At 72.2% G+C, this 53,458-nt stretch carries 51 protein-coding genes and 1 pseudogene; 25 read left to right on the top strand and 27 right to left on the bottom strand.

Going from position 1 to position 53,458, the window contains the following annotated elements; all coding sequences use genetic code 11:
- The 5 genes from ACFTZL_RS01860 to ACFTZL_RS01840 all read left to right on the top strand — a co-directional run.
- Positions 1-844: Dyp-type peroxidase (locus ACFTZL_RS01860; protein WP_382576992.1), on the top strand; the 844-nt coding region annotated here is incomplete at its 5' end.
- A 37-nt stretch (positions 845-881) separates the two neighbouring features.
- Complete coding sequence (locus tag ACFTZL_RS01855) at positions 882-2,300, top strand: hypothetical protein (protein WP_382576989.1); 1,419 nt, start codon at positions 882-884, stop codon at positions 2,298-2,300.
- Complete coding sequence (locus ACFTZL_RS01850) at positions 2,297-3,745, top strand: radical SAM protein (protein ID WP_382576988.1); 1,449 nt, start codon at positions 2,297-2,299, stop codon at positions 3,743-3,745. Before ACFTZL_RS01855 ends, ACFTZL_RS01850 begins: the two co-directional genes overlap by 4 nt.
- A 34-nt stretch (positions 3,746-3,779) precedes the next feature.
- Positions 3,780-5,687 (top strand): ferritin-like domain-containing protein, encoded by a 1,908-nt coding sequence (locus ACFTZL_RS01845; protein WP_382576985.1) that lies wholly within the window; start codon positions 3,780-3,782, stop codon positions 5,685-5,687.
- Between the two features lie 7 nt (positions 5,688-5,694).
- A complete protein-coding gene (locus ACFTZL_RS01840) occupies positions 5,695-6,765 on the top strand; it encodes a hypothetical protein (protein WP_382576984.1) in 1,071 nt (356 codons plus the stop codon).
- On the opposite strand, the gene ACFTZL_RS01835 is transcribed toward ACFTZL_RS01840, so the two are convergent.
- The 4 genes and pseudogenes from ACFTZL_RS01835 to ACFTZL_RS01820 all read right to left on the bottom strand — a co-directional run.
- On the bottom strand, positions 6,750-7,538 hold the full coding sequence (locus ACFTZL_RS01835; RefSeq protein WP_382576983.1) for a heparin lyase I family protein: 789 nt from the start codon (positions 7,536-7,538) through the stop codon (positions 6,750-6,752). The genes ACFTZL_RS01840 and ACFTZL_RS01835 overlap by 16 nt on opposite strands.
- Before the next feature lie 75 nt (positions 7,539-7,613).
- A complete protein-coding gene (locus ACFTZL_RS01830; RefSeq protein ID WP_382576980.1) occupies positions 7,614-7,976 on the bottom strand; it encodes a hypothetical protein in 363 nt (120 codons plus the stop codon).
- 331 nt (positions 7,977-8,307) lie between these two features.
- Entirely contained in the window at positions 8,308-8,949 is a 642-nt protein-coding gene (locus ACFTZL_RS01825; RefSeq protein WP_382576979.1) for a hypothetical protein, read from the bottom strand.
- Positions 8,950-9,249: 300 nt separating this feature from the next.
- A pseudogene (locus ACFTZL_RS01820) lies at positions 9,250-9,387 on the bottom strand (pirin family protein); the annotation flags it as partial.
- A 357-nt stretch (positions 9,388-9,744) separates the two neighbouring features.
- Here ACFTZL_RS01820 and ACFTZL_RS01815 point away from each other — a divergent pair.
- The gene (locus tag ACFTZL_RS01815; RefSeq protein WP_382576977.1) at positions 9,745-11,133 is read left to right on the top strand and encodes an MFS transporter; all 1,389 of its coding nucleotides are present in this window, start codon (positions 9,745-9,747) and stop codon (positions 11,131-11,133) included.
- Between the two features lie 47 nt (positions 11,134-11,180).
- On the opposite strand, the gene ACFTZL_RS01810 is transcribed toward ACFTZL_RS01815, so the two are convergent.
- The 4 genes from ACFTZL_RS01810 to lnt form a co-directional block, all read right to left on the bottom strand.
- On the bottom strand, positions 11,181-13,127 hold the full coding sequence (locus ACFTZL_RS01810) for a helix-turn-helix domain-containing protein (RefSeq protein WP_382576974.1): 1,947 nt from the start codon (positions 13,125-13,127) through the stop codon (positions 11,181-11,183).
- Between the two features lie 74 nt (positions 13,128-13,201).
- Positions 13,202-14,002 carry a 3-hydroxybutyrate dehydrogenase gene (locus ACFTZL_RS01805; protein ID WP_382576971.1) on the bottom strand — a complete coding sequence of 267 codons (801 nt, stop codon included), beginning with the start codon at positions 14,000-14,002 and terminating at the stop codon, positions 13,202-13,204.
- A gap of 54 nt (positions 14,003-14,056) precedes the next feature.
- Positions 14,057-14,536, bottom strand: coding sequence for an NUDIX domain-containing protein (locus tag ACFTZL_RS01800; protein ID WP_382576969.1), 480 nt, complete (start codon positions 14,534-14,536; stop codon positions 14,057-14,059).
- 67 nt (positions 14,537-14,603) lie between these two features.
- Positions 14,604-16,211 (bottom strand): apolipoprotein N-acyltransferase, encoded by a 1,608-nt coding sequence (lnt, locus tag ACFTZL_RS01795; protein ID WP_382576967.1) that lies wholly within the window; start codon positions 16,209-16,211, stop codon positions 14,604-14,606.
- 312 nt (positions 16,212-16,523) lie between these two features.
- On the opposite strand from lnt, the gene ACFTZL_RS01790 reads away from it, so the two are divergent.
- Positions 16,524-17,555 (top strand): O-antigen ligase family protein, encoded by a 1,032-nt coding sequence (locus ACFTZL_RS01790; protein WP_382576997.1) that lies wholly within the window; start codon positions 16,524-16,526, stop codon positions 17,553-17,555.
- A gap of 40 nt (positions 17,556-17,595) precedes the next feature.
- Here the strand turns inward: ACFTZL_RS01790 and ACFTZL_RS01785 are convergent, their stop codons facing one another.
- Positions 17,596-18,147, bottom strand: a complete 552-nt coding sequence (locus ACFTZL_RS01785; RefSeq protein ID WP_382576965.1) for a hypothetical protein — start codon at positions 18,145-18,147, stop codon at positions 17,596-17,598.
- A 114-nt stretch (positions 18,148-18,261) separates the two neighbouring features.
- On the bottom strand, positions 18,262-19,047 hold the full coding sequence (locus tag ACFTZL_RS01780; RefSeq protein WP_382576962.1) for a glutamate racemase: 786 nt from the start codon (positions 19,045-19,047) through the stop codon (positions 18,262-18,264).
- A 39-nt stretch (positions 19,048-19,086) separates the two neighbouring features.
- Here ACFTZL_RS01780 and ACFTZL_RS01775 point away from each other — a divergent pair, with 39 nt between their 5' ends.
- Entirely contained in the window at positions 19,087-20,280 is a 1,194-nt protein-coding gene (locus ACFTZL_RS01775; protein WP_382576960.1) for a glycosyltransferase, read from the top strand.
- 22 nt (positions 20,281-20,302) lie between these two features.
- On the opposite strand, the gene ACFTZL_RS01770 is transcribed toward ACFTZL_RS01775, so the two are convergent.
- Entirely contained in the window at positions 20,303-21,595 is a 1,293-nt protein-coding gene (locus tag ACFTZL_RS01770; RefSeq protein WP_382576957.1) for a TerD family protein, read from the bottom strand.
- A 296-nt stretch (positions 21,596-21,891) separates the two neighbouring features.
- Here ACFTZL_RS01770 and ACFTZL_RS01765 point away from each other — a divergent pair, with 296 nt between their 5' ends.
- The 4 genes from ACFTZL_RS01765 to ACFTZL_RS01750 all read left to right on the top strand — a co-directional run bounded on the left by ACFTZL_RS01765 (position 21,892) and on the right by ACFTZL_RS01750 (position 26,635).
- Positions 21,892-22,320: a DUF6643 family protein gene (locus ACFTZL_RS01765; protein ID WP_215123360.1), complete on the top strand. Its 429-nt coding sequence runs from the start codon at positions 21,892-21,894 to the stop codon at positions 22,318-22,320.
- A gap of 41 nt (positions 22,321-22,361) precedes the next feature.
- Positions 22,362-23,255 carry an MOSC domain-containing protein gene (locus ACFTZL_RS01760; protein WP_382576955.1) on the top strand — a complete coding sequence of 298 codons (894 nt, stop codon included), beginning with the start codon at positions 22,362-22,364 and terminating at the stop codon, positions 23,253-23,255.
- A gap of 107 nt (positions 23,256-23,362) precedes the next feature.
- Positions 23,363-23,968 (top strand): hypothetical protein, encoded by a 606-nt coding sequence (locus ACFTZL_RS01755; protein WP_382576953.1) that lies wholly within the window; start codon positions 23,363-23,365, stop codon positions 23,966-23,968.
- Between the two features lie 231 nt (positions 23,969-24,199).
- On the top strand, positions 24,200-26,635 hold the full coding sequence (locus ACFTZL_RS01750; protein ID WP_382576951.1) for a right-handed parallel beta-helix repeat-containing protein: 2,436 nt from the start codon (positions 24,200-24,202) through the stop codon (positions 26,633-26,635).
- On the opposite strand, the gene ACFTZL_RS01745 is transcribed toward ACFTZL_RS01750, so the two are convergent.
- On the bottom strand, positions 26,605-28,995 hold the full coding sequence (locus ACFTZL_RS01745; protein ID WP_382576948.1) for a hypothetical protein: 2,391 nt from the start codon (positions 28,993-28,995) through the stop codon (positions 26,605-26,607). The two genes, ACFTZL_RS01750 and ACFTZL_RS01745, sit on opposite strands and share 31 nt — an antisense overlap.
- Before the next feature lie 291 nt (positions 28,996-29,286).
- On the opposite strand from ACFTZL_RS01745, the gene ACFTZL_RS01740 reads away from it, so the two are divergent.
- The gene (locus tag ACFTZL_RS01740; protein ID WP_382576945.1) at positions 29,287-30,117 is read left to right on the top strand and encodes a DeoR/GlpR family DNA-binding transcription regulator; all 831 of its coding nucleotides are present in this window, start codon (positions 29,287-29,289) and stop codon (positions 30,115-30,117) included.
- 63 nt (positions 30,118-30,180) lie between these two features.
- The gene (locus tag ACFTZL_RS01735) at positions 30,181-30,648 is read left to right on the top strand and encodes an SRPBCC family protein (protein ID WP_382576943.1); all 468 of its coding nucleotides are present in this window, start codon (positions 30,181-30,183) and stop codon (positions 30,646-30,648) included.
- Between the two features lie 16 nt (positions 30,649-30,664).
- Here ACFTZL_RS01735 and ACFTZL_RS01730 read toward each other — a convergent pair whose 3' ends face one another.
- Positions 30,665-31,789, bottom strand: a complete 1,125-nt coding sequence (locus ACFTZL_RS01730; RefSeq protein WP_382576942.1) for a PLP-dependent cysteine synthase family protein — start codon at positions 31,787-31,789, stop codon at positions 30,665-30,667.
- 396 nt (positions 31,790-32,185) lie between these two features.
- Between ACFTZL_RS01730 and ACFTZL_RS01725 the strand changes: the two genes are divergently transcribed.
- Together ACFTZL_RS01725 and ACFTZL_RS01720 are read left to right on the top strand one after the other, a co-directional pair.
- Positions 32,186-32,509 (top strand): hypothetical protein, encoded by a 324-nt coding sequence (locus ACFTZL_RS01725; RefSeq protein ID WP_261682162.1) that lies wholly within the window; start codon positions 32,186-32,188, stop codon positions 32,507-32,509.
- A 183-nt stretch (positions 32,510-32,692) separates the two neighbouring features.
- Positions 32,693-33,226, top strand: coding sequence for an ATP-binding protein (locus ACFTZL_RS01720; RefSeq protein WP_382576940.1), 534 nt, complete (start codon positions 32,693-32,695; stop codon positions 33,224-33,226).
- Positions 33,227-33,328: 102 nt separating this feature from the next.
- Here the strand turns inward: ACFTZL_RS01720 and ACFTZL_RS01715 are convergent, their stop codons facing one another.
- The 6 genes from ACFTZL_RS01715 to ACFTZL_RS01690 all read right to left on the bottom strand — a co-directional run bounded on the left by ACFTZL_RS01715 (position 33,329) and on the right by ACFTZL_RS01690 (position 36,973).
- Positions 33,329-33,997 carry a hypothetical protein gene (locus ACFTZL_RS01715; protein ID WP_382576938.1) on the bottom strand — a complete coding sequence of 223 codons (669 nt, stop codon included), beginning with the start codon at positions 33,995-33,997 and terminating at the stop codon, positions 33,329-33,331.
- Positions 33,994-34,371: a hypothetical protein gene (locus tag ACFTZL_RS01710; protein ID WP_382576936.1), complete on the bottom strand. Its 378-nt coding sequence runs from the start codon at positions 34,369-34,371 to the stop codon at positions 33,994-33,996. Before ACFTZL_RS01710 ends, ACFTZL_RS01715 begins: the two co-directional genes overlap by 4 nt.
- 9 nt (positions 34,372-34,380) lie before the next feature.
- Positions 34,381-34,905: a hypothetical protein gene (locus tag ACFTZL_RS01705; RefSeq protein WP_382576934.1), complete on the bottom strand. Its 525-nt coding sequence runs from the start codon at positions 34,903-34,905 to the stop codon at positions 34,381-34,383.
- Between the two features lie 44 nt (positions 34,906-34,949).
- Positions 34,950-36,215, bottom strand: a complete 1,266-nt coding sequence (locus tag ACFTZL_RS01700) for a glycoside hydrolase domain-containing protein (protein WP_382576932.1) — start codon at positions 36,213-36,215, stop codon at positions 34,950-34,952.
- Positions 36,215-36,439 (bottom strand): hypothetical protein, encoded by a 225-nt coding sequence (locus ACFTZL_RS01695; protein ID WP_382576930.1) that lies wholly within the window; start codon positions 36,437-36,439, stop codon positions 36,215-36,217. The genes ACFTZL_RS01700 and ACFTZL_RS01695 overlap by 1 nt, the downstream gene beginning before the upstream one ends.
- A 243-nt stretch (positions 36,440-36,682) precedes the next feature.
- Entirely contained in the window at positions 36,683-36,973 is a 291-nt protein-coding gene (locus ACFTZL_RS01690) for an SHOCT domain-containing protein (protein WP_382576928.1), read from the bottom strand.
- 171 nt (positions 36,974-37,144) lie between these two features.
- Between ACFTZL_RS01690 and ACFTZL_RS01685 the strand changes: the two genes are divergently transcribed.
- Genes ACFTZL_RS01685 through ACFTZL_RS01675 form a run of 3 tightly spaced genes read left to right on the top strand, consistent with a single transcriptional unit; the run spans position 37,145 to position 39,217 of the window.
- A complete protein-coding gene (locus ACFTZL_RS01685; protein ID WP_382576926.1) occupies positions 37,145-37,723 on the top strand; it encodes a TetR/AcrR family transcriptional regulator in 579 nt (192 codons plus the stop codon).
- A 10-nt stretch (positions 37,724-37,733) separates the two neighbouring features.
- Complete coding sequence (locus ACFTZL_RS01680) at positions 37,734-38,312, top strand: DUF4865 family protein (protein ID WP_382576923.1); 579 nt, start codon at positions 37,734-37,736, stop codon at positions 38,310-38,312.
- Positions 38,309-39,217 carry a phosphotriesterase gene (locus tag ACFTZL_RS01675; RefSeq protein ID WP_382576921.1) on the top strand — a complete coding sequence of 303 codons (909 nt, stop codon included), beginning with the start codon at positions 38,309-38,311 and terminating at the stop codon, positions 39,215-39,217. The genes ACFTZL_RS01680 and ACFTZL_RS01675 overlap by 4 nt, the downstream gene beginning before the upstream one ends.
- A 17-nt stretch (positions 39,218-39,234) precedes the next feature.
- Here the strand turns inward: ACFTZL_RS01675 and ACFTZL_RS01670 are convergent, their stop codons facing one another.
- From ACFTZL_RS01670 to ACFTZL_RS01655, 4 genes are all read right to left on the bottom strand, one after another.
- Positions 39,235-39,657 (bottom strand): PPOX class F420-dependent oxidoreductase, encoded by a 423-nt coding sequence (locus ACFTZL_RS01670; protein ID WP_382576919.1) that lies wholly within the window; start codon positions 39,655-39,657, stop codon positions 39,235-39,237.
- 20 nt (positions 39,658-39,677) lie between these two features.
- Complete coding sequence (locus tag ACFTZL_RS01665; RefSeq protein ID WP_382576917.1) at positions 39,678-40,568, bottom strand: NAD(P)-dependent oxidoreductase; 891 nt, start codon at positions 40,566-40,568, stop codon at positions 39,678-39,680.
- A gap of 124 nt (positions 40,569-40,692) precedes the next feature.
- A complete protein-coding gene (locus ACFTZL_RS01660) occupies positions 40,693-41,931 on the bottom strand; it encodes an ROK family protein (RefSeq protein ID WP_382576915.1) in 1,239 nt (412 codons plus the stop codon).
- A gap of 36 nt (positions 41,932-41,967) precedes the next feature.
- Positions 41,968-42,612 carry an alpha-ketoglutarate-dependent dioxygenase AlkB family protein gene (locus tag ACFTZL_RS01655; protein ID WP_382576912.1) on the bottom strand — a complete coding sequence of 215 codons (645 nt, stop codon included), beginning with the start codon at positions 42,610-42,612 and terminating at the stop codon, positions 41,968-41,970.
- 68 nt (positions 42,613-42,680) lie between these two features.
- Between ACFTZL_RS01655 and ACFTZL_RS01650 the strand changes: the two genes are divergently transcribed.
- Positions 42,681-43,814, top strand: a complete 1,134-nt coding sequence (locus ACFTZL_RS01650; protein WP_382576994.1) for a methyltransferase — start codon at positions 42,681-42,683, stop codon at positions 43,812-43,814.
- Positions 43,815-43,859: 45 nt separating this feature from the next.
- Here ACFTZL_RS01650 and ACFTZL_RS01645 read toward each other — a convergent pair whose 3' ends face one another.
- Positions 43,860-44,714: a ketose-bisphosphate aldolase gene (locus ACFTZL_RS01645; protein WP_382576909.1), complete on the bottom strand. Its 855-nt coding sequence runs from the start codon at positions 44,712-44,714 to the stop codon at positions 43,860-43,862.
- Positions 44,715-44,750: 36 nt separating this feature from the next.
- Positions 44,751-45,632: an SIS domain-containing protein gene (locus tag ACFTZL_RS01640; protein ID WP_382576907.1), complete on the bottom strand. Its 882-nt coding sequence runs from the start codon at positions 45,630-45,632 to the stop codon at positions 44,751-44,753.
- Positions 45,633-45,749: 117 nt separating this feature from the next.
- Between ACFTZL_RS01640 and ACFTZL_RS01635 the strand changes: the two genes are divergently transcribed.
- Together ACFTZL_RS01635 and ACFTZL_RS01630 are read left to right on the top strand one after the other, a co-directional pair.
- On the top strand, positions 45,750-46,529 hold the full coding sequence (locus tag ACFTZL_RS01635; protein WP_382576904.1) for a DeoR/GlpR family DNA-binding transcription regulator: 780 nt from the start codon (positions 45,750-45,752) through the stop codon (positions 46,527-46,529).
- Positions 46,530-46,597: 68 nt separating this feature from the next.
- Positions 46,598-48,415 carry a glycoside hydrolase family 15 protein gene (locus ACFTZL_RS01630; protein WP_382576901.1) on the top strand — a complete coding sequence of 606 codons (1,818 nt, stop codon included), beginning with the start codon at positions 46,598-46,600 and terminating at the stop codon, positions 48,413-48,415.
- A 3-nt stretch (positions 48,416-48,418) separates the two neighbouring features.
- On the opposite strand, the gene ACFTZL_RS01625 is transcribed toward ACFTZL_RS01630, so the two are convergent.
- On the bottom strand, positions 48,419-49,381 hold the full coding sequence (locus ACFTZL_RS01625) for a hypothetical protein (protein WP_382576899.1): 963 nt from the start codon (positions 49,379-49,381) through the stop codon (positions 48,419-48,421).
- Between the two features lie 193 nt (positions 49,382-49,574).
- Between ACFTZL_RS01625 and ACFTZL_RS01620 the strand changes: the two genes are divergently transcribed.
- Together ACFTZL_RS01620 and ACFTZL_RS01615 are read left to right on the top strand one after the other, a co-directional pair.
- Positions 49,575-49,787: a heavy-metal-associated domain-containing protein gene (locus ACFTZL_RS01620; RefSeq protein ID WP_382576897.1), complete on the top strand. Its 213-nt coding sequence runs from the start codon at positions 49,575-49,577 to the stop codon at positions 49,785-49,787.
- 2 nt (positions 49,788-49,789) lie between these two features.
- On the top strand, positions 49,790-52,039 hold the full coding sequence (locus ACFTZL_RS01615) for a heavy metal translocating P-type ATPase (protein WP_382576895.1): 2,250 nt from the start codon (positions 49,790-49,792) through the stop codon (positions 52,037-52,039).
- Between the two features lie 31 nt (positions 52,040-52,070).
- Here the strand turns inward: ACFTZL_RS01615 and ACFTZL_RS01610 are convergent, their stop codons facing one another.
- Complete coding sequence (locus ACFTZL_RS01610; RefSeq protein WP_382576892.1) at positions 52,071-52,727, bottom strand: class I SAM-dependent methyltransferase; 657 nt, start codon at positions 52,725-52,727, stop codon at positions 52,071-52,073.
- Positions 52,728-52,915: 188 nt separating this feature from the next.
- Between ACFTZL_RS01610 and ACFTZL_RS01605 the strand changes: the two genes are divergently transcribed.
- The coding region (locus tag ACFTZL_RS01605; protein WP_382576890.1) for a phosphatase PAP2 family protein at positions 52,916-53,458 on the top strand (543 nt) is incomplete at its 3' end.

The raw sequence follows: 53,458 nt of genomic DNA, 5'->3' as shown, positions 1-53,458 counted from the left end.
GTTCTGCCTCCAGCTCACCGCCGGGACTCAACTCGCGGTGTCCCGCGCGGTCGTGGAGCTGTGGAAGCTGCTCGACGGCCGAAAGGACGACCGTACCCAGATGGCGCCACTGGAGATCGCGGGCATTCATACCGGCTTCCAGCGTGACGACCACCGTAGCTGGATCGGCTTCCACGACGGCGTGTCCAACCTGGACAGCAGTGCCCGGGAAGGCGTCATCTCCATCAGCGACGGCGAGTCCGGCTCCGACACCTGGACCGTGGGCGGCAGCTACCTCGTCTTCCTCAGCCTCGCCGTCGATCTCGGCCCCTGGCATCGACTGCTCCGCTCCGAGCAGGAGTTGCTGGTCGGCCGGGACAAGCTCACGGGCGCCCCGCTCACCGGCACGGACTCCGAGGGCCTGCCCGTACCGGCGGCCGGATGTCCGGTGGCCGGGACCACCGAGGTCACCCAGCGCGGCAACGAGGACTTCATCGAACCGGGCCCCACCGACGACCCTGTCCTGCTCGCCACCCACGTCCGCCGGGCCAACCTGAGCGCCGGCGACGCCCCCGACCTGGCCGGCTCGCTGCGGATGTTCCGCCAGGGCTACGAGTTCTTCCAGCCCATCGCCGCCGCGCCCGGCTTCAGCATTGGCCTGAACTTCATCAGCTTCCAGGACCACCCCGACCGGGTGCTGCGCGCCCTCACCCAGCGCGGCTGGCTGGGCGGCGTCAACTTCGGCGGGCAGCCCGGCCAGGACGGTCCGGCAGGCCGGCTGCTGACCGTACGGGCCGGTGGCACCTATCTCGTCCCGCCGGTGCGCGACACCGCTCCCTATCCGGGAGCCGAGGTCTTCGGGTGAACTCACCCCCTCTCCTCGATGGAAACGGAGACACACGGTGATCGAGAAGATGTGGCTCAACCCGCCGCTGGCCTTCGCCCGGCTGGGCCCGTCCCCCGAGCCCTGCGAGAACTACCGCTACGGCCCCAACGACCTGACACCCCGGGGCACCGGCAAGACCGTGGCCGTGCCCGCGCCCTCACTCGTCCTCGCCGCGGACGGCACCCTCGAGGAACGCCCGCCCCAAGGCGACCAGGTCCGGTTCAAGGACGAGCGCGGATTCCGGCCCATCTGCCCGTTCTTCGAGGTGCACGGCTCCTGGGCCATCGACGGGGAGCGCACCGAAGGCCCGATCACCACCGACGTACTGGGCGCCTTCGGTCTCACCACGGCTGACGTGCGGTGGAAGGTGGAGGTCGCCAACCTCAAGGCGCACCAGTGCACCCGTGCCGACGACGACCGCATCGACGCCACCGTCGAAATCGCCGGGAACCAGCACCAGAAGACGCCCCTGGAAGGGGGCTCCCCCCGGACGGCGGCCCGGCCCCTGGTGCCCCCGGGACGGCACATCCCGCTCGGCTCGGTGCAGATTCCGCGCCCGGACGCCGAGTTCCCCGAACTGCGGCTGCGGTTCACCCCCGCCGCCGGACTGGTGTACGGCCCCACGAACCTGCTTCAGCGCACTACCCGGTATCCGCTCCCCACCGAGCAGCTGTTCCTCTCCACGAACTCCCGCTGGTGCGAGTTCAGGGAGGACAACGACAACGGCGACCCGCGGACCGCCCCCTCCGGCCTGTACGCCGGGGCGTCCGACGAGGACGGCGGGACCAGCTTCGGGCTCGTGGACGACGTGTGCGACGGCCTGGTCACCGTCACCGTCGGCGAGCTCACCGCGCGGGCCCGCGTCGTCGTCACTCCGCCCGACTTCGCCCCCGACCGCCGGCCCTTCACGTCCCTGGCCGACGGCCTGACCGACCGGGTCAAGCGCGCAGAGGTCCGCGATCCTGCGTACATCTCCCAGAACCCGCAGCTCACCGCGCTGGAGGTGCGCGACCTGTTCGAACGGGCCCTGGAGGCCATGGACGCCGTCAACGTGGACGCCCAGAACCAGCGCGCGACCGGCGAGAACATCGGCAACGCCCAGAGCGAGGGCAGCCCGATCGTCGAGGCGCGCGCCCGCACGTTCCCCACACCGGTGCCGCTGGCGGGGATCACCCTCGCGCTCACCGAGCGCGGCCGGCGCAAGCACCGCCGCTTCCCGGCCCTGGAGGTCCTGGAGGACCTCATCCGCGAACAGCCCGACTTCATCCAGCAGTTCGTCAGACCACCGGCCACCGAGGACCCCTGGTACGACCGCCGGATGCCCGTGGCCGTCCGTGGCTCCGACGCCTTCCCCATGCACGTGACGCGCCGCCAGTACGACCTGCTCGTGGCATGGGCCCGCTCCGTGCGCGCCAACGTGCAGGAGGGATCGTGAGCGTCCTGCTGCAGATCGGCCGCCGCCCCCCGGAGCGGGAGCCAGAGCCCCGGAGCGCTCCGCCCGGACTCCCCGCCGAGACCAGGGTCTTCCGCAGCGCCCACGGTGCCCACCTGTTCGTGGCCGACGGAAGCCGCATCTACGACCTGCCCGAGGCCACCGCCGCCCGGCTGGAGGCCTGGACGTCGGCCGCGGGCGCGGCGGCCCACGATCCGGCGGCGGACGCGGCCCTCGCCGCCGAACTGGAACTGCCTCTCTGGGGCATGGCAGGCGTCCCCGCCGCCCGCATCGACGGCACCCCTGCCGCCGTACCCCCGCTCGCCTCCCTCTCGCTCAACGTGATGCAGGCCTGCAACCTCAGCTGCGGCCACTGCTACGCGGACGAGGGACGGTTCGGCGGCTCCGCCCGCGCCATGCCCCGCGCGACCGCCTTCGCCGCCGTGGACCGGCTCCTCGCCGAAGCCGCACCCGGAGCCGGAGTCGTCGTCGGCTTCATGGGTGGTGAACCACTCCTCGCCCGGGAGTTGGTCCACGACGTGGTCGACCACGCCACCCGGGCCGGCGCCGCCACCGGGCACGCGGTCCGCTTCGCCCTCACCACCAATCTCACCACCGTCCGCCCGGAGGACGCCGAACTGTTCGCCGCGCACTCGTTCACCGTGGCCGTCAGCCTCGACGGCGACCGCGCCGGGCACGACGCGCTGCGCACGGCCCCGGGCGGGGGCAGCGCGTACGACCGGCTGCGCGCCGGGCTGGACGTACTGGACAGGCACGGGCGACCACGCCACCTGTCGGCCCGGGTCAGTGTCACCCCGTACACCGGACGGCTGAAGGACGTCCTGGAGCACGGGATCGGCCTCGGCTTCGACGAGGTCGGCTTCGCGGCCGTGGTCAGTGCCCCCGATCCGGCCTTCGAGATCGGCACGAGCGCCTTCGCCGGGTTCTTGGAGCAGATGACCGAATGCGGCGAGGCGGCGCTGGCCGAACTCGCCGCGGGCCGCCCGTACCCCTTCGGCAACTTCCAGACCGCGATGTACGAACTCCACACCGGCGGTCACCGCCCCTACCCCTGCGGGGCGGGCGCCGGCTACCTCAGCGCCTCCGCCGAGGGTGGTCTGTACGCCTGCCACCGGCTCGTGGACGACCCGGCGTTCCGGATGGGCTCCATCGCCGACGGACCCGACCGGGCGGCGCGGGCCGATCACCTCGCGGCCCGGCATGTGGACCGGGCGGAACCCTGCCGGTCCTGCTGGGCCCGCTATCTGTGCGGCGGCGGCTGCTATCACGAGGTCGCCCGGCGCGGCCGTCCGGGCTGCGACTACATCCGCGGCTGGCTGTCCTTCTGCCTGCGCGCGTACGTCGAACTCACCGAGCGCGCACCGGAGTTCTTCCACCGGACCACTCCGTCCGACCTGCCCGGCGATCCTGCCGGACTGGCCCGCTGACCGTGCCTGTGCCCTCACCCGGAAGGAGCCGACCGTGAACAACCCCGTCCCCGGCAGCGTGGACCTCCCCGTGCCCGAGGGGAAGATCTTCCCCCGCAACCTCACCGCACGGGCCGACTACGCGGTCCCGGGAAACCCTTCCGGCTCCCGCCCGGAAAGCGGCGTGGACAACTGCTTCCCCGGTCTCGAATTCGACCAGCGCAACCTGGAGAAGGCCTTCTTCCCGGGCCTTCTCTTCGACTTCCACCACGGTGGTGGCTCGCGGCTGATCGGCGTCACCGAGGGTGCCCCGTCCGTACTGGACCTCACCGCCGCCGACCTGGGCGCGGGCGTCGAGACGGATCCGTGGCGGCTCCACCTGTGGGCGGTGTGCGGGCGGACCACCGTGGACCAGACGGAGTCGCAGGCCCCCGTGTTCAACGCCACCTCGGGCAGCGGCCTCGCCCTCTGGCGCCGCGTCCACGACCTGCTGCCGGGCCGGATCGCGATCCTGCTCGGACCCACCCCGGGCATCCAGTCCCCGGGCGCGAACATCGTGCCCGGCGGCCTCAACGCCTGGCGCATGAACAACGACACCACGGTGCAGCGCGACGACGACGGGAGGGTCGAGGCGGCCGTCCTGATCGCCGACCGCGCCGACTACCTGGACGCCGACGGAGTCATCGACCCCGACGTCTATCTGCCCGGAGACCTCACCCGCAGCCTGTGCGCCCCCTGGCAGTACGACTTCCGCGAATGCGGCTGCTACTACTGGGCCGCGTCCAAACCCGACATCTCCGCCAGTCCCGACGGCCGTTTCCACCCCCTCAACTTCCAACGCTCGGACCGCACCCTGCCCCCGCCCAAGCTGGACACCCCGAACATCGCCGAACGGGGAGCCGACGAACTCGACCACCCCGCACTCATCACCGACTGGAATGTGCTGCCCGTCGTCCTCAACGGCCGCGAGGACGACGCCCTGGGCCCGGGCACCCCGTTCGACCTCGACGAGATGACCCGCGAGAAGGTGATCGAGGAACTGGAGCGGCTCGCGAGCGTCGAGCACGCCCTGTGCCTGGAGTACCTGTACGCGCACTACTCGATCGATGCGCCGACCACGCTCGCCCCCGGCACGAACCCCCAGTCGCCCGTCGCGCAGTTTCACGCCGCGGCGGCCGAGGTGTTCTCGGTCGCGGTGGACGAGATGCGCCACCTGAGATGGGTCAACGAGGTGCTCGGCGTACTCGGCAGACCGCACCAGCTCGACCCACCGCCCCTCGGCATGATCATCCAGCGCCAGACCGGGCAGAAATTCGAGCTGAAGCGGCTCACGGCCGACCAACTGGACTGGTTCATCCAGGTGGAGAGCATCAGCGACGAGATGAATCCGGACGGCATCGACGGCATGTACGTCCGGCTCCACCACACCATCGTCCAGCGCCCCGACCTGTTCCCGCAGTCCGACCGGCTCGCCCACCTGATCAAACTCATCATCGACGAGGGCGTGAACCACTTCGAGCGGTTCAAGGCGGTCAAGGGGCACCTCGCGGAGTTCCTCGAGGACGAGTACCTGCGCGGGCTCGACAAGACCCCGGACGCGATGGACCAGCAGCTCCTGCAGCTCGCGGACCTCAACTACGCCGTTCTGCTAGGCGCGATGAAGGAGACCCTGGCCCTGGGCGACCGCGCCGGGGGCGTGCTGATCGAACACGCCCGGCGGGCCATGACCAACCTGCACGAGGTCAATCACCTCCTCGCCTCCCGCGATGTCGCGCCCCGCTTCCAGATCCCGCAGCCCGACGCCGTCCCGGCACTCGCCGACGGTCAGGCCACCCTCACCGCGGCGCGCGCCGCCCGGCAGCTGCAAGAGACCATCCGCTCGCTCGACGGCTCCGACCTGCGCGTCATGATGACCCGTCACCAGGCGGCCACAGAGGCCCTGATCGCCGACCTCATCCTGTGAGGATCCGTTGAGCCCGACCACCGTCGCGATCGCCGGATCCGGACTCGCCGAGCTGACCTGCGCCTGGCTGCTCGCCGCGCGCGGTCACCGGGTCCGGCTCCGGCCCCGCCCCGCCGGCGGGCCCCGTCCGCTGCTCCTGGGCGACGACACGCTCGCGCTGATTCACGCGTTGTGGGGCACCGCGGCGGTGAACGGGCCTACCGCCGACAGCCACCGCCTCACCCACCGGCACGCCCGCTGGACCCCCGATCGCGACACCGACCCACCCCTGCCGCAGCCGGCGGCGGTCGTGGACGGCGCCCAGCTCGCCCAGCGGCTGCTGGCCCGCCTCACGGACCGCTACCCCGACGCCGTGTCGCGGGAAACGGACCCGGCGGAACCGCCCGACCGGCAGGCACGGCCCGACGCGCGGCTCCCGGGCGTTCACCCTGACGCGCACGTCCCGCACTGGACCGTCACCGCCATTCCGCCCGACCGGGACGCCGGGTACCGAACAGCCGGGCGACGTCACCTGCTGGCCGGGGAGGCGCCCTGCGCGGCCGGGCAGGACGACACCACCGCCCGCCTGGAGCGCACCGACGACGCCTGGCTCCACCTCACCCCGCTCGGCGACGGCAACGCCCTGCTCCAGGCCATGGTCCCCGGCCCGGTCGAGAACCCGAGGCGACACCTCGGCCACCTCCTCGCGCACAGCCCGCTGGCGGCACGACTTGCACAACCGCCCGCCACCGCCATCGCCCTGCCCGCCGCGCCCCACCTCCACCGCGCCCCGGCGACCCCGCCGACGGGCCGGACCCCCGGCCTGCTCCTCGTCGGCGCGGGCGCCATCCGCTACGACCCTCTGGGCGGCACCGGTACCGCCCAGGCCCTGCGTACGGCCGTCCTGGCCACCGCCGTGATCGACTCCGCCGCCGCAGGCACCCCAGCGGATCGGCTGTGCGCCCACTACTCGGCCCGCCTGCGCGCCGCGTTCCGCGACCACCTCACCACCTGCGCCCGGCTCTACCTCCAGGCGTTCCCCTTCCCCGCGTGGCGGCACGAGGTCGACGCTTGTGGGCCGGGTCAGATGAGTTGGTAGCCGCGCATGTTGCTGAGCAGCAGGTAGCAGTTCTGCAGAGAACCCGAAGTGTCACCCAGGGAACGGTAAATGCCCCACTTCGGGCGGACACGGTCGACCAGGAAGGTGTCGATGCCGGTGCGGGACTTGTCGATGACCGTGGTCGAGCCGTTCTTGAGGATCCAGCGCAAGGAGCCGGCCGAGCCGTTGCCGACCTTGATCTGGAAGTCGACGTCGATCCATCTGTCGTGCAGGGGATCCAGTTCGGTGCGGCCGATGAGGATGTCGTCGGTGAACTGCTTCAACTCGATGGTCTGGACGCCGTTCACGCGGCGCAGCGACTGCACGACGACGGGCGAGGATCCGGTGCCCGGCTGCTTCATCTGCATGATGTGGGTGAAGCTGGTGGTCGCCTTCAGGGAACTCGGTATGTACATCGAGTACGTGATCCGCCAGGTCTGGCCCTCGGTCCACTTGAGGAAGTTGCTGCCGCTGCCGTTGCGCAGGCCGGTGACCTCGTGGCGCTGGCGGTCGGTGGAGGTGTCCCGGTCGACAGTGTGCATGTTGAAGCGCCAGTTGCTGCCGCTGGCATAGATGTGCGGTGCGGCGGACGTGTGCGAGTCCGCTCGGTCGTCCTCGATGGTCTCGAAGGCGCCGAGTCCGTCACTGCTCGCCGACGGGGACCACTTCAACTGCCAGGAGGCGGCGTGCGCGGTGAAGGTGGGCTGCCCGACCGTTACGGCGGCCGCACCGCCGAGCGCGGCGCCGAGGAGGCTTCTTCGCGTGGTGCTCATTTCTGTTCACCTCATCGTGAGTTGTGGGGGTGGATGTCCGAGAGGCGTGACGGGGTCGCGAGCACACGAGCGAGTTCACGGACGTGACCAAAGTTCACTCACCCACCCGCCAGCGGAGCACAGAGTGGCGTCGCGGCGACGCCGAGTCAATGGTCCAGACCGATACATCTGAACCCTCGGGACCGTTTCCGGCCACTCCGCGCACAGCGAGCCGCCACGCACGAACTCCCTTACTGCCGCCACCCGCCCGAGGGACTGGGCCTCCGCCCCGATCAACAGGCGCCGCTGCTGCTCGTCGGGCTGCGGCAGAATCGCGGCCATGAGGTTCTTCTTGTCGAGCGCGGGGGGCTCGTTGAGGTCCTTCTCGGCGTAGGTGTTGTCCTTGCCGCCGAAGCTGTAGACCTTGCCGGGCTCCCACATCTGCTGGGTAAGCCGCATGCCGTCGAAAGTGGAGGTCCATCGCGGTCTCGGCCCGCAGCGCGGCGAACTGGGCGACGCGATGTCGGGTCGGCCTCCTCGGCCATCGTGATGTCGAAGAGCAGGTCTTCCTCGGCGCAGATGAGGGAGACGGTGCGCTGCGATCGGCGGATGAGGAGGGCGATCTGGTTGCGGCCCTTGCCCTCGCCGTGGAGGCGGATGATCTCGGCTCGCTCGGCATCGGTAACGAGCCCGCCCCTGCTGACCTTGGGTTGCCCAACAGGGCACCTCCCTCGGGCGTGCGAAGGCCCGGCCGCGCACAGACGCGAGCCGGGCCAGTCAGCGGGTCAGATCAGCAGGACTCCTCGAACTTCACCGCCGTGAGCGTCACCGGCCGGCCGTCCAACTTGGCGCCGGCCGCGGGCTCCTGAGTGCACACCTGCCAGTTCGACTCCATCAGGACCATGCGGTCTTGACCGGAGGCATCGTTGACGGTGATGCTCGTCGAGGAGTCGAGGGCCTGGCGGGCGACCTTGACGGCCTTGCCCTTGAAGTCAGGCATCGTGCCGCCGGCGGCCTCCGGGGCGGCGCCTTCGTCCTTGGCCGGGCAGTCCTCTTCGAGCTTGACCGTCGCGAAGTCGACCTTCGTGTCGGTCGAATGCTCGCCGACCTTCGGGCTCTGGGAGCACACCTTCCAGTTCCGGTCGAACGCCTGCATGCGGTCGCGGCCGAGCGCGTCGTGCGAAGTGAGGCTGTAGAACCCTGCGTCTTGGGCCTGGTCTTGCGCGGACTGGAGGCCCTTGCCAATCATGTCGGGCAGCGACGCCATCTCGGCCTTCGCCGTGCCAGTGCTGGTGTCGCTGCCGGTGTCGGCCTTGTCGTTGGCGCCCTGGCTGCTCTTGGAACTGCCACTGCTGGTGCCGGTGCCTTCGCAGGCGGTGAGCGTGAGCAGGGCCGCCGCGATGAGTGCGGCGGCGGTGGTGTGCTTGATCAAGGTGCCCCCCTGGGTGGTGCAGGTACTGAGGGAGCATCATGCGCCGCGTGAAGGAGGTATGGATGTCGAGTGACGTTCCCGTGACACGAATGAGTGCCAGTTGCAGCCGCTTCCGGGCATGCCAGATCCGCGGCTCAGCGTCCGGCATGATCACGCCCAGCACAACTACGGGCGTAGCGATGGCTTGCGTGTGGCGGGTGTTCTCAGAGCGTGCAGCTCCTCGTTGACAGGTGGAAGACAGCGAGAATGGCCCGACCGTCTACCGCCCCGCGGCCACCAATGCTGACGCGTTTCCGCAGTTCAGCGAACCCTTCCCCGCGGCTTCCACGGCACCGGCGGCAGTTCCGGTGCGGGCAGTGGAGCACCGTCGCACCCCTTCACCTCCCCGAACCGGGAGCCTTCCATCCAGCCCTGACGCGCCTGTACGGATCTCTCCCTGGGACCGTCCACCAGGGCGCGGCGCTGATCGGCGGGCAATCGGCTTCCCAGACACTCTGCCAGTTCGCCGCAGCCTCCCCCATCCACACGCACCCTCACAGCAATAGTTCACGGTCACGGCACCAGAGCTGTCGGTCAGCACCCGGCCACCAAACCATGCCCGAACAAGGCAACTCGGACAGTGCCCTCTCGTGCGCACTTGAGGCCCTCAGAGCCGCTCCGCCAGCGCCATCATGGTGCCCCCACGCACTCCCACCCCCATAACTATGGTGTCCCACCACATACGCCACTGACCTGCGCATTCCTACGGTATGGCGACACACAACCGTCCCCGCCAACCGCCTGGAAGTGGTGCCGATGACCTCCCCCGCGACCGCTCCCCCACCCCCCGCCAACCTCAAACGCATCGTCACGGCCAGCCTCATCGGCACCACCATCGAGTGGTACGACTTCTTCCTCTACGGCTCCGCCGCCGCGCTCGTGTTCAACAAGTTGTTCTTCCCGGACTCCGACCCGCTCGTCGGCACGCTGCTGTCGTTCCTGACGTACGCGGTCGGATTCGCCGCCAGGCCCCTCGGCGCGCTGGTGTTCGGGCACTACGGCGACCGGATCGGGCGCAAGAAGCTGCTGGTGCTGAGTCTGCTGCTGATGGGCGGGGCGACCTTCGCGATCGGGCTGCTGCCGACGCACGCCACCATAGGGACGGCCGCGCCGGTCCTGCTCACCGTGCTCCGGCTGGTCCAGGGCTTCGCGCTCGGCGGTGAGTGGGGCGGTGCCGTACTGCTGGTGTCGGAGCACGGGGACGCGCGGCGGCGCGGGTTCTGGGCCTCCTGGCCGCAGACCGGGGCCCCGGCGGGGCAGTTGCTCGCGACCGGTGTGCTGTCCCTGCTGACGGCCGTCCTGTCGGACGCCGCGTTCGTCAGCTGGGGCTGGCGCATCCCGTTCCTGCTCTCCGGGGTACTGGTGATCGTCGGTTTGTGGATTCGTCTGTCTGTCGATGAATCTCCGGTCTTCAAGCAAGCGTTGGCGCAGGCCGAGGCCCGTAAGGCGGACCGGCCCGCGGAGGCGGAGAAGCTGCCGCTCGTCGCCGTGCTGCGGCACCACTGGCGTGACGTCCTGGTCGCGATGGGCGCGCGCATGGCGGAGAACATCAGCTACTACGTGATCACCGCGTTCATCCTCGTCTACGCCACCACCTCGGCCGGAGTCTCCAAGCAGACCGCGCTCAACGCGGTGTTGATCGCCTCGGCCGTGCACTTCCTGGTCATCCCGGCGTGGGGCGCGCTCTCCGACCGGATCGGCCGCCGCCCCGTCTATCTGATGGGTGCCGTGGGGGTCGGGCTGTGGATGTTCCCGTTCTTCTCGCTGATCGACACCGGCGGCTTCGGCAACATGATCCTCGCCGTCACCGTGGGGCTGGTGCTGCACGGCGCGATGTACGCCCCCCAGGCCGCGTTCTTCTCCGAGATGTTCGCGACGCGCATGCGCTACTCCGGAGCGTCCATCGGCGCGCAGTTCGCCTCGGTCGCGGCCGGCGCGCCCGCGCCGCTGATCGCGACCGCGCTGCTGGCCGACTACGGCAGCTCCACGCCGATCGCCCTGTACGTCATCGCCGCCGCCGTGCTCACGGTCGTCGCGGTGGCGGCGGCCAAGGAGACCCGCCACCGGGACCTGGCCGACGTCGCCCCTCCCGCCGACGCCGACCGGACTGCGGACGCCCCGACGGCGGACGCCCGGACCATCTGATCCTGCCGGCCCAGCCCCCGTACGTCCGTGCCGGCCACGTACGGGGGTCAGTGCCGTCCCGGCTCCGACAACCGGTGCAGACGCAGGGCGAGTTGGATCTCCAGGGCGCGGGCCGGGGTCTGCCAGTCGTCGCCGAGGAGGCGGCCGACCCGCTCCAGGCGCTGGGCGACCGTGTTCACATGGACGTGCAGTTCGTCCTTGGTGCGGGCGGGGCTCATGCCGCAGGCGAAGTACGCGTCGAGGGTGCGCAGCAGTTCGGTGCCGCGTCGTCGGTCGTATGTGACGACCTGGCCGATGGTGCGGTCGACGAAGCCGGGTATGTCCCGGTCGCCGGCCAGGAGCAGCCCCAGGAATCCGAAGTCCTCGGCGGCGGCCCCGTCCCCGGAGCGGCCCAGCAGCCGCAGGGCGTCGAGGCAGCGCCGGGCCTCCGCGTAGGCCGTGGCCAGGGCGTCGGTGCGGGTGGCGAGGTCCGCGGCGGGTCCGGAGGCACCGACGGTGACCGGTGTGTGGACCGCTGTGCCCAGATGCCGGGCGGCGCGGCGGGCCAGGTCGGTGGCGCTGTCGCCGTGGCCGAGGGGCAGCAGCAGGACGGTGCCGCCGTCGCGGGCGGCGGCCAGGCCGTGCCGGGTCGCGGCCAGGTGGGACGCCGCGGCCGCCAGGCGTCTGCGGGCGTCCGCCTCCTGGTCGGCGTCGGCCGCGCCGCCTTCGAGACGCGCGGCCAGCACCACATGGACGGCGTCGAGGTCGGCGTGCAGGCGGGCCGCGCGCTCCCTCAGCAGACGCGGGTCGCGGTCGCGGGCGTCCAGCAGGTCGTCCAGCAGTTCGCCGCGTACGCGCTGTTCGGCCTCGGCGGCGGACCGGCGGGCGAGGAGCAGCAGCGAGGTGACCATGGCGGCACGCTCCAGGGTGCGCTGGTCGACGGGGTCGAGCCCCGGGTGACCCCGCAGCACGAGGGCGCCGAGCAGTTCTCCCCCGGCGGCGACGGCGGCGATCCAGTCGTCCTCGAACCGCACGGCGTGCCCGTCCGCGCGGGACGATTCCAGGGCCTCGGCCGGTGTGGCGGCGGCCTCGGCGAAGAGGACCGTGCCGTCGAGGACCTCGGAGACCGCGGCGGCCACGTCGTGCACCCCGCCGCCTCGCAGGACCAGTTCGGCGAGCCGGTCGTGCACGTCGGAGGCCCGCTCGATGACGCCGCTGCGGTCCCGGATGATCTCGTTGGCCAGCTCCAGGTCGGCGAGGGCCGACCGGGTCTCGGCGAGCAGGTTGGCGGTGTCGATGGCGGCCGCGGCGAGGGCGGCGAAGGAGCCGAGCAGGGCGATCTGCTCACGCTCGAAGACCCGGGCACGGCGGTCCGCGGCGAACAGCACGCCGATGACGTGGTGCCCGAGCATCAGCGGCACGCCGAGGATGGCCACGAGCCCCTCGTCCCGCACGCCCGCGTCGATGGTGAGGGTGTGCTGGAAGCGGTCGTCCTTGAAGTAGTCGTCGGTGACGTACGGGCGTGCGGTCTGCGCGACCAGGCCACCGAGTCCCTCCCCCATGCCGAGCCGTAGCTGCTGGAACCGGGCCGCGACCGAGCCCTCGGTGACCCGCATGTGGGTGTCGCCTCTCGCCGGGTCGTTCAGGCTGAGGTAGGCGACGTCCGTACCCAGCAGCGACCGGGCGCGCTGCACGATCGCCTGGAGCACGGCGTCGAGGTCGCGCAGCCCGGCGAGGTCGTGGGCGGTCTCGAACAGGGCGGACAGCTCGGCCTCGCGCCGACGCCGTCCCTCCAGCTCCGAGCGCACGCGCAGGGCGAGCGGCTTGGCCCGCTGGAGCGCGGCGATCCACTCCGCGGACCGGCCTTCGGCGCGCGCGAGCAGCACCGGCTGCTCGTAGGCGTCGGCGGAGGCGCCCCGGGCCAGCAGCTCGAGGAACGGCGTCTCGGCGTCGGCCGGCGGCGCTTCGGCGGCGCCGGCGGAACGCTCGGCTGACTGCACGTGATCGCTGGACATGCCCACAGGATTCACCATGACCGGCCCGCCCCGTCAGCCCTGTGGACAACTCGCGGACCGACGAGTCCCGGAAGTCAATGGGCGGTCCAGCCGCCGTCGAGCACGAGCGAGGTGCCGGTCACGAAGGACGCCTGCGGACCGCACAGATACGCCACCGCCTCGGCGACCTCCTCCGGTTCGATGAGCCGCTTGACGGCGCTGTCCTGAAGCAGCACCTCGGACAGGACGCGTTCCTCGGGGATGCCGTGCGCCTGCGCCTGGTCGGCGAGCTGCTTCTCGACCAGTGGGGTGCGCACATAAGCGGGGTTCACACAGTTCGAGGTGACACCGTGGGGTGCGCCTTCGAGGGCGGCGGTCTTGGAGAGGCCTTCCAGGCCGTGTTTGGCGGCCACATAGGCCGACTTGTAGGCCGAGGCGCGCAGCCCGTGGACGGACGACACATTCACGATGCGGCCCCACCCCTGTCCGTACATGTGGGGCAGGGCGCCGCGGATGAGCCGGAACGGGGCCTCCAGCATCACGGTGAGCACCGTATGGAAGGCGTCGGGCGGGAACTCCTCGATGGGGCGCACCAGTTGGAGCCCGGCGTTGTTGACGAGGACGTCGGTGCCCGCGGCGGCGAGTTCGGCGGCGTCCAGGTCGGTGAGGTCGAGGACGTGCGGTTCCACTGTGCCCGCGAGGTCATGGCCCTGTTCGGCGAGGGTCTCCAGGCCCGCGGCGTCGCGGTCGACTGCTCTCACCTTGGCCCCGGCGGCCGCGAGCCGCAACGCGCAGGTGCGGCCGATGCCGCCGGCGGCGCCGGTGACGAGCGCGGTGCGGCCGCCGAGGTCGAGCGAGGAGGCGTGGGGAGCCGGGGAGACAGGGGGCGCGGTCATGCGTCGACCTTAGGAAGCGCCCCTGCCCGACCCCATGTGGTCACGCCCCATAGTTCAACCGGAGGCAGTGGGGTCGAACCATGTGGGGGCGTCCGACACAGCCTGCTTGATCCGGAGCAGGCCGAACTCGTTCAGCTCGGGCAGGGCGTCGATGTCGAACCAGCCCACGTCCAGCGACTCGTCGTCGTTGACCCGTGCCTCGCCGCCGACGGCCCGGCAGCGGAGGGTGATGTCCATGTACTGGCAGGTGTCGCCGTTCTCGTACGTGACGGGGTTGAGCGACTGGACGAGGACGACGCGTTCGGCGACGCAGTGCACGGCCGTCTCCTCGTGGACCTCCCGCACGGCGCAGGCCGCGGGCTCCTCCCCCGGGTCCGGGATGCCGCCGATCACGGACCACTTGCCGGTGTCGGACCGGCGGTTGAGCAGCACTCTGCCCTCGTCGTCGAAGACGATGGCGGTGACTCCGGGGAGCCAGAGCAGCTGATGGCCGGCCGATGCGCGGAGAGTCCGGATGAAGTCAGGAGTAGCCATGGCGACGACCCTAATCGGCCGGTCGTGGTGTCTCGCGCGATTCAGGCAGCGTGCGACGGGCGTACGGCTACACGTCACCGGCGCGTCGTCCGCGCAGACCGGCGCCGAAGGCCCAGCCCAGTCCGCCGGCCGCGACCAGCACGAGGGCGATCTCCGGCAGGACACCGAGCCGTGTGGCGGGGGTCTGGGAGGACCGCAGCGGCACCTTCTGCACCAGCGAGTCGGCGACGAACATGCCGGTCTTCTGCGTGATCTTCCCGTCCGGCATGATCATCGCGCTGACGCCGCTGGTCACCGGCACTGTCACGGTCCTGCTGTGCTCGACCGCGCGGACGCGGGACATGGCGAGCTGCTGGTAGGTCATCTCGCTGCGGTCGAAGGTGGCGTTGTTGCTCGGCACGGAGATCAGCTGGGCGCCGTCGATGACCTCGGAGCGCACGGTCCAGTCGAAGGCGGCCTCGTAGCAGGTGACGAGACCGACCTTGGCGCCGTCCATGGTGAACACGCCCGGCTCGGTGCCCCGGCTGAAGTCCTGGCGGACCATCGCCGTCCAGTTCTTGTTGATCGCGCCGATGAACGAGCGCAGCGGCAGGTACTCGCCGAACGGCTGGATCTGACGCTTGTCGTAGGTGTCGACGGGGCCCTTCGCCGGGTCCCACAGGATCTGCTCGTTGTACAGCTTGCCGTCGCGCTCCACGACGCCGCCGACCGAGATGGGCACGCCGATGGCCTTGGCCGCCGTGTCGATCACGGCGCGGGCGTCGGGGTTGGCGAAGGGATCGATGTCGGAGGAGTTCTCCGGCCACAGCACGAAGTCGGGACGGGCGACCTTGCCGGCCTTGACCTCAGCGGCCAGGCGTTGCGTCTCGCGCGCGTGGTAGTCGAGCACGGCCCGCCGCTGGGAGTTGAAGTCGAGGCCCGCGCGGGGCACGTTGCCCTGGATCGCGGCGACGGTCACACTGCCGTCCTCGGCCTTGTCGCTGACCAGCGGCCGGGCCGCCACGGCGCCCACGACCGGGACGGCCACGCTCAGCAGGCCCACGGCCGCGGTGGCCCGTCGTACCGTCCCGGTCCGCCGGGTCCGCACGGCCAGGCGGACGACTTCGCACAGTCCGAAGCCGCACAGGACCACGGCGAAGCCGAGCACCGGGGTACCGCCGACCGCCGCGAGCGGCAGGAACACCCCATCGGCCTGCCCGAACGCGACCTTCCCCCAGGGGAAGCCTTCGAACGGCACGCGCGCGCGTGCCGCCTCTCCGGCGATCCACACAGCGGCCGCCCACACCGGCCAGCCGGGCAGCTTGGACACGGCCGCGACGCCCGCGCCGACCAGTGCGACGAAGATCGCCTCGATGACCACCAGGGCGAGCCAGGGGCCGGGCCCGACCTCCACTCCGGTCCACACCAGCAGCGGCAGCAGAAAGCCGAGGCCGAAGAGATAGCCGAGGCCCAGCCCCGCTTTCCAGCTCCGGCCGCGCAGCACCCAGCCGAAGACGGCGAAGGCCGGCAGGGCCAGCCACCAGAGGGTGCGGGGCGGGAAGCTGACATAGAGGAGCAGGCCGGAGAGCGCGGCTGCGGCGGGCGGAACGAGGCGCCGGGCCCACGTCCGCGCCGCGGGCGCGTTCCGCGGTTCCAACTGGTCCGACTCGCCGACGGAGGTTGCGGTGACGGTCACTCCCGGAGTCTAAGGCGAGTGACCTTGAGGCCGACAGCGCGGTCCACGAGGCGGCGGCACCACGCCGTGCGGGCGAGCACGCGCGGCGTTGCCCCGCGTCCGCAGCATCGTTCCTGCTCATTTCGTCACGACACATCCACAAACCGTCCACCAGCGGCTACGGTGTGCCGAAGCCTCAGTCGTGCGGCCCGTGGCGGCCTGTGCGGCCGGGGTCTTCACAGGTCGGGGGCGACGTGGTGCGGGGGGCGGGGCGGGGTGGGTTCACGTGGGCTGACGTCCGCGTCCGGGCTGGACGCGGACGGCGAGAGAAGAATCGTTTCCGATGCGGCGGGCGTCGTGGTGCTGGGGGCTTGCGCCGGCTGGTCCCTGATCACGGCCGCGGTGCACGAGGGCCGGCCCGAGGGCGTGCTCCTCGCGGTGCTGGCCGTGGCGGCCGGGTACGCCGCGGGGAGGATAGGCGGGGCGCTGCTGCCGGTCGGCGCGCCCTGCGCCGGGGCGCTGGCGGGTGTCGCGCTGACCGTGACCGTTCCGCACCTTGCTCCGGGCCCGCAGATCACCACGCCTCTGGGACACGCCGGGGCCACAGCGGCCGTACTGACGCTGTCGGCCGGTGCCGCGTGCTGCGCGGCCTGGGCCGCCACCGCTCCGGCCGCCCGGATCGCCCTGCGCCTGCTGGCCGCCGGGACCGCGGTGCTGGCGGCCGTGCTCGGCTCGACCACCGGCTGCGTCACCTGTGTCGCGGTGCTGTTGTGCTCGCTCGCCGCCGGCCGTACCCGTCACCGCGGCGCCGGCCTGGCCGTACTGGCCGCGGTCGCCGCCCTGGTGGCCTGCCTGGCCTGGGCGATCGCCGCGCGGGCCGTACCGGGCGGGCTCGTGGCCGCCCTCGAAGGACGGCTGACGCCGCACCGCGTACAGCTCTGGGAGGACGCGTGGCACCTGTTGCGCGAGGACGCCGCCATGGGGGTCGGCCCGGGCCGCTTCGGGGAGCTCAGCACGACGTCCGCCCAGTCACTGCTGTCCGACGGCAAGCCCCACTCGGCGCCCCTGCAGCAGGCGGCCGAGCAGGGCGTGGTCGGCGTGGCCCTGCTGGCGGCGGCGTTCGGCTGGGTGCTGTACGCCCTGTGGCGCGGCCCGCGCCCGACGCCGGTGGTGCTCACCGCGGGCGCGACCCTGACGGCGCTCGCCGCCATCGCCGCGATCGGCAACGCGCTGAGCTTCACCGCGGTGTCGGTGGGTGCGGGTCTGCTGGCGGGCATGGCCACGGCGCGCCCCTGGGCCGACGAACAGTCGACCCGCGCCCCGGACACACACCCGCGCGGCGCCGGGCGAACCCCGGCCTGGTGACCGGCTGCCCCGGTGATCACGGCCGGCGGTTCCACCGCCCTCAGTGCGCGGGAGCGCCCGGCTTCGTGGGCCGCAGCCGTGCCTCGATCACCTGTACGGCCGCCTCCGCGTCGTCCACGGTGACCGTGAAGGTGTGTCCGTCCCACAGCTCCAGCACGACGCCCTCACCCTGTCGTACGACCACGGCGGTGCCCTTCTCGGGCCGCCATCGGTAGCCCCAGCCGCCCCAGTGCCGGGGGGTGACGTTCGGGATGTACGTGGCGCCGGCGACATGGGAGAGCGGGATACGGCGGCGGGGCAGGCCGATGTGGCCGCAGCGCACCTCGAGGTGCTCGTCGTCGACCCGGAGCGCGACGTGCACGAAGGCGAGGGTGCCGAAGAGGACCAGCAGCCCGGCGGCGATGCACCCGACGACGGCCATGACGAGCGGGGCGCCGGACGTCCACGCCGAGTCGACGGCCAGCTCGATGCCCAGCGCCATGCAGGCGGCGCCGACGAGCGCCAGCAGCCACTGGACCCGGTTGGTGGCACGGCCGGTCCAGACATCGGGGTGCGAGTGGGGGGCGTTCTCGCCGTGGGGGTGGTCCCTCATGCCTATGAGGTTACTCAGGTTTCGCTCTGCCGGACCCTCGTGGCGCAGCGTGACTGCGCCGACCGGGCGGCGGGCCGGCCCGGCCGTGCGACGGCGGTCGGGGACCGCTGCCGGTCAGCCGGCGGGCGTGACCGCCTGGAGCAGTCGCCCTTCGTCGTACGCCAGGGCCGGCGCGGGCAGCGTGCCCTCGCGTCCGCTCAGCAGCACGGTCAGGGTGCCGTGGGGCGTGGCTCCCGGTGCGGGCTGCTCGCCGAGGCGGCGCAGGGCCTGCGCGGCGACGGCTCCCGCGGAGCCGTGCAGCACGAGGGGCGGGCGGCCTGGGCGCTGGACGGCGGCCCGGATGCGCTCGGCGACCAGTTCGTAGTGGGTGCAGCCCAGGACGACGGTCGTCACCTCGTCGGGGGTCAGCGCGGCGGCCGCGGTCACGGTGGCGTCGATCGCCGCCTCGTCCGCGTGTTCCACGGCCTCGGCGAGGCCCCAGCAGGGCACCTCGGCGACGGGCACGCCGCCGGCGAAGTCCCGGATCAGGGCCTGCTGGTACGGGCTGCCCGTGGTGGCCGGGGTGGCCCAGATGGCTATGGGCCCGCCGCCGGCCGCGGCGGGCTTGATCGCCGGGACGGTGCCGATGACCGGGAGCTCCGGTTCGAGGCGGGCACGCAGGGCGGTGAGCGCGTGCACGGTGGCGGTGTTGCAGCCGACGATCAGGGCGTCGGGGCGGCGCGCGGCCGCCGCCTCGGCGACGGCCAGGGCACGCTCGGTCAGGTCCTCCGTGGTCCTCGGTCCCCACGGCATGCCGTCGGGGTCGAGGGAGAGTACGAGATCGGCGTCGGGGCGCAGACGCCGCATCGCCGCGGTGGCTGCCAGCAGACCGATTCCGGAGTCCATGAGCGCGATCTTCACCCGATCACGATAGACGATGAGCCTTCCCGGGCAGAGCCGGTGGGGCACACTGCGCACGTGAGCGCCGTTGTGTGGACTGCCGCTGGATCACTTCTCGCCTGGCTGTGGCTGCTGCTCTGTCAGGGCTTCTTCTGGCGCACGGACGTGCGACTGCCGCCGCGCCGGGACCCGGACGCGTGGCCGTCCGTGTGCGTCGTCGTCCCGGCCCGCGACGAGGCGGCGATGCTGCCCGCCGCGCTGCCCTCCCTGCTCCTGCAGGACTATCCGGGGCGGGCGGAGGTCTTCTTCGTCGACGACGGCAGTTCGGACGGCACCGGCGATCTCGCGCGGGAACTGGCGCGCGGGCACGGCGGGCTGCCACTGACGGTGGACTCGCCGGGCGAGCCGCCCGCGGGCTGGGCCGGGAAGCTGTGGGCGGTGCGCCACGGCATCGGCCTGGCACGCGCGCGTGATCCCGAGTATCTGCTCCTGACGGACGCCGACATCGCGCACGCGCCGGACAGTCTGCGGGAATTGGTGGCGGCGGCCCGCGCCGGAGGGTTCGACGTGGTCTCGCAGATGGCCCGGCTGCGGGTGGAGAGCGCCTGGGAACGGCTCGTCGTGCCGGCGTTCGTCTACTTCTTCGCGCAGCTCTACCCCTTCCGCCGGATCGGCAAGGAGGGGACACGGACGGCCGCCGCGGCCGGTGGCTGCGTCCTGCTGCGGGCGGAGACCGCCGAGCGGGTGCGGGTCCCGGACGCGTTCCGGCACGCCGTCATCGACGACGTGGCCCTCGCCCGGGCCGTCAAGCGCGGCGGCGGGCGTGTCTGGCTGGGGCTCGCCGACCGGGTGGACAGCGTGCGGCCGTATCCACGGCTGCACGACCTGTGGCGGATGGTGTCGCGCAGCGCGTACGCCCAGCTACGGCACAACCCCCTGCTGCTGGCCGGGACGGTCGCGGGGCTGGCGCTGGTGTACCTGGTGCCGCCGGTGGCGGTCGTGGTCGGCTTGGCCACGGGGAACGCGGCGGCGGCGATCCCCGGCGGACTGGCGTGGCTCGTGATGACCGGGACGTACGTCCCGATGCTCCGCTACTACCGGCAGCCGCTGTGGCTCGCTCCCCTGCTGCCGTTCACCGCGTTCCTCTATCTCCTCATGACGGTCGACTCGGCGGTGCAGCACTACCGGGGACGCGGTGCGGCCTGGAAGGGCCGCACCTACGCCCGTCCGGACGCCGTTCCCGACGAGGGCTGACCGCCGCCGGCGGGAAGGGGGGTCATTTCCTGCCGGGGGTCCAGTTCATGCCCCACCCGTAGGCGTAGTCGACCGTGCGCTGTGGGCTGACTCCGCGCTCGGGCACCAGGTAGCGCGCCTCCCGCTGGACGACCAGGTCGCCGCCGGTGTTGGTGATCAGGGCGAGGGCGCACACGGGCGAGGGGACCGTGCACTCGTCGAGGGAGAAGTCGATCGGGGCGCCGTACTGCGGCTGGAGCGTGACGGTGGCGTTCAGGTCGGCGAAGGAGCGGGCTCCTTCGTAGATGGTGACGAAGACGAGGATGCGCCGGAAGGCGTTCTTGTGGTCGAGATTGACGGTGAGGTTCTCACCGGCCGCCACGGCGCCGGTGCGGTCGTCGCCGTCGAGGTGGATGTACGGGGGCTGGTGCAGCGCTCCGAAGGTGTTGCCGAGGGCTTGTACGACGCCCTTGCTGCCGTCGGTGAGTTCGAACAGCGCGCACAGGTCGAGGTCGAGGTCGGAGTGCATCGCGGCCGGGCGGCCGAATTTGCTGCTCCACCCCGAGAACTGCTTGCGCACCTCCCAGTTGAGGTTCACGTGGAGGGCGCCGGAGGTGCCGCCCTGCTTGGTGAGCGAGACGGAGGGGGCTGCCTTGGTGAGCGTCACCTTGGTCAGACGGACCGGCGCCGGTGCCGCCGGGGGCGCCGTGGGCGGGGGCGGGGCCGCCGGCCGCGTCATCGGCGGAGGCGTGGGCGCCGGGGGCGCGGCGGGCGGCGGGGTCGCCCTGGGCGGTGCCGCGGCCGGGGCCGTCTGCTGCGGTTCGTCCACCGTGATGCCGTACTCGGTGGCCAGCCCTTCGAGCCCGCTGCTGTAGCCCTGCCCGACGGCGCGGAACTTCCAGGCGCCCTGGCGGCGGTAGAACTCGCCCAGTACGAAAGCGGTTTCAGTCGTGGCGCCGGGGTTGTCGAAGCGGGCCATCGGAGTGCTCCGGGCGGCATCCTGGACCTCGATGTACAGGTCGGGGACCTGCCCGAAGGCGCCGCCGTCGGCGGAGGCGGCGAGGACGACCGTCTCGATCGCAGGCTCCACGCGCGCGAGGTCGACGAGGAGCGCGTCGGTCACCCGGCCGTCGGCGTTGTGCTTGCCCTCGTGACGGATCGCGCCGGAGGAGTGCGCGGGCTGGTTGTAGAAGACGAAGTCCGCGTCGGAACGCACCTTCCCGCTTACCAGCAGCAAAGCGGAGGCGTCGGCGTCGGGCACGCCCGGTCCGGTCCGCCAGCCCAATTCCACCCGCAGTGCCGCGGTCGGCACAGGAGTGTTTGAACCTTTCAGCATTTGCATGTCCGCCCCCATCGCGTATCACCGCGCCAGGCACATCCCGGCCGTCCGTCGAGTTCTGTGCGCACAACCTATTCCTCCCAGCGGCGAACTCCCATGCGCCGCCGCCGGGAGACCGGCGGCCAACCCCTGGTAACCCGCCCGGAACTCGGCCTTTACACGATCAGAACCCCGTTCGGTGCCCTTTTTTGGCGAGTTCGCTCGCATTGGGGATCCCAGGTCACTGGGGACGCGGAAAACAACCCTCTTATCGGTCTCCCCAACCAGCACATTGTTGGCTTAACTTATGTGGCATGACCTCCCCCCGCTCCACCTATGGCGGCGGCTACTACTCCGCCTCCTTCCCGGACACCCCGATCTACGACAGGCTCGTCGCCGAGCGGGGCACCCCGCAGATCGCCCCGATCCGGGTCCCCGCGCAGTACGACATGCCCGGCAGCAACCTGCCCGCCCTCCCGTCGGCGCTGCCCGCTCTGCCGGCAGCCCCCTCCCAGCCCGCCTACGGCTACCCGCAGGCCCAGCAGCCCGCCCCGCTCCAGCAGGCGCCCGCGGCGTACATCCCGCAGCAGGCCTCCGCACCGCGTGGTTATCCCGGGCCTCAGCCGCAGCAGCCGCGCCCGGCGGCGCCCGGCGGCTACGAGGCGATGCGACCCGCGGCGCCCCGGCCCGCACCGGCTCCGTATCAGGACCCGTACAACAACCAGCAGTACCGCGGTTACTGAGCGACCCCGGGGGTGTCGGTGCCGGCTGGCACGATGACCCCATGGGGTACGCACAGCTGCACTCGATTCACGTCCATCCGGTCAAGGCGGTCCGGGGCCTGGCGCCCCGGAAGGCCGTCGTGGAGCCCTGGGGGCTGGCCGGAGACCGGCGCTGGGTGCTGATCGACGACGGGGGAAAGGTCGTCACGCAACGCCAGCAGCCGCGCCTCGCGACCGCCGCCGCGGAACTCCTGCCGGACGGTGGCGTCCGGCTGTCCGCGCCCGGCATGGAGCCGCTGACGGTGCCCGTTCCCCGGCCCCTCGGCACGGTGCCGGTGCAGATCTTCCGTGACAAGGTCGAGGCGGTCCCGGCCGAGGACGAAGCCGCGCACGCCTGGTGCAGCGCCTGTCTCGGCATCGGTGCGCGTCTCGTCCACATGCCCGATCCGGCCACGCGCCGCCCCGTCGACCCGGAGTACGCGCGGCCCGGCGAGACCGTCTCCTTCGCCGACGGCTTCCCGCTGCTGCTCACGACGACGGCCTCGCTCGACGCCCTCAACTCCCTGATCGCGCAAGGCGACCACGCGGACGAGGGCCCGCTGCCCATGAACCGTTTCCGGCCGAACGTGGTCGTGGCGGGCACCGGCGCCTGGGCCGAGGACGCGTGGTCGCGCATCGCCATCGGGGAGGTGTCCTTCCGGGTCGCGAAGCCCTGTGGCCGGTGCGTGGTGACCACCACCGACCAGGGCACGGGCGAGCGCGGCCGCGAGCCCCTGTACAGCCTGGGGCGGCACCGGCGGCTCGGCGGCAAGCTGGTCTTCGGGCAGAACCTGGTGCCCCTGTCCCGGGGCACGATCCGGGTCGGGGACCCGGTCAGGATCCTCGATCAGCGCGGGCAGGAGCTCTCCGACCGCGGCGGGAACCGCGTCGCGGGCCCGGGCGTTGGGCTTGTGTGAGAAGTTCATGAGAGACCCGTGAGAGGTGATTTGGCTCTCTCTTCGACGGGTCCGCGCGTGGAGGGCTCCGCGGGGGGTTATCACGGAGCGGGAAGGGGGTGCAGTCGGTGCGAGCGATCAGGGGGCTCTGGCGCTGGCGGCGCAATCCACTGTGCCGCGCGACCGATCTGGCCGAGGCCTGGGTGGCGCTGGCCGCCCTGCTGTTGATCCTCCTGGTCGCCCCGGTGGCCGGATCCTTCGTCGGAGGCGCCGCCCAGGACACGCTGCAGCAGTCCGTCCGGACCCAGCACGAGGCACGGCATCTGGTGACGGCCACGGTGATCCGCAAGCTGGACCGCTCCCCGCTCGACGCCGACCCGGAGACCTCGACGGGCAGGGATCTGCGCAACCGCGTCCTCGCCGACTGGGCCGCCCCGGACGGCACCGCGCACCAGGGCCCGGTCCTGGCGGGCCTCAAGGACCCGCAGCAGGGCGACGAGTTCCGGATATGGACCGACCGGCACGGCCGGATGGTGGCCCGCCCGCTCGACTCCGCGACGGCGTCGACGCACGCGGTCCTCGGCGGCATAGGCGCGGCCCTGGCGGCCGGAGGCCTCGTCGAGGGCGCCAGGCGGCTGATCGTCTGGCGCATGGTCCGCCGCAGGTACGCCCGTTGGGACCAGGCATGGGACAAGGCGGGCCCGGACTGGGGCAGGACGGGCACCGGCAGCTGAGACGGCCTTCCGACTCTGGTCAACCCACCACCCGCGCGCACGCTACGGTGGTCCGGCCGAGACGATCGGCACAACCCGCGCGCGAGCGAGCAGGAAGGGCGCGCCGGTGTCGCTGCCGCGTGCGCGCGCAGGCCCGAGAGGCCGCGCACGGCCGCGACTCACGACACGGGCTGAAGCGCCCCGAGGGCGAACGAGCCATCAGTACGACCGAGGTGGGGGCACAGCTACACCATGGCACAGGGCACGGTCCAGGTGACGCACACCGGCACCTCGCGGTGGCGGCGCCGCACGGGTGAGTACGCATCGCTCGCCGCTGCCCTGGAGGCCGCGGCCGACGGAGACGTCCTCACCGTCGCCCCCGGCACCTACCGGGAGAACCTCGTCGTGCAGCGCGCGGTGACCCTGCGAGGGCCGGAGGGCTCCCCCGGCTCCGTGCGGATCGCGCCGGTGGACGGGGTGCCGCTGACCGTGCGCGCCTCGGCGGTGGTGCAGGACCTGCATGTGGAGGGCCAGGACTCGGCCGCCCCGGCCGTCCTGGTGGAGGAGGGCACACCGGAGCTGCGGGACGTGCGGGTCGTCACGCGCTCGGCGGCGGGGATCGAGGTGCGCGGCAGCGCCCGGCCCACGGTCCGGCGCTGCGCGGTCGACAATCCGGCGGGCATCGGCATCGCCGTACTCGACGGCGCGGGCGGGGTGTTCGAGGAGTGCGAGGTCGTCGCGGCCGGCCAGTCGGGCGTGGCGGTGCGCGGCGGCGCCCACCCCCGGCTGGAGCGGTGCCGGGTGCACCACACCTCGGGCTCGGGCCTGTCGGCGACCGGGGAGAACTCGGCGCTGGAGGCGGTGGGCTGCGAGATCTACGAGGTCCGGGGCAGCGGGGTGCAGATCACCGGCCGGGCCACCGCGCACCTGACGGACTGCGATGTGCACCGGACGACGGCCGACGGCGTCACGCTGGACACGGACGCCGTGCTGACGCTCGCCGACTGCCGTATCCACGACATCCCGGAGAACGCGGTCGATCTGCGCTCGCGTTCGGTCCTCACGCTGACGCGCACCACGGTGCGGCAGTTCGGGCGCAACGGCCTGTCGGTGTGGGACCCGGGCACGCGCGTGGACGCCAACCAGTGCGAGATCTTCGACAGTACGGGCGACTACCCGGCGGTGTGGGTGAGCGACGGGGCCACGGCGGTGCTCGACTCGTGCCGGGTGCACGACGTGCCGGACGCGCTGTTCGTCCTCGACCGCGGTTCCCGTGCGGACGTCGTCGACAGCGACCTGTCGCAGGTGCGCAACACGGCCGTGTCGGTGAGCGACGGCGCGACCGCCCAGCTCGACGACTGCCGGATCCGGGACGCGGCGACGGGCGCCTGGTTCCGCGACCACGGCAGCGGCGGCACCCTCCGCAACTGCACGCTGGACGGCACCCAGACCGGCGTCATCGTCACCAAGGGCGCCGACCCCACCGTCGAGCGCTGCACGATCGACTCCCCGGCGGAGGCCGGGGTCTATGTCTCGGCCGGGGGTCGCGGCAGCTTCCAGAACTGCCGGGTGACGGGCAGCGGCGGCTACGGCTTCCATGTGATCGACGGCAGCCGTACGACGCTCAGGAAGTGCCGCACCGAGCGGTGCACGCGCGGCGGCTACGAGTTCGCGGACAGCGGCGCGGACGCGGCGTCCGGGACGGGCCCCGTGGTGGAGGACTGCACCAGCGACGAGAGCGCGGGGCTCAGGCCGCCCGCGGCGCGGGAGACGGCCGTGCAGACGGTGAACCACTCCCCCGGTCTGCTGGGCGCCCTCCCGGAGCAGCGCACCGAACCGGAGCCCCCGGCCCCGGCCGTGGAGCCCGAGCAGCCGTCCCGCTCCTCCAAGGCCGTCCTCGGTGAACTGGACGCGCTGGTGGGCCTGGAGAGCGTCAAGCGCGAGGTACGTGCCCTCACCGACATGATCGAGGTCGGCCGGCGTCGGCAGCAGGCGGGCCTGAAGGCGGCCTCGGTCAAGCGGCATCTGGTCTTCACCGGCTCCCCCGGCACCGGCAAGACGACGGTCGCGCGGCTGTACGGCGAGATCCTCGCCTCCCTCGGTGTGCTGGAGAAGGGCCACCTGGTCGAGGTGTCCCGGGTCGACCTGGTGGGCGAGCACATCGGCTCGACCGCGATCCGCACACAGGAGGCCTTCCAGAAGGCGCGCGGCGGCGTGCTGTTCATCGACGAGGCGTATGCGCTGTCCCCCGAGGACGCCGGCCGTGACTTCGGCAAGGAGGCCATCGACACGCTGGTGAAGCTGATGGAGGACCACCGGGACGCGGTCGTGGTGATCGTCGCGGGCTACACGGCCGAGATGGAGCGCTTCCTGTCGGTCAACCCGGGTGTGGCGTCCCGCTTCTCACGGACCATCACCTTCAGCGACTACGGCCCCGAGGACCTGCTGCGGATCGTGGAGCAGCAGGCCGAGGAGCACGAGTACCGGCTGGCGCCGGGCGCCGGTGAGGCCCTGGGGAAGTACTTCACGGAGCTCCCCAAGGGCCCGGCGTTCGGCAACGGCCGTACCGCACGGCAGACGTTCGAGGCGATGGTGGAGCGGCATGCGAGCCGCGTCGCCCAGGTCGCGGAGCCGAGCACGGACGATCTGACGCTGCTCTACGCCGAGGACCTGCCCGAGCTGCTCTGAGGATCCGCCTCCGGGCCCGGGCAGGGCGGCTCGCCGGGGTTCCGGGGTGCCGGCAGGCCCGGCCGCAGCCGGGCCAGCAGCTTGCGGCGCTCCTCGGCGAACGCCGGGTCGGCCTGGTAGTCGGAGTGGCCGAGGATGGGCGCGGGAAGCGGCAGCGAATCCGTGCGGCCGTAGGCGAGTGGATCCCGCAGAGGGCCGTGGTCGACCTGGTGGCCGCGGTCGCCGGGCAGGCGCATCGGGCCGCCGATGGGGTCGGTGAGCCGGTAGAGGTTGCGCCAGCAGTCGACCTCCCGGTGCAGTGAGCTGAGCGCGGCGGGGCCGAAGTGGGCCGGGAACCAGCGGCCGTAGAGGCGTTCCAGCGGGGAGCCGTAGGTCAGCAGCGCGACCCGTTTGCGGGCGGACGGGGTGAGCTGCCAGGCCGCCGCGGCGGCGAGCACGCTGCCCTGCGAGTGCCCGGAGATGACCAGCCGTCCGCCGGTGGTCCGGGTCCAGGTCGCCATCCGCCAGGTCAGGTCGGGCACGGCGCGTTCGGCGTAGCAGGGCGGGGCGAAGGGGTGGGCGGCGCGCGGCCAGAAGGTGCCGACGTCCCAGAGGATGCCTATGGTGCGGCGGGCCGCCGCGTCCTTGTAGGCGCGCCGGCCCCAGGTGACGAAGAGTATGAAGCCGAGGCCGATCAGCCAGGATCCGAGGGCCTGGGCGGTCTCCGCGGCGCCGTGGACGACGGGGTAGGCGCCCTGCGCGGCCTCCCCTGGTGTCTCGTCGGTGGTCAGGGCGCCCACCAGGGCTCCGGCGCCGAGGAGCAGGGTGACGCCGGAGGTGACGGCGACGATGCGGGGTCCCCGGTCGGTGAGCGCGGCCATCGCGCGGGTGTAGGCGATGCGGCGGGTCCGGGCGCGGTCCTGGGTTTCGTCCGGGTAGTCGCGTGCCACGGCCTCGCGCTCTTCGCGGGCGAGCTGCCAGGCGCGCCGGCCCAGCCAGCCGAAGAGCACCAGGAGCACCACGATCAGGGGCGGGATGACGGACGCCTGCCAGGTCAGCAGGACCGGTGGGCCGTCGATCGACGTGCCGGTGCCGTCCAGCCAGTCGGACACGCGCTGGGACACGCCGCCGGACATCACCCCGCCCAGGGCGCAGGCGAGCATCGCGACGGCCGGTCCGCCGAGGCCGCGCAGCACGGCCCGCCGGTCGGGGTCGGTGCGGTGCAGGGCGTGGGCGACGCCGGCGAGGACGATCACGAGCAGGCCCTGGACCAGAGCGATACCGCCGAAGGTCATGTCGCCCGGCAGCCGCCCGGCCGACTCCCAGTCGGGGCGCTCCCACCCGGCGTACAGCAGGGCGAGGCCGAACAGGACGAGCGCGGCGAGCGGCAGGCGTCGGACGAAACGTTCGTCGAGCTCACGGTCGAGACGCTTCTCGCTGCGGCCCCGGCGGCACACCACCCAGACCACGGCGACCGCGCAGGCCGCGAGGGCCGCCTCCAGGAGCAGGCCCAGGATGTTCAGTACGGCGGGGCCCCCGGGCTCACGGTCACGGCGGGCGGCGGCGCTGGCGACCGCGGCCGCGACGGTGATCAGCCCGGCGGCGGTGTGCGCGGCTCGCAGCCGGGCGACCAGCCGGCGTCCGTACCAGAACCCGGGGCGGCCCAGCGCGGTCGGGCTGCCGTCCTCGTCGGGCTCGGGGTCGCGCTCGATCGGCTGCTGGGACTCGTAGTCGCTCCAGGTGCGCTTGGACAGGTACCACAGCAGGGCGGTCAGGGCGGTGGGGACGAAGGCGGCGAGGGCGAGCCTGCGGCCGGGGCTGCTCCACCAGCCGCCGTCCGAGACGGTGGGCGAGAGGAAGCCCAGCCAGGAGTGGCGGTCGGCGCACGCGGGGGTGCCCGCGCACTGCCATGCCGCCAGGTCGAGGGCGACCTCGCAGGCCGCCGCGACGAGCAGCACCGTCAGGGTGAGTCCCGCCAGCCGTACCAGGAGGCCGTAGAGGCGCACCGTGCGTCTTCGGCCGCGGGCGGTGGGGCGCATCCAGTGGGCGAGGTTGACGACCATGAACGGCAGCAGCAACAGCCACAGGGCGCGGGTGCCGTTGCCGGAGGTGAGGTTGCACCAGACGTAGGCCTCGGGCACCGGTCCGTCGCGGCGGTGGGCGTCGGGGCTGGTCTCCGCTTCGACGTCGTCGGCGCGGCGGAAGACGGCCGCGATGTTGTCGCCGGTGATCCGCACCGTCCGCGGATCATTGAGCATCTCGTGCGGCGTGGTGCCGCCCACGCCGTGGACCAGGAGTTCCAGGGCGGTCCCGGTCTCATCGGGCCGCCGGGCGGGCTGGTCCGGCCCGTCGGTCGGGACATGTTCCTGCGCACGTTCCACTGATTCGCACTTCCCCCGTGACACGCCGTCGGCTCTGTCCGTGCGGGCACAAGGATCTCCACTTCTGCGGCGCCGTACACCTCCTGTCACGGAATCTCCCCGATCCGTGATGCAGGGAAGCAACGGATGAGCCGCGAGTGACATGTGCGCGACGAGCGGTCGGTGGCGCCGGCGGCTCCGCGACATGCGAGGATGAGACGTCCGCGCACCGGAGCCCGGGGAGAATGTCCTAGTGGGGGCGAGTGTGCTGGGCGAGTCGGACGGCATTGAGGCGAAAGGACCGGAGCGTACGTGAGCGAGAATCAGAACCTCCTCGCGGAGCAGCGGCGATCCCTGATCCTCGACGAGGTCCGCCGCCGGGGCGGTGTCCGGGTCAACGAGCTGACCCGCAAGCTCGGCGTGTCGGACATGACCGTCCGCCGCGATCTCGACGCGCTGGCCCGCCAGGGCGTGCTGGAGAAGGTGCACGGCGGCGCGGTCCCGGTGGTCGAGGCGAGTACGCACGAACCGGGCTTCGAGGCGAAGTCGGGCCTGGAGCTGACCGCCAAGGAGGACATCGCGCGAGCCGCGGCCAAGCTGGTCGCGCCGGGCGCGGCGATCGCCCTGTCGGGCGGTACGACGACGTTCGCGCTCGCGCACCAGCTGCAGGACGTGCCGGATCTGACGGTGGTCACCAACTCGGTGCGGGTGGCTGACGTCTTCCACGCGGCGCAGCGCACCTCGGGCCCACGGCAGGGCGCGGCCACGGTCGTGCTGACCGGTGGTGTGCGCACTCCGTCCGACTCACTGGTGGGGCCGGTGGCCGACCAGGCGATCGCGGCGCTCCACTTCGACCTGCTGTTCCTCGGAGTGCACGGCATATCGGTCGAGGCCGGCCTGTCGACGCCGAACCTCGCGGAGGCCGAGACGAACCGGCGGCTCGTGCAGTCGGCCCGGCGGGTGGTGGTGGTCGCCGACCACACCAAGTGGGGCAAGGTGGGCCTGAGTTCGTTCGCCTCGCTGGAGCGGATCGACACGCTCGTGACGGACGCCGGTCTGCCGGACGAGGCGCGCGGGGTGGTCGTGGAGCATCTGCGGCGGCTGGTGGTGGCCGGGGAACCCGAGGACGGGGCAGACATCTGACGGGCCGCCAGCTAGGGTGACGCTTCCGGTCAGTGCCCGTTCCGTGCGAGGAGGGCTTCGTCCATGGCTCACCGTCTGCGCCCGGTCGGGCTCGACTTCGCCAGGATCGCGCCCGTGCGGCATGTCTCCGCGCTGGTGATCTCGGCTCCGGTGGAGGCGGTCTACCGTGCGCTGGAGGACGTGCCCGGCTGGGTCGACTGGTTTCCCCAGGTGACGGCCGCCCGCGCGCTCGACGGGGGTGCGGGCCGCGACATCACGCTCAGCGGGGGTGTCCGGTTCCGCGAGACCGTCATCGCGGCGAAGGAACCCGAGGTGTACGCCTACCGCGTCGACGTCACCAACGTGCCCGGGGTGCGCGCGATCGTCGAGGAGTGGCGGCTCGCGCCGGCCGGCGACGGCACCCGGGTGCGCTGGACCTTCGCCACCGACGGGACGGCGGCGTACCGGCTCGCCATGAAGCCGATACGGATCGCCCAGGCGCGCGCCTTCCGGGACGCCGTCTCGGCGCTGGACCGGAGGCTGACGGCCTGACGCCGCGGGCCCGGCCTCAGCCGGGCCAGACGCCCGTCTCCAGCAGCGAGTCGATCGCGGCGGTGTACGGCGCGATGTCGAGCCCCTGGGCGGCCAGCCAGGTGTCCGAGTAGTACTTGTCGAGATACCGGTCCCCCGGGTCGCACAGCAGGGTCACGACACTCCCCTGCCGTCCCTCGGACACCATCTCGGCGACGATCTTCAGCGCGCTCCACAGCCCCGTGCCCGTCGAGCCGCCCGCCTTGCGGCCGATGGCGCGCTCCAGTGCCCGTACGGCGGCGACACTGGCCGCGTCGGGCACCTTCATCATCCGGTCGATCGCGCCCGGCACGAAGCTCGGTTCCATGCGGGGCCTGCCGATGCCCTCGATACGGGAGCCGCAGTCGTACGTGACGTCCGGATCGCCGGTGGTCCAGCCGTCGAAGAAGCACGAGTTCTCCGGGTCGGCCACGCAGACGCGCGTGTCGTACTGCATGTAGTGGATGTAGCGCGCGAGGGTCGCGGAGGTGCCGCCGGTGCCCGCCGTGGCGACGATCCACGCCGGCTCGGGATACCGCTCCAGACACAGCTGGCGGAAGGTGGATTCGGCGATGTTGTTGTTCCCGCGCCAGTCCGTGGCCCGTTCGGCGTAGGTGAACTGGTCCATGTAGTGGCCGCCGGTCTCCGTCGCGAGACGGGCGGACTCCTCGTACATCGTGCGAGGGTCGTCCACGAAGTGGCACCGCCCGGAGTGGAACTCGATGAGGCGGATCTTCTCGGCGCTCGTCGTGCGCGGCATGACGGCGATGAAGGGAACGCCGATGAGCTTCGCGAAGTACGCCTCGGAGACGGCCGTCGAACCGCTGGAGGCCTCGATCACGGGTCTGCCCGGCCGGATCCAGCCATTGCACAGGCCATACAGGAAGAGGGAGCGGGCGAGCCGGTGCTTGAGGCTGCCGGTGGGGTGGGTCGACTCGTCCTTCAGGTACAGGTCGATGCCCCATCGCTCCGGCAGGGGGAACTGGAGCAGGTGTGTGTCGGCCGAGCGGTTGGCGTCGGCCTGGACCCTGCGGACGGCCTCTTTCAGCCACGCGCGGTAGCCGGCGTCACTGTGGTCGACGTCGAGGGTCACGCCGGTCCGGGTCTGCTGGGGAGTGCTCACGAGGGTGCTCCTAACGCTGCGCGCCGACGGCACGTCGCGCGGCCGACACCTCGATGATAAGCAGCTTCCGCACGCTTCTCACCTGCATAAACGCATCTTTGAGCCCCCCAAAGCGCCCCCTGGGGCAGAGGCCGGGGCAAGGGGGCGCGCGGTCCCGGGGGCGCATTCGTGTGTGTGCTGCGGGCGCCCCCCGGCGAGGGGGTCGCACGTACTGGTGCTCGACGCCGGGTGGGGGCAGACTTCACCGCGGGACCAAGGCCCCGCACGGGGTACCGGCAGGGGTACGACGCACCGCCGGAGCAGGCTTCCGAGGCACACTGGATCCAGACACGAGCCGTACCGGGCGCCGCGGGGAGCGCGGGCCGGTACACCGACGCGCACAAGGGGGCGGGTGGCATGGCGGAGCCGGAGTTCAGGGCCACGGGCGTGCGGATCGGGAAGCGGCTGCGTTCGCTCACCCGGGCCGGGCAGGTCCGGATCAGCGACGGCCGGCTCGAGCTGCTGACCAGCTACGGCAGCGAGATCGACAGCGCGCCGGTACAGGCGGTGCGCGCGTCCAAGCCCTGGTTCGGCCCCGATGACCGGGCCACGGCGGATCTCAACGGCAATCGGTACCTGCTCACGCTGGGCGACCACGACCCCGCCCCGGGCGAGCCGGGGCCGCCCGCGGCACGACGCTTCATCGAGGCCGTGCGCCGAGCGGCGGGGCGTGGCGACTGAGATGTCCGCGAGTTGCGGTACCTCACCCCCTGCGTCACTCTGGTCTCACGTCACTCTGGGTTTACCGGCGATAACGCTGCGAACCAGCCCGCCGGCCACGACAGCGGGCGGCAGTGTCATGAAGACGCCCCGCTGGATCCGAACTCCGTGTTCTTCCGGACCTCACGTCGGGGAGTCGCAGCCGTGATCAGCTACCCAAACAGACACTGCACGGTGGAGCTTCAAGCTCTGCCGTCGCGGATCGGCCAGGTCCGCAGAATCGTATCTGCGCAGTTGCGCTACTGGCATCTGGACGCCCTGATCGACCGGGCCTCGCTCGGCGTGACGGAGCTGTTGTCCAACGTCCACCGGCATGCCCAGCCCGACAAGACATGCACGGTGGAGATAGAGCTGCTCCTCGACCGGCTCACGGTCTCGGTGCACGACCACGACCCGCGGATGCCCGTGGTTGAGGATCCTCAGGACATCGCGCCGCTGGCGACCTGCGGGCGCGGGCTCGCGATGGTGGCCGCCATGAGCGAGAGCTGGGGCGTCCGGCCGGACGGCGAGTCCGGCAAGGTCGTGTGGTTCACCCTGCCGACCTCCTTGGTGGCGCCGACGCGCCTGGCGCGGCGCGCGGTCCAGGAGAAGCCCGCGCGCAGGTTCGCGGAGGTCGGGCCCTCCACCGACGGGCTGCGGCCCGACCATGCTCCCGCCCGGTCCGCCGTTGCCGGCTGACCGGGCGGTGACCACCCTTCGCACGGCGGTTGCCGCCGGGACGTACGCCGCCGGGAGTGGTTCCGGGGCGTACGTCGCTCGGTGGCGAGGTCGGGGCCCTGCTCAGCGGGCGTCCGCCGCCTTGTCCGCGCGGCGGATCCGGGCCGGGGCGAAGGCGTCGATGCTGCCCGCGCCCTGACCGGGGGCGGCGTCCCACCCCTTGATGCGCCGGGCCAGCCGTGCGAGCCGTGTGTCGCCCGGTGCGACGGCGATCTGGAAGTGGGACTCCTTCACCGGGGCGAGTTCGCCGCCCCAAGCGACGACGCCCTCGCAGTCGGCGAGGATGTCGCGTACGACGGTGCGCTCCTGCTCGGTCATGCCCGTGGAGGCGTCCGCGCCCAGCGGGTAGAACAGCGGCCGGACGGCGATCGCGGTGCCGGACAGGTGGTTGGACTCGAACGGCGCCCCGATGTGGCGGTCGGCCGTGTGTCCCCGGACCTCCTCGGGGCGCAGCATGTCGATCTCGTAGGCGTATCTTCGGGCGACGTAGAGGAGGACGGTGGCCACGTCGCCCTCCACGAGGGGCACATCGACGTTGGTGCCCTCGACACGATGGGTGACCGCCTGGTCGACGACCGGCCAGCCGTTCTGCGACGTGGTGCCCTTCCAGGCGCGTTCGGCGGGCGCGGCCACGGCGGCGCCGGCGGCGGGCACGAGGAGGGCTCCGGCGGTCAGGCCGGCGGCGAGGCCGAGAGTGTGACGGCGGGTGAGTCCGGGAGCGATGTCGCTCAACGCTTGTGTTCCTTCCGGTAGCGGGCGACGGCGAGCGCGACCAAACACGCGGCAGCCAGCCCGAAGCTGATGAACAAGGCAGGAACGACCCAGGGGGAGACGAGATCCTGCGTCCGCCCGTCGTCCCAGTGACAGGCCGCGCGCGGCGGGAGGAACCGGTCCTCGAACCGGTTCCAGTCGGGCCGTGGCCACGAAGGGGCGTCGCACATGCGGGCGGGATCGGCGAACAGCACCTGTCCCGCGCCCCACAGGTAGGACAGCCCGGCGACGACCGCGCATCCGACGACGGCGTTCCGGCCGCGCCGTCCCCCGGGGATCCTCAGGCACAGCAGGCCGAGGCCCACGATGATCAGGGGGACGACCCAGCTGGGCATGGACGGCTCCTAACGGAACGAACTCTTGTGACGGGCCAGGGACTTCGCCTGGTCGCGGCGCTCAAGACCGGCGCGGGCGACCAGCACGTCCGCCCAGCCCCGGCAGTATTCCCTGAGCCGGTCCGGCGGGAAGAGGTTGGGCAGGATCACGCCTTCCTCCGCCGTGGTGAGGACGAGATAGGTCCGCCCTGCGGCGATGAGGTTGTGCGGGGTGGTCAGGATGTCGAACGCGGCGTCCGTGGCGGTGGCGGCCTTTCCGCCGAACCTCTTGGCGTAGTAGTCGCGGAAGCGGGTGCCTCCGCCCGTCTGTTCGTACTGCGCGCGGACCGCGGCGGCGATGGACTTGCCGGCCAGCATCTGCGCGGCCAGGAGGTAGCCGTCGGCGTCCTCCACGAGGTCGTTGTGCCCGAAGGAGGAGACCACCCCGGTCTGGCCGAGGCGTTCGACGCAGTAAATGTAGCCCGAGGCGATGCTGTCGCTGTCGCGGCGCCAGTCGCCGTAGAAGGTCATGAGGTCGCCGGCCCAGCCGGACACGTCGCCCTCGTTCGCCGTGCTCGCGTTGGACGGGCTGGGCTTGATCAGGTGGCCGCCCGCGGTGGCCAGGAGATGGTGCGGGTCCAGGGAATCGCCGGTGAACGGGTCCGTGAACGCCTCCAGCAGTTCCGCGCCGCGGCTGTCGGCGTACTCGACGATTCCCAGTCGATGCTGCTGATGAGCAACTGCCACTGCTTGCCGGCGTACCGCTTCTGCCGGTAGTAGTCCGTGACCAGCCGGTTCGCGTCGCCCTTGCCGTAGTTCTGGGCGAGGGTGTGGAGCCGCTCGATGTTCGCGATGAAGTTGGCGGCGGGGGAAACGGCCCGGTTGACGCTGTTCTGGCCCTGGTCGCTGCGCGGCCGGTGCACGTCGCGGTCCAGGTAGAAGACGTCGGAGCCGTTGGTGACCTTGTACTCCTTGATCTGGTTGAAGGACCAGTTCTGCGGGAGCGGCATGCCGAGGTTGCCGGAGAAGCCCCAGGACATCCCGGACACGAACGAGTAGACGGCGTCGGTGGCCTGCGTGACCTGGGCACACACGTTCCTGGATCCGTAGACGCCGTGCAGGTACCGCTTGCCCTTGGACGACAGGCCGGAGGTGACGCCGCGGAAGTACTCCAGGATGCGCGGCATGTCCTCGACGGTGGCGACGTAGTCGACCGCGAAGTAGATGATGGTGCCGCGGTTGAAGCCGAAGTGCACGGCCTGGTCGTGGGCCCACTGGCCGTGCTTGCGGCCGTTGGCCCAGGTGTACTCGGACAGGCTGCGCCCGTGGTCCTGGAAGATCGGGAAGACGCGTATCCCGGCGGCGAAGATGGTGCCGAGTTCGCCCTCCTCGAGCATCTTCGAGCCACCGCCGGCGGACGCCTCGTTGAGGTACCGGCCGACGTAGCGGTAGCCGTCCGCGTACATCCGCGACGCCCTGGACGGGGTGATCGTGTACGCGGTGTCGGAGCCGGTGGCCGGCCGGTCCGGGTCGCCCATGGACACCAGGAGTTGCGCCCAGGTCTGGTAATCACCCACGCCCGAGACCTGACCGCTCGACGATTCGAGGGCGGAGAACTTCTGGAATCCCTTCAGCCACCCGGCGACGTCACCGTCCCACGTATCGGTGAAATGGGTTCGCTGGTCGTCTTCCGGCGCACTCGCGATCGGTTCGTTGAAGACGCATGCCGCGGAGAACAGCTGCATCCAGATACCCGAAGAGCCGGGGCCGACGGCATTGGCCTTCAGACCGGCAATGGTGCCGGGGCCGAAGTTTCCGGTCGCATCGGCTTCGGATATGCCGATCTCCATCTGTATCGCCTTCATCAGCGCCTGCTGGACATCACGGGAGTAGTGGCCGTCCGTGGAGCGACTGCGGTGTCCCCGCCCCAGTACCCCTTGCAGAACAGGGCGTGGCGCAGGATCTTGACGATGTTCTTGTTCTTCTGCCAGCCGATGCCGATGGTGCCGAGGGCCTGGACCTTGGCGAGGGTGCCGGCGCCGAAGTTCGCGACGACAGGGCTGATGCCGAGTTCGTGCTGCAGTCCCATGGTCAGCGAGTACATGACGGGCCAGCCGGTCTTTCCGTCTTCCGGGCATCTCGCATAGCCCGAAACACCGCCGTATGTGGCGTTGACCCATTTCTGCGCAGCCAGAACCTTCTCATCCGCCATGGCGGAATAGGGGAGTTCGCCGACTTGGGCGGGGAGGGAGTCGTTGTGCCGTTTTCACCCCCGGAAGTCTCAATTCCGGGGGCGAGAATACGCCAGGTGATCATTAATCGGTCAGAATGCTCAGGCGCCACCACCCTTGGCCGAGCGTCCGAACTCCTCGTTCAGCACGGACAGCCGGCGCCAGTACTCGTCCTCGTCGATCTCGCCGGAGGCGAAGCGGTGGCCGAGCACGGCGATGGGCGAGTCGTTCTCGACGGTGGGCTGCCGCCAGGGGCCGCCCCGGCGCCCGCGCCACACGGTGCGGCGCAGCAGCACGATGCCGCCGCCGATCACCAGCGCCCAGATCAACGGGAAGAACAGGATCCACGGGCCGGGCCCGCTGCCGTCGCCGAAGTTCGCCAGGGTCTGCATGTCGTCCAACTCCTCGGATGCGTTGCCGCGATGTTCTGTGTGTGCTTCCGAGAGTCGTCCCGCAAGGGGTGCCCCGTCGTCGTACGGCCAGCGGCAGTGTGCGTACCTCGCGGGGAGTAGGCGAACGGGTCCCGGGTGCTCCTTACGGTCTCGACTTCTGTAACTACTGGTATGTACAGTGAGGGCATGAGCACCTCGGAACGGCTGATCGAGTCCACCCGCGAGCTGCTGTGGGAGCGCGGCTACGTGGGCACGAGCCCCAAGGCGATCCTGGAGCGCGCAGACGCCGGGCAGGGCAGCATGTACCACCACTTCAAGGGCAAGCCCGCTCTCGCACTGGCCGCGATCCGGCGGACCGCCGAGGAGATGCGGGCTACCGCCGAGGGAGTACTCGACGGCCCCGGAACGCCGTACGAGCGCGTCGAGGCGTATCTGCGGCGCGAGCGGGACGTGCTGCGGGGGTGTCCGATCGGCCGGCTGACCATGGACCCGGACGTGATCGCGAGCGACGAACTGCGTGCCCCGGTCGAGGAGACCCTGGACTGGCTCCGGGGGCGGATCGCCGGGATCGTCGAGGCGGGCAAGGAGCAGGGCCAGTTCGTGCCCTCGCTGGACGGCGAGGAGATCGCGGCGGCGGTCGTGGCCACTGTCCAGGGCGGTTATGTCCTGGCCCGCGCCTCCGGCTCCCCCGCCGCGTTCGACGCGGGGGTGCGGGGGTTGCTCTCGCTGCTGGCACCCCGTCCCGCCTGAGGAGGCTTCCGTGCACGCCATGCAGTACGAACTCGCCCTGCCGGCCGACTACGACATGGGCGTCATCCGCGACCGGGTCGCCCGTGTGGGGCGGCTGCTCGACGACTGGGACGGCCTCGGCCTCAAGGCCTATCTGATGCGCGAACGCGGCCTGCGCGGCTCGCCGGTCAATCAGTACGCGCCGTTCTATCTGTGGAACACCGTGGAAGGCATGAACTCCTTCCTGTGGGGCGGCGGGTTCCAGCGGCTCGGTGACGACTTCGGGCGGCCGTCCGTGCGGCAGTGGACGGGGCTCGCGTACGAGGAAGGGGGCGGGTCCCAGGCGCGGTTCGCGGTGCGGCACCGCCGACCGGTCCCCGATGGGGGGCTGTTGGCCGAAGTGGTGGCGGACGCGGTGGGCGAGGCCCGGCGGCTGGCGGCGCAGGACGGGGCCCTGCTCGCGGCGGCCGCCGTCGACACGAGCCGGTGGGAGCTGGTGCACTTCTCGCTCTGGGATCACGACACGCCCAAGGCCGACGGTGACGTGTTCGAGGTGCTGCACCTCTCGGCGCCCGGCCTGGACCGGCTGCCCCGGGGGCGTCGGTGGTGACCGCGATACGCACGGTCCTGGGGGACATACCCCCTGAAGACCTGGGCGTGTGCGATGCCCACGACCATCTGTTCTTCGGCAGTCCCCGGCTGCCCGGCCAGGAGCTGCGCAGCGTGGCGGCGGCGCGGGCGGAGCTGGCCGCGTTCCGGGAACAGGGCGGCGGGGCCGTGGTGCAGTGGACGCCGTACGGGCTCGGGCGGCGGGCCGCCGATCTGCCGCCGCTGTCCCGGGAGACCGGCGTGCACGTGGTCGCCGCGACGGGTCTGCACCAGGCCGTGCACTACGACGAGGACACGCTCGCCGGGCTGCGGGGCCGGCTGGCCGACCTCTTCGTCTCCGAACTCACCGAGGGCATCGGGGTGTCGGGGGTACGGGCGGGGCTCGTCAAGGTCGCGGGTGGGTTCCATGCCCTGGACGCGCACGCGCGCTGGACCATGGAGGCGGCGGCCGAGGCGCATCACGCCACGGGGGCGGCCATCGCCGTGCACCTGGAGCTGGGCACGGGCGCGCTCGACGTACTGGACCTGCTGTGCGGGGAGTTGGGGGTGCCGCCGCACCGTGTGGTGCTCGGGCATCTCAACCGCTCCCCCGACCTCGTGGTGCACCGGCAGGCGGCGGAGTCCGGCTGCTATCTGGCCTTCGACGGGCCGTCACACGCCCACCACGCCACGGACTGGCGGATGCCGGACGCCGTACGGGCCCTCGCCGACGCCGGGTTCGGCGACCGGGTGCTGCTGGGCGCGGACACCACCACGGCCGCCGCCCGCTCGGTGGGCGGCGGCCCCGGGATGCCGTATCTGCTGCGCCGGGTGCGGCCCCGGCTGGTCCAGGCCGTGGGCGAGGACCTGGTGAGACGCGTCCTCACGGAGAACCCGGGCCGGGCGTTCGCGGTGGAGTGGCGCTGACCGGCGTGGTCGCCGCCTCAGCCTCCGGCCTGGTCACTGTCCTTCAGCTCGCCCCAGCCGTGCCAGCGGTCGACCTCGATCCAGGCGCTGACCCGGGGGCGGACACGGTCCGGGTAGGGCTTTCCGATGTAGTGCCGGGCGAGGCGGTCGATGTCGGCCAGGCCCTCGTCGTCGTACATCTCGGTGACCCGGCCGATGAGGGTGACGTGGGTGTACCAGTCGTCGCCGGCGAGGACGGTGAGGGTGACGCGCGGGTCGCGGCGCAGGTGCTTGAGGCGTACCCGGCCCTCGTCGAGGTTGATCAGGACACGGCCGTCCTTCCACACGTACCAGGTGGCGGTGGAGACGGGCGTGCCGTCGGAGCGCAGCGTGGCCATGACGCACGGGTTGGGCCGGCTCAGCAGGGCGTCGGCCTCGGGCGGCAGCGGCGGCTTGGACATACGGGAACCTCCTGGGTCGATCAGGTGGCCGGCTTCTCGTCGAAGCTGGCGAAGTAGGCGGCGACCATGTCCTCGTCGCCGTGGCCCTGGGCGGCGGCGCGCTCCATGCGGGTGGCGGCCGCTTCGGCGACGTCCAGGCGGACGCCGTTGCCCGTACCGGCCTGGACGATCAGTCGGGCGTCCTTGGCGGCGGTGGTCACCGTGAACTGCGGCGGCGTGAGCCGGTCGTCGAGGACCAGCTCGGACTTGGCGCGCAGATAGCCCATGTCGAGCGGGCCGCCGGCGACGAGGTCGAAGAAGGCGTGCGGGTCGACATCGAGGGCCTTGGCCAGCGCCAGGGCCTCACCGGCGGCGGCCGTGACGGCGAGGACCCAGCTGTTGGCGACCAGCTTCAGCCGGGTGGCACCACCCGCGGCCCCGTCCTCTCCGGTCCACACGGTGCGGGCGCCGACGGCGTCGAAGACCGGCGTCACCCGGTCCCGCCCTTCGGCGGGCCCGGCGGCGAGCACGGTCAGCTGCCCGGCCTCGGCGGGCTGACGCGTGCCCAGGACGGGCGCGTCGTAGAAGACCAGGCCGTGCTCGCGGGCGAAGGCGGCCAGATCGGCGATGCCCTCGATGCCGGCGGTGGTGGACTGCGCCCACACGATGCCGGGACGCAGGGCCGGGGCGGCCTCGCGCATCGTCTCCAGGGCGGCCGGACCGTCGTAGAGCATGGTCAGGACGACGTCGGTGTCACGCACCGCCTGTGCGGGCGTGTCGACGATCCGCACGCCCTCGGCGGCCAGCGGCTCGGCCTTGGCACGCGTGCGGTTCCAGGCGCGGACGGTGTGTCCGGCCCGGGCGAGGTTACGGGCCATGGCTGCGCCCATGATGCCGGTGCCCAGGACGCTCACGGTGAGCTTGTCGGTCATTGCGCGTCAACTTCCTCGGTGGTGCGGTGCGGGCGTACTGCCTCCGAACCAGCCTGCCCGCTCTGGGCGAGCCTGCCCGGGAGCGGCGCGGGCACGCCTGTGCCGAAGATGCCGTCCGGATCGGCTAGCTCAGCGCCCCGAGCGGATCGTCCAGCACCGGCTGCCATGCCAGTTCCGCCGCGCCGACCAGGCTGTTGTGGTCGAGGGTGCACGGGAGGATGGGGACGCCGCCGCTCTGGCCCCAGAGGCTGCGGTCGGCGACGACCGCGCGGAGGCGGTCGGGGTCGGCGTCCAGGAGGGTGCGGTGGAGGCCGCCGAGGATGATGCGGTCCGGGTTGAGGATGTTGACCAGGCCGGCGAGGCCGAGGCCGAGCCGGTCGATGAGGGCCTCGGTGGCGGTGCGTACGCCCGGGTCGTCGTAGTGGTGGCGGACCAGGTCGATGGACTGCTGGAGCAGGGACACCTCGGGGCCCGGGTCGCGGCCCGCCGCCGTGAGGAAGGCCAGCGGGTCGGTCTCGACGTCCAGACAGCCGCGGCTGCCGCAGTGGCAGGGGCGGCCCTCGGGGTGCACGGTGAGGTGTCCGACCTCGAGGGCGAGGCCCGAACTGCCTCTGTGGAGGCGGCCGTCGAGGACGAGCGCACCGCCGACGCCCCGGTGGCCGGTGGCCACGCACAGCAGGTCGCGGGCGCCGCGGCCGGCGCCGTGCCGGTGCTCGGCGAGCGCGGCGAGGTTGACGTCGTTCGCGGCGAAGGCGGGTCCGTCGATGCCGGCCGCGCGCACCTGCTCGGCGAAGATGTCGCGGACGGGCGCGCCCGCGGGCCACGCCAAGTGGAGCGGGTTGAGCGCCAGGCCCTCGGGTTCGGCGACCGCGGACGGGACGGCGAGTCCGGCGCCCACACACCGGCGCCCCGTCTCGCGCAGCAACTCGGCGCCCGCCATGACGACGGAGGCGAGCACCTTCGCCGGGTCCGCGTCGACGACCTCGCAGCCGGGCGCGGTGGCGACGATCCGGCCGCCCAGCCCGACCAGCGCCGCCCGGAACCCGTCGGCGTGCACCTGCGCGGCGAGCGCGACGGGGCCGTTCTCGGCGACGGACAGCCGGTGCGAGGGCCTGCCCTGGGATCCGGCCGCCGCGCCGGGCCGGGCGTCGACGCGGATCAGCCCGAGCGCCTCCAGCTCGGCGGCGACCGCGCCGGCCGTCGCCCGGGTCACTCCGAGCTCGGCGGTGAGTACGGCCCGGGTCGGCGCGCGTCCGGTGTGGACGAGTTCCAGCGCGGGTCCGAGCGCCGCGCGCCCCCGGTCCAGCCGCGTCCTCGAGGTGCTCCCGTCCCCCGCCTGCCGGGGGTCCGCCTTCCCGCTCATGAGGGCGAGTCTCCCATGATCCGCCGGGCCCGCGGCCTACAGACCGCTGACCCGGAGCGTGATGTTGAGCCGTCCGGTCAGGCCCAACCCGGGCGGTGCCGTGCCCCCGTGTACCCGGGGGACGCCGTGGTAGGCGAGCCGGGACGGGCCGCCGAAGACGAACAGGTCGCCGCTGCGCAGCTCGACGTCGGTGTAGGGCCGGGTGCGGGTCTCGGTGTTGCCGAAGCGGAAGACGCAGGTGTCGCCGAGGCTCAGCGACACCACCGGCGCGTCCGACTTCTCGTCGCCGTCGCGGTGCATGCCCATGCGGGCGTCGCTGTCGTAGAAGTTGATCAGCGCGATGTCGTACTCCGCCGCCACCGGGTCGCCCAGCGCGTCCCGCACCGCTCGGCGGCCCAGCTCATCGAGCCACTCGGGGAACGGCTTGACCGGGGTGCCGTCGCCGTCGGCCACCGTGCGGGCGTAGGCGTACGGGTACCAGTGCCAGCCCAGACAGACCTGCCGGGCGGTCATCGTGCCGCCGCGGGGTGTGCGGACCGTGCGCAGTCCGGCTGGTGGGCGGGCCCATGCGCGGCAGGCGTCGAGCAGCGCGCGCTGGTGTTCCGCGTCCAGCCAGTCCGGTATGTGCACCGCGCCGGGTGCCACCTGCGTACGGGCCCTGGGGAACAGCTCGCCGTCCATGCTTCCCATCCTGCCCGACACGGCCTGAGCTGCGGCTCGGCTAGCCTTGACGCACGATGAACGACCGTATGACGACGCCGTGGGGCGAGTTCGCGCCGACCCGTTTCCCCGAGGATCCGCGTGAGAGGCTGCGCGCTTGGGACGCTTCCGACGAGTACGTGCTGAGGCATCTGGCGCAGGAGCGGGTCCCGCTGTCGGGCACGGTCGTGGTCGTCGGGGACCGGTGGGGCGCGCTGGTGACGGCGCTCGCGGAGCACCGGCCGACGCAGATCACGGATTCCCACCTGACCCAGGAGGCGACCCGGGCCAACCTGGCGCGGCACGGCGTCGAGCCCGGCGCGGTCCGGCTGCTCACCACGCAGGATCCGCCGCCCGACCGCGTCGACGTCCTCGTGGTGCGGGTGCCGAAGAGCCTGGCGCTGCTGGAGGACCAGTTGCTGCGGCTGGCGCCGGCGGTGCACGAGGGGACCGTTGTCGTGGGCACGGGGATGGTGAAGGAGATCCACACCTCGACGCTCCAGTTGTTCGAGCGGATCCTCGGACCGACCCGCACCTCGCTCGCCGAGAAGAAGGCCCGGCTGATCTTCTGCACGCCGGATCCCGCGCTGGAGCGGCCCGCCGGTCCATGGCCGTACGTCTACACGCTGCCGGACGGCATCGGCCCGGCCGCGGGAGGCACCGTCGTCAACCACGCGGGTGTCTTCTGCGCCGACCGGCTCGACATCGGCACCCGGTTCTTCCTGCGGCATCTGCCGAGCGGCCGGGGCGGCCGGCGGGTGGTGGATCTGGGGTGCGGCAACGGCGTGGTCGGTACGGCGGTGGCGCTGGCCGACCCGGAGGCCGAGGTGCTGTTCGTGGACGAGTCGTTCCAGGCCGTGGCCTCGGCGGAGGCGACGTACAAGGCGAACGGGGTGCCGGGGCACGCCGAGTTCCGGGTCGGGGACGGGCTGGCCGGCGTGCCGTCGGACAGTGTCGACCTGGTTCTCAACAACCCGCCGTTCCACTCCCACCAGGCGACGACGGACGCCACGGCCCGGCGGATGTTCACCGGGGCGCGGCGCGCGCTGCGGCCGGGCGGCGAGCTGTGGGTGATCGGCAACCGGCATCTGGGCTACCACGTCACACTGCGGCGGATCTTCGGCAACAGCCGACTGGTCGCCAGTGATCCGAAGTTCGTGGTGCTGAAGGCCGTCAAGCGGTAGCCGGGCGAGGGTGCGTGCCGGGCGTCGCGACGCTGCGGAGATCCATCAGAAGGCCCCTAGGGTCCGGAGGGCTCTCGCCACCGCCCGTGTCATCGCCTCTCGCGCCACCGTGAGGTAGCCGCGCGGGTCGACGGCGTCGGGGCGCTCGGCGAGGAAGTCCCGGACGGCGCCGGTCAGCGCGATGTTCAGGGCCGTACCGATGTTGACCTTGGCGATGCCGCCCGCGACGGCCGCGGTGAGTTCGTCGTCCGGGACGCCGGAGGAGCCGTGCAGGACGAGCGGGACGTCCAGGGCGGCCGACAGACGCTTGAGGAGGGCGTGGTCGAGAGTCGCGGTGCGGGTGGTCATGGCGTGGGCGCTGCCGATGGCCACGGCCAGGGCGTCCACCCCCGAGTCGGCGACGAAGGCCCGGGCCTCGTCGGGGTCGGTGCGGGCGCCGGGGGCGTGCGCGTCCAGCGGGGGCCTGCCGTTCTTGCCGCCGATCTGCCCCAACTCGGCCTCGATCCACAGCCCTTGCGCGTGTGCCCAGTCGACGGCCGCCCGGGTCGTGGCGAGGTTCTGGGCGTAGGGCAGCCGGGCCGCGTCGTACATCACGGAGCTGAAGCCGGCCTCCGCCGCCTGGTACAGCAGGGCGTCGCTCTGTACGTGGTCGAGGTGCAACGCGACCGGTACGGCGGCGCGTTCGGCCTCGGCGACGGCCGCGCGGGCGAGCGGGAGCAGCCGCCCGCCGCGGAACTTGACCGCGTTCTCGCTGACCTGGAGCACGACGGGGGCGTGCGCGGACTCGGCGCCCGCGATGACGGCCTCGACGTGTTCCAGCGTGATGACGTTGAACGAGGCGACCGCCGAGCGGGCCGCTGCGGCGCGGGTGACGAGCTCGCCGGTGGTGGTGAGGGGCACGGTGCCTCCAGGGTCAGTGGGCGAGGATCACCGAGGTCAGTGAGTGAGGATCACCGAGCGGGTGAGATGGCGTGGGCTGTCCGGGTCGAGGCCGCGTGACGCGGCGACGGCGACGGCGAGCCGCTGGGCGCGGACGAGTTCGGCGAGCGGGTCCAGGGCTCCGGCGATCCACAACGCGCCCGTGCCGCGGACCTGTTCGGCGAGACCGTCCGGCGCGTCCCCGAACATCCAGGTCGCGGTGCCGCCGGTGGTGACGCTGATGGGACCGTGCCGGTACTCCATCGCCGGGTAGGCCTCGGCCCAGGCCAGCGATGCCTCGCGCATCTTCAGTCCGGCCTCGTTGGCCAGGCCGACGGTCCAGCCGCGGCCCAGGAAGGCGAACTGGGCGCATTCCACCAGGCCTTCGGGCAGGGGTTCCGCCAGGGCGGTGCGCGCGTCGGTGACGGCCGTGTCGGGGTGGAGTCCCAGATGGGCGCGGAGCAGGGTGAGGGCGGTGGTCGCGAACCGGGTCTGTACGACGGAGCGTTCGTCCGCGAAGTCGAGGACCGCGAGCTCGTCGGCCGCCGTCGTCACGGGCGTGTCCGGGTCGGCGGTGATCGCGGTGGTGCGGGTGCGGCCCTTCAACCGGCCCAGCAGGTCGAGGACTTCGGTCGTGGTGCCGGAGCGGGTGAGGGCGACGACCCGGTCGTAGCCCCTGCCGTACGGGAATTCCGAGGCGGCGAACGCGTCGGTCTCGCCCTGGCCGGCGTCCTCGCGCAGGGCCGCGGCGGCCTGCGCCATGAAGTACGAGGTGCCGCAGCCGACGATCGCGACCCGCTCCCCCGCCGCCGGCAGCACCTCCGCGTACCCCGCCGCCTCCGACGCGGCGCGGGTCCAGCACTCGGGCTGGCTGATCAGCTCGTCCTCGACATGCGTCATGCCGCACCCTCCGCTTTGATTGTTCCTGCAAGATATCGCGCTCTTTCGAGCAACATCAAGCATCGCGCGAGATCGGGTGCGCTAGGGTCGCCCGGAGATCGAGACGTGGAGGTGCGGATGTCGCGCGACGCCCGCTGGAAGGCGCTGCTGGACCTGCTCGTGGAGCGCGGCCGGCTGGACGTCGAGGAGGCGGCCGGGGAACTGGGGGTGTCGGCCGCGACGATCCGCCGCGACTTCGACGGGCTGGCCGAGCAGCAGATGCTGGTGCGCACACGGGGCGGCGCGGTCGTGCACGGTGTGTCGTACGAGCTGCCGCTGCGCTACAAGACGGCCCGGCACGCCTCCGAGAAGCAGCGCATCGCGAAGGCGGTGGCTGAGCTGGTCGCGCCCGGCGAGGCGGTCGGGCTGACCGGCGGTACGACCACCACCGAAGTGGCGCGGGCCCTCGCGGTGCGCGGGGACCTCTCCTCCGGGTCGCCCGCGCTGACCGTCGTGACGAACGCGCTGAACATCGCCAATGAGCTGGCCGTACGGCCCCAGTTCAAGATCGTGCTGACCGGCGGGGTGGCCCGGGCCCAGTCGTACGAGCTGGTCGGACCGCTCGCGGACGGGGTGCTCGGGCAGATCACCGTCGATGTGGCGGTGCTCGGCGTGGTCGCCTTCGACGTCACGCACGGGGCGGCGGCGCACGACGAGGCCGAGGCCGCGATCAACCGGCTGCTGTGCGAGCGCGCGGAGCGGGTGGTCGTGGCCGCCGACTCCAGCAAGCTGGGGCAGCGGGCGTTCGCCCGGATCTGCGCGGCCGAGGCGGTGGACACGCTGGTCACGGACACGGCGGCCGACGCGGAGACGCTGCGCCGCTTCGAGGAGGCCGGGCTGCGGGTCGTCACGGTGTGACACGCGGCCGGTTCCCCCGTGCGGGCCTAAGCTGATAGCCAGGCGCTCGCCAGGGCAGGGAGGCTGCCATGCGGGGAACAGCGGACGGCCGGCGGTATCTGCCGATCGCCGAGCACGGGCTGATCGGCGACCTGCGCAGCGTGGCCCTGGTGGGGACCGACGGCACCATCGACTGGTACTGCTGCCCGGCCTTCGACGCGCCGAGCGTGTTCGCCTCGATCCTGGACGCGGAGCGCGGCGGCTGCTTCGAACTGGCGGCGACCGTGCCGGCCCGGACCAAGCAGTTCTACTTCCCCGACACCAACGTCCTGATGACCCGGTTCTTCACCGAGGACGGCGTCGGCGAGGTGCAGGACTTCATGCCGGTGGACGGCGAGCCGGCCGAGGCCGAGCGGCACCGGCTGATCCGGCGGGTGGTGTGCGTACGCGGCTCGATCCCGTTCCGTACGCGCGTGGCTCCCCGGTTCGACTACGGCACCCGGCCGCACACCGTCCGGCTGAACGGTGGGACGGCGCTCTTCGAAGCCGACGGGATGGCGCTCGCGCTGACCGCGACCGTGCCGCTGGAGGCCGACGGGCCGGACGTGCGCGGGGACTTCAAGCTCGGCGAGGGCGAGTCGGCGGTGTTCGCGCTGGACAAGGTCGGCGGCGAGGTGTCGCCCCGCCGGTGTGCGCGCACGGAGGCGGAAGAGCAGCTCGCGGCGACGGTGGCGTACTGGCGGGCCTGGCTGGCGTCGTCACGGTACCGGGGCCGCTGGCGGGAGATGGTGCACCGCTCGGCCCTGACGCTGAAGCTGCTGACGTACGCGCCGACCGGGGCGATCGTGGCCGCGCCGACGACGAGCCTGCCCGAACGGCTCGGCGGCGAACGCAACTGGGACTACCGGTACGTGTGGGTGCGCGACGCGGCGTTCTGCGTCTACGCCTTGCTGCGGCTGGGCTTCACCGGTGAGGCCGAGGCGTTCATGGACTTCGTGACCCGGCACATCAGCCCGGGCGACGGCAAGCACTCCGGCCCGCTGCAGATCATGTACGGCATCGACGGACGCGCCGACCTGCCCGAACGCACCCTCGACCACCTGGAGGGCCACGAGGGCTCCGCACCGGTACGGGTCGGCAACGCCGCGGCCGACCAGCTCCAGCTCGACATCTACGGTGCGCTGATCGACTCCATCTACCTCTACGACAAGTGGGCCAAGCCCATCTCCAGCGGCCAGTGGGACGACGTGTGCGCGCTGGTGGACTGGGTGTGCGCGCATTGGGACCAGCCCGACGAGGGGGTCTGGGAGACCCGGGGCGGCCGGAAGAACTTCCTGTACTCGCGGCTGATGTGCTGGGTGGCGATCGAGCGGGCCATCCGGATGGCCACCCGGCGCGGGCTGCCCGCCGATCTGCCGCGCTGGCGGGAGTGCCGCGACACGATCTACCGGCGGATCATGAGCCGGGGCTGGTCCGAGGAGCGCCGGGCCTTCGTCCAGCACGAGGACGGCGACGTGCTGGACGCGGCCGTGCTGATGATGCCGTTGACGAAGTTCATCGCCCCGACGGACCCCAAGTGGCTGTCGACGCTGGACGTCCTCACCGAGGAGCTGGTGTCGGACTCGCTGGTCTACCGCTACGACCCGCAGTCCAGTCCGGACGGTGTGCGCGGTGACGAGGGCACGTTCTCCATCTGCTCGTTCTGGTACGTCGAGGCCATGGTGCACGCCGGCCGGATCGATGAGGCGCGGCTCGCCTTCGAGAAGATGCTGACGTACGCCAACCATCTCGGCCTGTACGCCGAGGAGATCAGCCACACCGGGGAGCAGCAGGGCAACTTCCCGCAGGCGTTCACGCATCTCGGGCTGATCAGCGCGGCCTTCAACCTGGACCGGGCGCTCGGCTGAGGCTCAGTGCCCGTGGCCGTCGTCCGCATGCCCCTCGGGGGTACCGGGTTCAGCGGCCGCCGCCCCTCCTGCCCGGACAGTGAACGCCGCCGTGTGGACCTTTCCGTCGTGCTTGAAGTCGAGGAACAGGCGGTAGGAGGCGGCGCTGGGCGCCGTGGCCGTGAACGAGATCTCCGGGCCGGGCCTGGTCTTTCCGTCGCCGGGTTCGCCGTTCGGGTGGACGTGCAGGTAGGCGAGGTCGCCGGAGCGCAGGGCGACCAGATGGCCGTACGCGCCGAGGTAGGGCTGGAGGTCGGTGACGGGCTTGCCGGCCCGGGAGACCTTCAGTTTCAGTTCGCTCGCCTTGCCCGGGCGCAGGGCGCCGGCCAGCTCGACCTCGTAGCCGTTGGTCTCGGCCGCGGTGCTCGCCGGCGGGAGTTTCTTCGGCCGGTACGGGCCTGAGGCGGCGAGGTCCGCGCCGAGGGTGAGGTTCCGGGCGTCCTTCTTCGCCGGGGTGAAGTCGGCGAAAACACGGTAGCCGCCCGCGCGGGGCAGGTCGACGGGGATGCTCCAGGTGCCGTCGGCGGCGCGGGTGGGGTGCAGGTGGCGGTAGGTGACCAGGTCGCGTGAGGCCACGATGAGGTGGAGTTCCTTCTCGTGTTCGCGCTGGTAGGCGGTGACGGCCCGGCCGCCGCCGTCCCGGACGGTGAAGCGCAGGTCGGCCCGCTGTCCGGCGGTGACGCGCGGGGTCTCGAGGTCGAGGCTGTAGCCGTCCTCGGAGATCTGGAGTCCGCCGGCCGGGGGCGTCTCGTGTCCGGCGTGGCCGCCGCCGTCCTCCGGCTGCGGTGCGGGGCGGGTGTGCTCGTCCTCGTGTTTCGGCGGGGCGTCGGCGACGACGGGGTCGATGCCCTGTCCGACGCCGTAGGCCGTGCCGAACGTCGCGGCCAGGGCGGCGGCGAAGGCGGTGATCCTCAGTCCGGTGTTCATGGCCGTCGGCTCCTTCAGATGACCGGGCCTCCCGCTCGGATGCGGGGCCTCCATACAGCTCACCATACCCCTGGGGGGTATCGAGTCAAGTCATTCTCACGCTTGCATCCTATACCCCTCAGGGGTATACATGAACCCGGTGGGGGGGATACCCCCACCCCGTATCCTTCGCAGTACACAGAGGAGGCACCCGATGCCCGCCATCACCTACGCCGTAGCCGGAATGTCCTGCGGTCACTGCAAGGCCACGCTGACCGAGGCCATCGGCGAACTGGACGGCGTCAGCGGCGTCGACGTCGATCTCGGCGCCGGACACGTCACCGTCACCAGTGCCGCCGAGCCCGACGACTCCGTGATCGCGGAAACCGTCGACGAGGCCGGCTACGAGCTGACCGGGCGGGTCTGACCATGACCACCGAAACGGTCGGGACCGGCGCCGCGGTGGAACTCGCCATCGGAGGCATGACCTGTGCCTCCTGCGCGGCGCGCATCGAGAAGAAGCTCAACCGCATGGACGGGGTCACCGCCACCGTCAACTACGCCACCGAGAAGGCGAAGGTCAGCTACTCCGGTGACGTCTCGGTCGGGGATCTGATCGCCACCGTCGAGGCCACCGGGTACACCGCTCAGGAGCCGGCGCCGCCCGAGCACACCGCGCCCGAAGAGGCCGACGAACTCCGTCCACTGCGGGAGCGGCTGGTCGCGGCCGTGGTGCTGGCGGTTCCCGTCGTGGCCATGGCCATGATCCCGGCCCTCCAGTTCGAGTACTGGCAGTGGCTGTCGCTCACGCTGGCGGCGCCCGTCGTGACCTATGCGGCCTGGCCCTTCCACAAGGCGGCGTTCACCAACGCCCGGCACGGTGCGGCCACCATGGACACGCTGATCTCGGTGGGCACCTCGGCCGCGTTCCTGTGGTCGCTGTGGGCGCTGTTCTTCGGCACCGCGGGCACGCCGGGCATGACGCACCCCTTCGAGCTGACCATCGAGCGCACGGACGGCGCCGGAAACATCTACCTGGAGGCCGCCGCGGGCGTGACGGCCTTCCTCCTGGCCGGGCGGTACTTCGAGGCCCGTGCGAAGCGCAAGGCGGGGGCGGCGCTGCGGGCGCTGCTGGAGCTGGGCGCGAAGGACGTCACCGTGCTGCGGGACGGGGGCCGTGAACAGACCGTTCCGGTCGCGGAGTTGAGGGTCGGCGACCGCTTCCTGGTCCGGCCGGGCGAGAAGATCGCCACCGACGGGACGGTCGTCGAGGGTTCCTCCGCCGTGGATGCCTCGATGCTCACCGGCGAGTCCGTGCCGGTGGAGGTCGGCACCGGCGACCCGGTCACGGGCGCCACGATCAACGTCGGCGGGCGGCTCGTCGTGCGCGCCACGCGGGTCGGCTCCGACACCCAACTGGCCCGCATGGCCCGGCTGGTGGAGGACGCGCAGAACGGCAAGGCCGCGGCGCAGCGGCTCGCGGACCGGATCTCCGCCGTGTTCGTGCCGGTCGTGATCGCCCTCGCGCTGGGCACGCTGGGCTTCTGGCTGGGCAACGGCGCCGGGCTGACGGCCGCCTTCACGGCCGCGGTCGCCGTCCTCGTCATCGCCTGCCCGTGCGCCCTCGGTCTGGCCACGCCGACCGCGCTGATGGTCGGCACCGGGCGGGGCGCCCAGCTCGGCATCCTCATCAAGGGCCCGGAGGTACTGGAGTCGACACGCCGCGTCGACACCGTCGTCCTCGACAAGACCGGCACCGTCACCACCGGCCGTATGACCCTGCTGGCCGTGCACACCGCCGACGGCACCGACGAGGCCGAGGTGCTGCGGCTGGCCGGGGCACTGGAACACTCCTCCGAGCACCCGATCGCCCGTGCCGTCGCCGACGGGGCGCTGGAGAGGCTGGGCGGCGCGCTGCCCACGCCGGAGGACTTCGCCAACGTGCCCGGGCTCGGCGTCCAGGGCATCGTCGAGGGCCACGCCGTGCTCGTCGGGCGGGAGCGGCTGCTGGCCGACTGGGCGATGGAGCTGCCGGAGAGCCTGGCCCGCGCCAGGGCGACGGCCGAGGGCGCCGGGCGCACCGCCATCGCGGTCGCCTGGGACGGCGAGGCGCGTGCGGTGCTGGAGGTCGCCGACGCGGTGAAGGAGACGAGCGCGGAGGCGATCCGGCGGCTACGCGCACTCGGGCTGACCCCGATCCTGCTGACCGGTGACAACGAGGCCGTGGCCCGCTCCGTCGCCCGCGAGGTCGGCATCGCCGCGGAGGATGTCGTCGCCGAGGTGCTCCCGCAGGACAAGGTCGAGGTCGTCAAGCGGCTGCAGGCCGAGGGCCGTTCGGTGGCGATGGTCGGCGACGGTGTCAACGACGCCGCGGCCCTCGCCCAGGCCGATCTCGGACTGGCCATGGGTACGGGCACGGACGCCGCGATCGAGGCCGGGGACCTGACCCTCGTGCGGGGCGACCTGCGGGCCGCGGCGGACGCCATCCGCCTGTCGCGCCGGACTCTCGGCACCATCCGCTCGAACCTGTTCTGGGCCTTCGCCTACAACGTGGCGGCCCTGCCGCTGGCCGCGGCCGGACTGCTCACGCCGATGATCGCCGGGGCGGCCATGGCCTTCTCCTCGGTCTTCGTCGTCGGCAACTCGCTGCGGCTGCGCACCTTCCGGGCCGCCGGCTGAAGCGGTCGCGGGACTGAGACGGCGGCCCCGGTCAGCGGTGGTGCCACACCAGCGTGTAGCGCCAGAACAGGCGGCGGCGCAGGCGGGCACCGGGCAGGACGGCACGGGCCTCGCGGAGGATCTCGGGGAAGGTCATGTCCGCCGGTCTCGTGGGGGCGGTCATGGAGGCCGGGCGTGCTGCCCGGCGGCCCCGGTTCTTCACCAGGGCCATGACGATGTTGAGGGGGATCGACGCGATGCCGAGGACGTGGTCGGTGGGGGTCTGTTCCCGCGAGACCCCGACGACGACCAGCGTGCCGCCGGGGGCCAGACGCTCACGAAAGGCCTTGAGGGTCTCGGTGAACGGCAGGTGGTGGAGCACGGCGACGCAGGTGATGACGTCGTACGACCCGTCGGGAAGCCCGGTCGGCACGTCGGCCACCGCGTAGGTCACCGGAACCGTCGCCGGGGTCAGCTCCCGCGCCCGGGCCGTGATCGCCGGGTCGGCGTCGATCCCGTGCACCTGTTCGGCCCGGGTGGCCAGCAGCCGGGCGAGGTCGCCACTGCCGCACCCCACGTCCAGGGCACTGCCCGCACGCGTGGGCAGTTGCCGCAGGATCCAGCGGTGGAAGTGGGCGTTGTGGTCCCAGGGGCGGGCGGAGTGGAAGCGGTCGAGTGCGCGCAGGGCCCGGTGCAGCGGTGGCGTCATGCCGCAAGTTCACCAGGTCGCCCGGACAGCCGTGCCGAGCCCGGCTCACGGCTCACGCCCGCCTCACGGCTCACGGATGGCCGTCCGCCGCGTGGGCACTCGGCAGGTACCGGCCCGCGGGGGCGCCGAGCGTGCGCCCGGCGTGAGCCGGTACCTTGCTGGGGAAAGGCCACTGCGGGGAGAAGCACATGACCGATCCGACGATCACAGACGCGGACGCCCCCCGTCCGCTGCCGAGCGGAGGGAAGCCCGCGAGCGGACCCGGCCGGCTCCTGGCCGCCGTACTCGGCGATCTCAGGGCCGTGGACGGCGCCCTGTACGCGGCGGTGGCCGCCACCCCCACGCCCACCCTCGACCGGACGCTGCGCCACCTGTCCCACGCGGCCGACCACTCCAAGATCTCGTTCGGCATCGCCGCCGCCCTGGCGCTGGCCGGGAAGCGCCCGCGCCGGGCCGCGGTCGTCGGCGTCGGGGCGATCGCCGTCGCGTCGGCCTCCGCCAACCTGCTCGGCAAGCGGCTGGTGCGCCGGGCCCGGCCGGACCGGGAGGCGGCCCGGGTGACGGTGGACCGGCATGTCCGGATGCCCACGTCGGCCTCCTTCCCGTCCGGGCACACGGCGTCGGCGGTCGCTTTCGCCACCGCCGTCGGTGTGGTCCTGCCGCCCGCCGCGGTGCCGCTCGGGGCGCTGGCGAGCGCCGTCGGCTACTCCCGCATCCACACGGGCGTGCAC

The organism is Streptomyces sp. NPDC056948, from assembly GCF_042674225.1.
GTDB lineage: Bacteria > Actinomycetota > Actinomycetes > Streptomycetales > Streptomycetaceae > Streptomyces > Streptomyces purpurascens.
The sequence above is the reverse complement of the archived record's forward strand: the minus strand, read 5'-3'. Positions and strand labels throughout refer to the sequence as shown.

Bases quoted from the DNA above. Each gene is read 5' to 3' on its own strand.
- ACFTZL_RS01835 (WP_382576983.1), bottom strand. From the start codon at position 7,538: ATGAGCACCACGCGAAGAAGCCTCCTCGGCGCCGCGCTCGGCGGTGCG.
- ACFTZL_RS01830 (WP_382576980.1), bottom strand. From the start codon at position 7,976: ATGCGGCTTACCCAGCAGATGTGGGAGCCCGGCAAGGTCTACAGCTTC.
- ACFTZL_RS01815 (WP_382576977.1), top strand. From the start codon at position 9,745: ATGACCTCCCCCGCGACCGCTCCCCCACCCCCCGCCAACCTCAAACGC.
- ACFTZL_RS01810 (WP_382576974.1), bottom strand. From the start codon at position 13,127: ATGTCCAGCGATCACGTGCAGTCAGCCGAGCGTTCCGCCGGCGCCGCC.
- ACFTZL_RS01805 (WP_382576971.1), bottom strand. From the start codon at position 14,002: ATGACCGCGCCCCCTGTCTCCCCGGCTCCCCACGCCTCCTCGCTCGAC.
- ACFTZL_RS01800 (WP_382576969.1), bottom strand. From the start codon at position 14,536: ATGGCTACTCCTGACTTCATCCGGACTCTCCGCGCATCGGCCGGCCAT.
- ACFTZL_RS01785 (WP_382576965.1), bottom strand. From the start codon at position 18,147: ATGAGGGACCACCCCCACGGCGAGAACGCCCCCCACTCGCACCCCGAT.
- ACFTZL_RS01770 (WP_382576957.1), bottom strand. From the start codon at position 21,595: ATGCTGAAAGGTTCAAACACTCCTGTGCCGACCGCGGCACTGCGGGTG.
- ACFTZL_RS01765 (WP_215123360.1), top strand. From the start codon at position 21,892: ATGACCTCCCCCCGCTCCACCTATGGCGGCGGCTACTACTCCGCCTCC.
- ACFTZL_RS01760 (WP_382576955.1), top strand. From the start codon at position 22,362: ATGGGGTACGCACAGCTGCACTCGATTCACGTCCATCCGGTCAAGGCG.
- ACFTZL_RS01750 (WP_382576951.1), top strand. From the start codon at position 24,200: ATGGCACAGGGCACGGTCCAGGTGACGCACACCGGCACCTCGCGGTGG.
- ACFTZL_RS01735 (WP_382576943.1), top strand. From the start codon at position 30,181: ATGGCTCACCGTCTGCGCCCGGTCGGGCTCGACTTCGCCAGGATCGCG.
- ACFTZL_RS01725 (WP_261682162.1), top strand. From the start codon at position 32,186: ATGGCGGAGCCGGAGTTCAGGGCCACGGGCGTGCGGATCGGGAAGCGG.
- ACFTZL_RS01710 (WP_382576936.1), bottom strand. From the start codon at position 34,371: ATGCCCAGCTGGGTCGTCCCCCTGATCATCGTGGGCCTCGGCCTGCTG.
- ACFTZL_RS01700 (WP_382576932.1), bottom strand. From the start codon at position 36,215: ATGAAGGCGATACAGATGGAGATCGGCATATCCGAAGCCGATGCGACC.
- ACFTZL_RS01695 (WP_382576930.1), bottom strand. From the start codon at position 36,439: ATGGGACTGCAGCACGAACTCGGCATCAGCCCTGTCGTCGCGAACTTC.
- ACFTZL_RS01690 (WP_382576928.1), bottom strand. From the start codon at position 36,973: ATGCAGACCCTGGCGAACTTCGGCGACGGCAGCGGGCCCGGCCCGTGG.
- ACFTZL_RS01685 (WP_382576926.1), top strand. From the start codon at position 37,145: ATGTACAGTGAGGGCATGAGCACCTCGGAACGGCTGATCGAGTCCACC.
- ACFTZL_RS01670 (WP_382576919.1), bottom strand. From the start codon at position 39,657: ATGTCCAAGCCGCCGCTGCCGCCCGAGGCCGACGCCCTGCTGAGCCGG.
- ACFTZL_RS01665 (WP_382576917.1), bottom strand. From the start codon at position 40,568: ATGACCGACAAGCTCACCGTGAGCGTCCTGGGCACCGGCATCATGGGC.
- ACFTZL_RS01660 (WP_382576915.1), bottom strand. From the start codon at position 41,931: ATGAGCGGGAAGGCGGACCCCCGGCAGGCGGGGGACGGGAGCACCTCG.
- ACFTZL_RS01655 (WP_382576912.1), bottom strand. From the start codon at position 42,612: ATGGACGGCGAGCTGTTCCCCAGGGCCCGTACGCAGGTGGCACCCGGC.
- ACFTZL_RS01650 (WP_382576994.1), top strand. From the start codon at position 42,681: ATGACGACGCCGTGGGGCGAGTTCGCGCCGACCCGTTTCCCCGAGGAT.
- ACFTZL_RS01640 (WP_382576907.1), bottom strand. From the start codon at position 45,632: ATGACGCATGTCGAGGACGAGCTGATCAGCCAGCCCGAGTGCTGGACC.
- ACFTZL_RS01635 (WP_382576904.1), top strand. From the start codon at position 45,750: ATGTCGCGCGACGCCCGCTGGAAGGCGCTGCTGGACCTGCTCGTGGAG.
- ACFTZL_RS01630 (WP_382576901.1), top strand. From the start codon at position 46,598: ATGCGGGGAACAGCGGACGGCCGGCGGTATCTGCCGATCGCCGAGCAC.
- ACFTZL_RS01625 (WP_382576899.1), bottom strand. From the start codon at position 49,381: ATGAACACCGGACTGAGGATCACCGCCTTCGCCGCCGCCCTGGCCGCG.
- ACFTZL_RS01620 (WP_382576897.1), top strand. From the start codon at position 49,575: ATGCCCGCCATCACCTACGCCGTAGCCGGAATGTCCTGCGGTCACTGC.
- ACFTZL_RS01615 (WP_382576895.1), top strand. From the start codon at position 49,790: ATGACCACCGAAACGGTCGGGACCGGCGCCGCGGTGGAACTCGCCATC.
- ACFTZL_RS01610 (WP_382576892.1), bottom strand. From the start codon at position 52,727: ATGACGCCACCGCTGCACCGGGCCCTGCGCGCACTCGACCGCTTCCAC.